The 57,671-nt window shown below is 57.0% G+C and carries 47 protein-coding genes and 4 tRNA genes (1 of these 51 running past the window's edge); 25 read left to right on the top strand and 26 right to left on the bottom strand.

Features of this window, described 5'->3' with window-relative positions; translation table 11 throughout:
* Positions 1–219: 219 nt before the first annotated feature.
* Positions 220–1,074, bottom strand: coding sequence for a bifunctional methylenetetrahydrofolate dehydrogenase/methenyltetrahydrofolate cyclohydrolase FolD (folD, locus tag TU84_RS22275; protein ID WP_048373029.1), 855 nt, complete (start codon positions 1,072–1,074; stop codon positions 220–222).
* Between the two features lie 280 nt (positions 1,075–1,354).
* Here folD and TU84_RS22280 point away from each other — a divergent pair.
* From TU84_RS22280 to TU84_RS22330, 10 genes are all read left to right on the top strand, one after another.
* Positions 1,355–1,431 (top strand) — tRNA-Arg (locus TU84_RS22280).
* A gap of 41 nt (positions 1,432–1,472) precedes the next feature.
* A tRNA-His gene (locus TU84_RS22285) sits at positions 1,473–1,548 on the top strand.
* Positions 1,549–1,604: 56 nt separating this feature from the next.
* Positions 1,605–1,689, top strand: a tRNA-Leu gene (locus tag TU84_RS22290).
* 206 nt (positions 1,690–1,895) lie between these two features.
* Positions 1,896–1,971: transfer RNA gene (locus TU84_RS22295), tRNA-His, on the top strand.
* 490 nt (positions 1,972–2,461) lie between these two features.
* The gene (gene tig, locus TU84_RS22300; protein WP_048373030.1) at positions 2,462–3,772 is read left to right on the top strand and encodes a trigger factor; all 1,311 of its coding nucleotides are present in this window, start codon (positions 2,462–2,464) and stop codon (positions 3,770–3,772) included.
* A gap of 91 nt (positions 3,773–3,863) precedes the next feature.
* Complete coding sequence (gene clpP / locus TU84_RS22305; RefSeq protein ID WP_048373031.1) at positions 3,864–4,505, top strand: ATP-dependent Clp endopeptidase proteolytic subunit ClpP; 642 nt, start codon at positions 3,864–3,866, stop codon at positions 4,503–4,505.
* 106 nt (positions 4,506–4,611) lie between these two features.
* Positions 4,612–5,895, top strand: coding sequence for an ATP-dependent Clp protease ATP-binding subunit ClpX (gene clpX / locus TU84_RS22310; RefSeq protein WP_048373032.1), 1,284 nt, complete (start codon positions 4,612–4,614; stop codon positions 5,893–5,895).
* 163 nt (positions 5,896–6,058) lie between these two features.
* Complete coding sequence (lon, locus tag TU84_RS22315) at positions 6,059–8,455, top strand: endopeptidase La (protein WP_048373033.1); 2,397 nt, start codon at positions 6,059–6,061, stop codon at positions 8,453–8,455.
* 146 nt (positions 8,456–8,601) lie between these two features.
* Complete coding sequence (locus tag TU84_RS22320) at positions 8,602–8,874, top strand: HU family DNA-binding protein (protein ID WP_003183171.1); 273 nt, start codon at positions 8,602–8,604, stop codon at positions 8,872–8,874.
* A 229-nt stretch (positions 8,875–9,103) separates the two neighbouring features.
* Positions 9,104–10,975: a SurA N-terminal domain-containing protein gene (locus tag TU84_RS22330; protein WP_048373034.1), complete on the top strand. Its 1,872-nt coding sequence runs from the start codon at positions 9,104–9,106 to the stop codon at positions 10,973–10,975.
* Positions 10,976–11,055: 80 nt separating this feature from the next.
* On the opposite strand, the gene TU84_RS22335 is transcribed toward TU84_RS22330, so the two are convergent.
* A complete protein-coding gene (locus TU84_RS22335) occupies positions 11,056–11,964 on the bottom strand; it encodes a LysR family transcriptional regulator (protein ID WP_048373035.1) in 909 nt (302 codons plus the stop codon).
* 230 nt (positions 11,965–12,194) lie between these two features.
* Between TU84_RS22335 and TU84_RS22340 the strand changes: the two genes are divergently transcribed.
* A complete protein-coding gene (locus TU84_RS22340) occupies positions 12,195–13,337 on the top strand; it encodes an MFS transporter (RefSeq protein ID WP_053225296.1) in 1,143 nt (380 codons plus the stop codon).
* A 45-nt stretch (positions 13,338–13,382) separates the two neighbouring features.
* Positions 13,383–14,273 (top strand): NAD(P)-dependent oxidoreductase, encoded by an 891-nt coding sequence (locus TU84_RS22345; RefSeq protein ID WP_048373039.1) that lies wholly within the window; start codon positions 13,383–13,385, stop codon positions 14,271–14,273.
* Between the two features lie 80 nt (positions 14,274–14,353).
* Here TU84_RS22345 and fabI read toward each other — a convergent pair whose 3' ends face one another.
* The 8 genes from fabI to gloB all read right to left on the bottom strand — a co-directional run bounded on the left by fabI (position 14,354) and on the right by gloB (position 24,976).
* Positions 14,354–15,148 carry an enoyl-ACP reductase FabI gene (fabI, locus tag TU84_RS22350; protein WP_048373041.1) on the bottom strand — a complete coding sequence of 265 codons (795 nt, stop codon included), beginning with the start codon at positions 15,146–15,148 and terminating at the stop codon, positions 14,354–14,356.
* 19 nt (positions 15,149–15,167) lie between these two features.
* A complete protein-coding gene (locus tag TU84_RS22355) occupies positions 15,168–16,778 on the bottom strand; it encodes an ABC transporter ATP-binding protein (protein ID WP_048373042.1) in 1,611 nt (536 codons plus the stop codon).
* Position 16,779: 1 nt separating this feature from the next.
* The gene (locus TU84_RS22360; RefSeq protein WP_048373045.1) at positions 16,780–17,799 is read right to left on the bottom strand and encodes an ABC transporter permease; all 1,020 of its coding nucleotides are present in this window, start codon (positions 17,797–17,799) and stop codon (positions 16,780–16,782) included.
* 1 nt (position 17,800) lies between these two features.
* Positions 17,801–18,874: a microcin C ABC transporter permease YejB gene (locus TU84_RS22365; protein ID WP_048373048.1), complete on the bottom strand. Its 1,074-nt coding sequence runs from the start codon at positions 18,872–18,874 to the stop codon at positions 17,801–17,803.
* On the bottom strand, positions 18,875–20,716 hold the full coding sequence (locus TU84_RS22370; RefSeq protein ID WP_048373051.1) for an extracellular solute-binding protein: 1,842 nt from the start codon (positions 20,714–20,716) through the stop codon (positions 18,875–18,877).
* Entirely contained in the window at positions 20,713–22,542 is a 1,830-nt protein-coding gene (locus TU84_RS22375) for an extracellular solute-binding protein (protein ID WP_048373053.1), read from the bottom strand. Before TU84_RS22375 ends, TU84_RS22370 begins: the two co-directional genes overlap by 4 nt.
* Before the next feature lie 155 nt (positions 22,543–22,697).
* Positions 22,698–24,098: a LysM peptidoglycan-binding domain-containing protein gene (locus TU84_RS22380; protein WP_048373055.1), complete on the bottom strand. Its 1,401-nt coding sequence runs from the start codon at positions 24,096–24,098 to the stop codon at positions 22,698–22,700.
* A gap of 98 nt (positions 24,099–24,196) precedes the next feature.
* The gene (gene gloB, locus TU84_RS22385; RefSeq protein WP_048373057.1) at positions 24,197–24,976 is read right to left on the bottom strand and encodes a hydroxyacylglutathione hydrolase; all 780 of its coding nucleotides are present in this window, start codon (positions 24,974–24,976) and stop codon (positions 24,197–24,199) included.
* Positions 24,977–25,099: 123 nt separating this feature from the next.
* On the opposite strand from gloB, the gene TU84_RS22390 reads away from it, so the two are divergent.
* From TU84_RS22390 to TU84_RS22405, 4 genes are all read left to right on the top strand, one after another.
* On the top strand, positions 25,100–25,858 hold the full coding sequence (locus TU84_RS22390) for a methyltransferase domain-containing protein (protein ID WP_048373059.1): 759 nt from the start codon (positions 25,100–25,102) through the stop codon (positions 25,856–25,858).
* A 91-nt stretch (positions 25,859–25,949) separates the two neighbouring features.
* A complete protein-coding gene (gene rnhA, locus TU84_RS22395; protein ID WP_048373061.1) occupies positions 25,950–26,402 on the top strand; it encodes a ribonuclease HI in 453 nt (150 codons plus the stop codon).
* Positions 26,395–27,147 (top strand): DNA polymerase III subunit epsilon, encoded by a 753-nt coding sequence (dnaQ, locus tag TU84_RS22400; protein ID WP_048373063.1) that lies wholly within the window; start codon positions 26,395–26,397, stop codon positions 27,145–27,147. Before rnhA ends, dnaQ begins: the two co-directional genes overlap by 8 nt.
* A gap of 80 nt (positions 27,148–27,227) precedes the next feature.
* Positions 27,228–27,800 (top strand): GNAT family N-acetyltransferase, encoded by a 573-nt coding sequence (locus TU84_RS22405; protein ID WP_048373064.1) that lies wholly within the window; start codon positions 27,228–27,230, stop codon positions 27,798–27,800.
* A gap of 48 nt (positions 27,801–27,848) precedes the next feature.
* On the opposite strand, the gene TU84_RS22410 is transcribed toward TU84_RS22405, so the two are convergent.
* Positions 27,849–28,760, bottom strand: coding sequence for a LysR family transcriptional regulator (locus TU84_RS22410; protein WP_048373065.1), 912 nt, complete (start codon positions 28,758–28,760; stop codon positions 27,849–27,851).
* Positions 28,761–28,855: 95 nt separating this feature from the next.
* Positions 28,856–29,098 (bottom strand): hypothetical protein, encoded by a 243-nt coding sequence (locus TU84_RS22415; protein ID WP_048373067.1) that lies wholly within the window; start codon positions 29,096–29,098, stop codon positions 28,856–28,858.
* Positions 29,099–29,294: 196 nt separating this feature from the next.
* Here TU84_RS22415 and TU84_RS22420 point away from each other — a divergent pair, with 196 nt between their 5' ends.
* Positions 29,295–29,855: an NADPH-dependent FMN reductase gene (locus TU84_RS22420; RefSeq protein WP_048373069.1), complete on the top strand. Its 561-nt coding sequence runs from the start codon at positions 29,295–29,297 to the stop codon at positions 29,853–29,855.
* 62 nt (positions 29,856–29,917) lie between these two features.
* Here the strand turns inward: TU84_RS22420 and phnX are convergent, their stop codons facing one another.
* Together phnX and TU84_RS22430 are read right to left on the bottom strand one after the other, a co-directional pair.
* Entirely contained in the window at positions 29,918–30,745 is an 828-nt protein-coding gene (gene phnX, locus TU84_RS22425) for a phosphonoacetaldehyde hydrolase (protein ID WP_048373071.1), read from the bottom strand.
* A gap of 69 nt (positions 30,746–30,814) precedes the next feature.
* Positions 30,815–31,924 (bottom strand): 2-aminoethylphosphonate--pyruvate transaminase, encoded by a 1,110-nt coding sequence (locus TU84_RS22430; protein ID WP_048373073.1) that lies wholly within the window; start codon positions 31,922–31,924, stop codon positions 30,815–30,817.
* Positions 31,925–32,039: 115 nt separating this feature from the next.
* Here TU84_RS22430 and TU84_RS22435 point away from each other — a divergent pair, with 115 nt between their 5' ends.
* Together TU84_RS22435 and TU84_RS22440 are read left to right on the top strand one after the other, a co-directional pair.
* On the top strand, positions 32,040–32,903 hold the full coding sequence (locus TU84_RS22435) for a LysR substrate-binding domain-containing protein (protein ID WP_048373075.1): 864 nt from the start codon (positions 32,040–32,042) through the stop codon (positions 32,901–32,903).
* Between the two features lie 96 nt (positions 32,904–32,999).
* Positions 33,000–33,704: a YebC/PmpR family DNA-binding transcriptional regulator gene (locus tag TU84_RS22440; protein ID WP_048373078.1), complete on the top strand. Its 705-nt coding sequence runs from the start codon at positions 33,000–33,002 to the stop codon at positions 33,702–33,704.
* 85 nt (positions 33,705–33,789) lie between these two features.
* Here the strand turns inward: TU84_RS22440 and TU84_RS22445 are convergent, their stop codons facing one another.
* The 3 genes from TU84_RS22445 to TU84_RS22455 form a co-directional block, all read right to left on the bottom strand.
* The gene (locus tag TU84_RS22445) at positions 33,790–35,100 is read right to left on the bottom strand and encodes a protein kinase (RefSeq protein WP_048373080.1); all 1,311 of its coding nucleotides are present in this window, start codon (positions 35,098–35,100) and stop codon (positions 33,790–33,792) included.
* Between the two features lie 42 nt (positions 35,101–35,142).
* Entirely contained in the window at positions 35,143–36,294 is a 1,152-nt protein-coding gene (locus TU84_RS22450) for a M14 family metallopeptidase (RefSeq protein ID WP_048373082.1), read from the bottom strand.
* A gap of 565 nt (positions 36,295–36,859) precedes the next feature.
* The gene (locus tag TU84_RS22455; RefSeq protein ID WP_048373084.1) at positions 36,860–37,207 is read right to left on the bottom strand and encodes a DUF6124 family protein; all 348 of its coding nucleotides are present in this window, start codon (positions 37,205–37,207) and stop codon (positions 36,860–36,862) included.
* Between the two features lie 130 nt (positions 37,208–37,337).
* Here TU84_RS22455 and TU84_RS22460 point away from each other — a divergent pair, with 130 nt between their 5' ends.
* On the top strand, positions 37,338–37,994 hold the full coding sequence (locus TU84_RS22460; RefSeq protein ID WP_048373087.1) for a LexA family protein: 657 nt from the start codon (positions 37,338–37,340) through the stop codon (positions 37,992–37,994).
* 57 nt (positions 37,995–38,051) lie between these two features.
* Here the strand turns inward: TU84_RS22460 and TU84_RS22465 are convergent, their stop codons facing one another.
* The 4 genes from TU84_RS22465 to TU84_RS22480 are packed head-to-tail and all read right to left on the bottom strand — an operon-like array spanning position 38,052 to position 43,612.
* Complete coding sequence (locus TU84_RS22465) at positions 38,052–39,992, bottom strand: acetyl/propionyl/methylcrotonyl-CoA carboxylase subunit alpha (protein WP_048373089.1); 1,941 nt, start codon at positions 39,990–39,992, stop codon at positions 38,052–38,054.
* A complete protein-coding gene (locus TU84_RS22470; protein WP_048373091.1) occupies positions 39,989–40,807 on the bottom strand; it encodes a gamma-carboxygeranoyl-CoA hydratase in 819 nt (272 codons plus the stop codon). Before TU84_RS22470 ends, TU84_RS22465 begins: the two co-directional genes overlap by 4 nt.
* 22 nt (positions 40,808–40,829) lie before the next feature.
* The gene (locus tag TU84_RS22475; RefSeq protein WP_048373093.1) at positions 40,830–42,437 is read right to left on the bottom strand and encodes a carboxyl transferase domain-containing protein; all 1,608 of its coding nucleotides are present in this window, start codon (positions 42,435–42,437) and stop codon (positions 40,830–40,832) included.
* Between the two features lie 11 nt (positions 42,438–42,448).
* On the bottom strand, positions 42,449–43,612 hold the full coding sequence (locus tag TU84_RS22480; RefSeq protein WP_048373095.1) for an isovaleryl-CoA dehydrogenase: 1,164 nt from the start codon (positions 43,610–43,612) through the stop codon (positions 42,449–42,451).
* A gap of 206 nt (positions 43,613–43,818) precedes the next feature.
* On the opposite strand from TU84_RS22480, the gene TU84_RS22485 reads away from it, so the two are divergent.
* Positions 43,819–45,501: an AMP-binding protein gene (locus TU84_RS22485; RefSeq protein WP_048373099.1), complete on the top strand. Its 1,683-nt coding sequence runs from the start codon at positions 43,819–43,821 to the stop codon at positions 45,499–45,501.
* Between the two features lie 672 nt (positions 45,502–46,173).
* Here TU84_RS22485 and TU84_RS22490 read toward each other — a convergent pair.
* From TU84_RS22490 to TU84_RS22500, 3 genes are read right to left on the bottom strand one after another with little or no spacing between them, the layout of a single operon-like run.
* Positions 46,174–47,070: a hydroxymethylglutaryl-CoA lyase gene (locus tag TU84_RS22490; protein ID WP_048373100.1), complete on the bottom strand. Its 897-nt coding sequence runs from the start codon at positions 47,068–47,070 to the stop codon at positions 46,174–46,176.
* Positions 47,071–47,096: 26 nt separating this feature from the next.
* On the bottom strand, positions 47,097–47,495 hold the full coding sequence (locus TU84_RS22495; RefSeq protein WP_048373101.1) for a MerR family transcriptional regulator: 399 nt from the start codon (positions 47,493–47,495) through the stop codon (positions 47,097–47,099).
* Positions 47,496–47,521: 26 nt separating this feature from the next.
* Complete coding sequence (locus TU84_RS22500) at positions 47,522–48,487, bottom strand: LysR family transcriptional regulator (RefSeq protein WP_048373102.1); 966 nt, start codon at positions 48,485–48,487, stop codon at positions 47,522–47,524.
* Between the two features lie 157 nt (positions 48,488–48,644).
* Between TU84_RS22500 and TU84_RS22505 the strand changes: the two genes are divergently transcribed.
* Positions 48,645–49,859, top strand: a complete 1,215-nt coding sequence (locus TU84_RS22505; RefSeq protein ID WP_048373105.1) for an acyl-CoA dehydrogenase — start codon at positions 48,645–48,647, stop codon at positions 49,857–49,859.
* Here the strand turns inward: TU84_RS22505 and TU84_RS22510 are convergent.
* A complete protein-coding gene (locus TU84_RS22510) occupies positions 49,856–51,172 on the bottom strand; it encodes a substrate-binding domain-containing protein (RefSeq protein ID WP_048373107.1) in 1,317 nt (438 codons plus the stop codon). The two genes, TU84_RS22505 and TU84_RS22510, sit on opposite strands and share 4 nt — an antisense overlap.
* Before the next feature lie 141 nt (positions 51,173–51,313).
* Entirely contained in the window at positions 51,314–52,126 is an 813-nt protein-coding gene (xthA, locus tag TU84_RS22515; protein WP_048373109.1) for an exodeoxyribonuclease III, read from the bottom strand.
* Positions 52,127–52,293: 167 nt separating this feature from the next.
* Here xthA and TU84_RS22520 point away from each other — a divergent pair, with 167 nt between their 5' ends.
* From TU84_RS22520 to TU84_RS22530, 3 genes are all read left to right on the top strand, one after another.
* Positions 52,294–52,944, top strand: a complete 651-nt coding sequence (locus TU84_RS22520; protein ID WP_048373111.1) for a GNAT family N-acetyltransferase — start codon at positions 52,294–52,296, stop codon at positions 52,942–52,944.
* A gap of 63 nt (positions 52,945–53,007) precedes the next feature.
* Positions 53,008–54,735 (top strand): autotransporter assembly complex protein TamA, encoded by a 1,728-nt coding sequence (locus TU84_RS22525; RefSeq protein WP_048373113.1) that lies wholly within the window; start codon positions 53,008–53,010, stop codon positions 54,733–54,735.
* Positions 54,732–57,671, top strand: the 5' portion of a protein-coding gene (locus tag TU84_RS22530) for a translocation/assembly module TamB domain-containing protein (RefSeq protein WP_048373116.1). It continues 744 nt past the right edge of the window; 2,940 of the gene's 3,684 nt are visible here — the first part of the coding sequence; the start codon lies at positions 54,732–54,734; its stop codon lies off the right edge, out of view. Before TU84_RS22525 ends, TU84_RS22530 begins: the two co-directional genes overlap by 4 nt.

Genomic DNA, 57,671 nt, shown 5'->3' on the forward strand with positions numbered 1-57,671 from the left:
CATAAAATGTTGGCCAGAAGCCGATTATGGCTTCCTAGAATAGGCCTTATACATAGATGCAGCCGGGTGTCAGTGGGCAAAAGCGGGTTGACAGTGGGGGGCGAGTCCATACATAGGAGCGAGCTTGCTCGCGATCTTTTGATCTTGATTGGGTACAAAGAAAGCGGGCAACAAAAAACGGCACCCTCGGGTGCCGTTTTTTTTGCGAGACGCTACGGTTTAGCCGTGCAATGTCTCAGCCGCGTACAGCGTATTTTCCAGCAGGCAGGCGCGGGTCATCGGGCCAACACCGCCAGGTACCGGGGTGATCCAGCCGGCGCGGGGCAGGGCGGTCTCGTAAACCACGTCGCCGACCAGCTTGCCATCCGCCTGACGGTTGATGCCAACGTCGATCACGATGGCGCCTTCCTTGATCCACTCACCCTTGACCAGGCCAGGTTTGCCGGCAGCCACTACCACCAGGTCGGCACGACCTACGTGGCCAGCCAGATCCTTGGTGAAGCGGTGGGTCACGGTCACGGTGCAGCCCGCCAGCAGCAGTTCCATGGCCATGGGGCGACCCACAATGTTGGAGGCGCCGACAATAACAGCGTCCATTCCGTACAGGTCCTGACCGGTGCTTTCCAGCAGGGTCATGATGCCTTTAGGGGTGCACGGGCGCAGCAATGGAATGCGCTGGGCCAGACGGCCTACGTTATACGGGTGGAAACCGTCGACGTCTTTGTCAGGGCGGATGCGCTCCAGCAGGCTGGAAGCGTCCAGATGCTCAGGCAACGGCAGTTGCAGCAGGATGCCGTCGATGTTTGCGTCATCATTAAGACGGTCGATCAAGTCGGTCAGCGCTTGCTGAGTGGTGTCGGACGGCAGGTCATAGGCCTGTGAGAGAAAGCCTACCTCTTCGCAGTCTTTACGCTTGTGCGAAACATAAACCTGGGAGGCAGGATCGCTGCCGACCAGAATCACTGCCAGACCAGGAGTGCGCAGGCCTTGCTCGTGACGCTCGGCGACGCGTTTGGCAATCTGCTTGCGCAGGTTGGCGGCGATCGCTTTGCCGTCGATTAGTTGTGCAGTCATTACGCGTGATTAACCATCGTAAAGGGTGGAGAAAGGACGTGCATTCTCGCATGCCGTGGCGTACGGGCAAAGGCGCTTGGTCTGCTAATTCCCCTAACTCCTTTATATTTCTGAACTTTTTTGAAAAAACAGTTGACGACTTTCAGGGTCGTCTATAACATTCGTCGCACTTGTCGGGCACAGCCTAGCACTGGTTAAGAAGGTAGAGCGAAGTTGTTGTCCAGCTTGGTGATACTGAAAGCACTTAGTTTGTAATCGTCACAGAGTACAGATTAATAAGGCGCCCGTAGCTCAGCTGGATAGAGCATCCGCCTTCTAAGCGGATGGTCGCAGGTTCGAGTCCTGCCGGGTGCGCCATTAGGCAGCTTTGGCACAAGTAAAGCAGCAAAGGCAATATGGTGGGCGTAGCTCAGTTGGTAGAGCACGGGATTGTGACTCCCGTTGTCGAGGGTTCGATCCCCTTCGTCCACCCCATATTTAGAAGGACGCCAGATTAATAATCTGGCGTCTTTGCTTCAAAAGTTTGAAATGCGGATGTGGTGGAATTGGTAGACACACTGGATTTAGGTTCCAGCGCCGCAAGGTGTGAGAGTTCGAGTCTCTCCGTCCGCACCAAATTAGGTTTCGCAATGTATCGCTGTGCGAAACCATTGAGAAAGCCGCCTGTGGCGGCTTTTTTATTGTGCAACAGGGGCTGTATCAGCAACTTGGCGCACAGGTAGTGAATCTTCAGTTCACTGGTTTGACTAGTGGCCTATTGATACATTGCTGGCTCGGCTGATCAAGCAAGGTTTGTTCAGTCAGGTGCAACATGCAATATGGTGGGCGTAGCTCAGTTGGTAGAGCACGGGATTGTGACTCCCGTTGTCGAGGGTTCGATCCCCTTCGTCCACCCCATATTTAAAAAAACGCCAGATTAACCATCTGGCGTTTTTGTTTTTGACGTTTAAAAAAGCGGCTGCAGTTCGACCTCGCGTGTGAAGGTCGTGTCGTCATAAGGCCTTGATGCTTAAGTCTATTGGCTGCATCCAGGTAGGCATTTTGCTCGTCAGACACTAAAAAAGCGCAGAACCTGAAAAGGCATGCGCTTTTTTTTGGTTTAAAAAGTTTAAGCGGTTCAGGGGTGGGTACACGCGGTGTTGGGTGACGTTTGTCAGGCGCATGTGTGTTCTCTGCTTCTATATAGAAGGCTCTGAACGGGGTCGTGTGTAAAGGTTTGTGTATTTTGAGCGGGTTAAGCAAATCATTGCTTGTGCTTAATAATGTACCGGTCGTTTCTATGTGCGATTTGGGTAGGGTGACTTCTTGAGTTTGACCCACTAGAATGCATGCCCTTGATTATGGGGTCGGAAACGGCCGGCTAATGTCTGTGCAACGAGGAATATCCATGCAAGTTTCTGTTGAAAATACTTCCGCTCTTGAGCGTCGCATGACCATTGGCGTGCCAGCTGAGCGTATTGAGGCTGAAGTCAACAAGCGTCTGCAACAGACTGCCCAAAAGGCCAAAATCCCGGGCTTCCGTCCAGGCAAAGTGCCAATGAGCGTGATCCGTCAGCGCTACGAAGCTGATGCGCGTCAAGAAGCGCTGGGCAACGTGATCCAGGCTTCCTTCTACGAAGCAGTGGTTGAGCAGAAGCTGAACCCGGCTGGCGCACCGTCGGTTGAGCCTAAAGTCTTCGAGAAAGGCAAAGATCTGGAATACATCGCGACATTCGAAGTGTTCCCTGAATTCGAAGTGACTGGTCTGGACACCATCGCCGTCGAGCGCCTGAGCGCCGAAGTGGCTGAAGCTGACCTGGACAAAATGCTGGACGTGCTGCGCAAGCAGAACACCCGCTTTGAAGTAACTGAGCGTGCTGCTCAGAACGAAGACCAACTGAACATCGATTTCGTTGGCAAGGTTGATGGCGAAGTATTCGCTGGCGGTTCCGCCAAGGGTACTCAGCTGGTTCTGGGCTCGGGCCGTATGATCCCTGGCTTTGAAGAAGGTCTGGTTGGCGCTAAAGCAGGCGAAGAACGCGTTCTGACCCTGACTTTCCCGGAGGACTACCAGAACCTGGACCTGGCAGGCAAAACTGCTGAGTTCACCGTGACCGTGAACACTGTTTCTGAGCCTAAGCTGCCAGAACTGAACGAAGAATTCTTCGCTCAATTCGGTATCAAAGAAACAGGTATCGAAGGTTTCCGCACCGAAGTTCGCAAGAACATGGAGCGTGAGCTGCGTCAGGCGATCAAATCCAAAGTTAAAAATCAGGTAATGGACGGCCTGCTGGCTGCCAACCCGATTGAAGTGCCAAAAGCACTGCTGTCCAACGAAGTTGATCGTCTGCGCGTGCAGGCTGTTCAGCAATTCGGTGGCAACATCAAGCCTGACCAACTGCCTGCCGAGCTGTTCGAAGAACAAGCCAAGCGCCGCGTTGTACTGGGTCTGATCGTTGCTGAAGTGGTTAAGCAGTTCGATCTGAAGCCTGACGAAGATCGCGTTCGCGACATGATTCAGGAAATGGCTTCCGCTTACCAGGAGCCAGAGCAGGTTGTAGCGTGGTACTACAAAAATGATCAGCAATTGAACGAGGTTCGTTCTGTTGTGCTGGAAGAACAAGTTGTGGATACTGTTCTGCAGAAGGCTAAGGTGACCGATAAAGCGGTCTCTTACGAAGAAGCTGTCAAGCCGGTGGAAGCTCCACAAGCCGACTGATTTGTGATTCGTTAGAAAACACAACCATAAGCCAGCCTCGAGCTGGCTTATGCGTATTCCAGACAAGACTTTTTGGGAGTGACTGCCGGACATGTCCCGCAATTCTTATATTCAGCAGAACTCTGACATTCAGGCCGCAGGCGGCCTGGTCCCGATGGTTGTTGAGCAATCTGCTCGTGGCGAACGCGCCTACGACATCTATTCGCGCCTTTTGAAGGAGCGGATCATCTTCCTGGTAGGCCCTGTCGAAGACTACATGGCCAACCTGGTAGCTGCGCAGTTGCTTTTCCTTGAAGCCGAAAACCCGGACAAGGACATCCATCTGTACATCAACTCCCCAGGCGGCTCGGTCACTGCAGGCATGTCGATCTACGACACTATGCAGTTCATCAAGCCAGACGTATCGACTATCTGCATTGGTCAGGCCTGCAGCATGGGTGCTTTCCTGCTGGCCGGTGGCGCACCGGGCAAGCGTCACTGCCTGCCTAACTCGCGCATGATGATTCACCAGCCATTGGGCGGTTTCCAGGGCCAAGCGTCGGATATCGACATCCATGCCAAAGAAATCCTCAACATCCGTCATCGCTTGAACTCGTTGCTGGCCCATCACACCGGTCAGTCGCTGGAAACCATCGAGCGTGACACAGAGCGTGACAACTTCATGAGCGCTGAGCGTGCAGCCGAATACGGTTTGATCGACTCTGTGTTCAGCAAGCGTCAAATGCCCGCTTAAGCAGCTCAAATGTAGGTGGTTGGATTAACCGACCACCTGCGGGCTTGAAAAAGCCCGCAGTTGCCTTCATCTTGTGTTGCAAGCCTATCGGATTTGGATCGATCGAATGACTGACACCCGCAACGGCGAGGACAACGGCAAATTGCTCTATTGCTCCTTCTGTGGCAAAAGCCAGCATGAAGTGCGCAAATTGATTGCCGGCCCCTCGGTGTTTATCTGCGACGAATGCGTCGACTTGTGCAACGACATCATCCGTGAGGAGGTGCAGGAAGCCCAAGCCGAAAGCAGCGCGCATAAATTACCTTCGCCAAAAGAAATCAGCGGCATCCTTGATCAATACGTGATTGGTCAGGAACGTGCCAAAAAGGTTTTGGCTGTAGCGGTTTACAACCACTACAAGCGCCTGAACCAGCGTGACAAAAAGAACGACGACGTCGAACTCGGCAAGAGCAACATCCTGCTGATCGGACCTACCGGCTCGGGTAAAACCCTGCTGGCCGAAACTTTGGCTCGTTTGCTGAACGTACCTTTCACCATCGCTGATGCCACCACACTGACCGAAGCCGGTTATGTGGGTGAAGATGTTGAAAACATCATTCAGAAATTGCTGCAGAAATGCGATTACGACGTAGAGAAAGCCCAAATGGGTATTGTCTACATCGATGAAATCGACAAGATTTCGCGCAAATCTGACAACCCTTCGATTACCCGTGATGTTTCCGGCGAAGGTGTGCAGCAAGCGTTGCTGAAACTGATCGAAGGCACCGTGGCTTCCGTACCGCCTCAAGGTGGTCGCAAGCACCCGCAGCAAGAGTTCTTGCAGGTTGATACCCGCAACATTCTGTTTATCTGCGGCGGCGCATTCTCGGGCCTTGAAAAGGTTGTGCAGGCGCGCTCGACTCGCGGCGGCATCGGCTTCAGTGCCGAAGTGCGCAGCAAGGAAGAGGGCAAGAAAGTTGGCGAATCGCTGCGTGAAGTCGAACCTGACGATCTGGTCAAGTTCGGTCTGATCCCGGAATTTGTCGGCCGTTTGCCTGTTCTGGCTACTCTGGACGAACTGGATGAAGCAGCACTGATCCAGATTCTGACTGAGCCCAAGAACGCGCTGACCAAGCAATACGGCAAGCTGTTCGAGATGGAAGGCGTTGACCTTGAGTTCCGTGCAGACGCACTGAAAGCAGTGGCCAAGCGCGCCCTTGAGCGCAAGACCGGTGCTCGTGGTCTGCGTTCGATTCTCGAAAGCGTACTGCTCGATACCATGTATGAAATCCCCTCGCAGTCTGAGGTGAGTAAAGTGGTGATCGACGAAAGCGTTATAGAAGGTAAGTCCCAACCGTTGTTTATTTACGAAAGCAACGAAGTGGCTGCCAAGGCTGCACCTGACGCGTAAATGTATTGCTGCGTATGACATATTGCGTGTTAAAGAAGGGGCCTTCGGGCCCCTTTGTTTTTCCTGTCGCTCAGTGCTTGTTTTTTTTCGAGACAGCCCCCATCTTGGCTTCAAGCTTACTTCCACCTGATTACGGCCTTATGGCCGCCGTAGAGGCGAAATCATGAAGACAACCATCGAATTGCCTCTCCTGCCATTGCGCGATGTTGTTGTTTATCCGCACATGGTTATCCCACTGTTCGTGGGACGTGAGAAATCAATCGAGGCCCTTGAGGCTGCGATGACGGGCGACAAGCAGATTCTGCTGTTGGCTCAGAAAAATCCTGCAGACGATGATCCGGGCGAAGACGCGCTCTATCGTGTAGGTACGATTGCAACTGTCCTGCAACTGCTCAAGCTGCCGGACGGTACCGTTAAAGTACTGGTTGAGGGCGAGCAGCGTGGCGCTGTGGAGCACTTCGGCCAGGCAGATGGCTACCTGAGCGCCGAAGTCTCGCTGATTGACGAAGTGGCCGTAGCAGAGCGTGAGTCCGAAGTCTTCGTACGCAGCTTGCTCTCGCAATTCGAACAGTACGTACAACTGGGTAAAAAAGTCCCGGCCGAGGTGCTGTCTTCGCTTAACAGCATTGATGAGCCGAGCCGTCTGGTAGACACCATGTCTGCCCACATGGCCCTCAAAATCGAGCAAAAGCAGGAAATCCTCGAAATCATCAACCTGCAAGACCGGGTTGAGCATGTGCTGGCGTTGCTGGATGCCGAGATCGACTTGCTGCAAGTTGAAAAGCGCATTCGTGGCCGTGTCAAAAAGCAGATGGAGCGCAGCCAGCGCGAGTACTACCTGAATGAGCAAATGAAAGCCATTCAGAAAGAACTGGGTGACGGTGACGAAGGTCACAATGAAATCGAAGAGCTGAAAAAACGCATTGATGAAGCGGGCTTGCCCAAAGATGCGATGACCAAGGCCCAGGCTGAGCTGAACAAGCTCAAGCAAATGTCGCCAATGTCGGCAGAAGCGACCGTCGTGCGCTCTTACATCGACTGGCTGGTACAGGTGCCTTGGAAGGCTCAAAGCAAAGTGCGTCTGGATCTCAAGCGCGCTGAAGACATTCTGGATGCCGACCACTACGGCCTGGAAGAAGTCAAAGAGCGGATCCTCGAATACCTCGCCGTGCAAAAGCGCGTGAAGAAAATTCGCGGTCCTGTGCTGTGCCTGGTAGGGCCGCCTGGCGTGGGTAAAACCTCGCTGGCAGAGTCCATTGCCCACGCGACAAACCGCAAGTTTGTACGCATGGCCTTGGGTGGCGTGCGTGATGAAGCTGAAATCCGCGGTCACCGCCGGACTTACATCGGTTCCATGCCGGGCCGATTGATTCAAAAAATGACCAAGGTTGGGGTGCGCAACCCGCTGTTCCTGCTCGATGAAATCGACAAAATGGGCAGCGACATGCGTGGCGACCCGGCGTCGGCCCTGCTTGAGGTGCTGGATCCGGAGCAAAACCACAACTTCAACGACCATTACCTTGAGGTTGATTACGACCTGTCGGACGTCATGTTCCTGTGCACCTCGAACTCCATGAACATCCCGCCAGCCTTGCTGGACCGGATGGAAGTGATTCGTCTGCCGGGCTACACCGAAGACGAAAAGATCAACATCGCGGTCAAATACCTCGCTCCGAAACAAATTGAAGCGAATGGTTTGAAGAAAGGCGAGCTGGCTTTCGATAACGCGGCCATCCGCGACATCATCCGTTATTACACCCGTGAAGCCGGTGTGCGGGGCCTTGAGCGTCAAATTGCGAAGATCTGCCGCAAGGCCGTGAAGGAACATGCGCTGGAAAAACGCTTTGCCGTCACCGTGACGCCGGAGCTGTTGGAGCACTTCCTCGGTGTAAGAAAATTCAGCTATGGCTTGGCAGAACAGGAAGATCAAATCGGTCAAGTGACGGGCCTTGCCTGGACGCAAGTGGGTGGCGAATTGCTCACCATTGAGTCGGCTGTCGTGCCTGGCAAAGGCCAGTTGATCAAGACCGGTTCGCTGGGTGATGTGATGGTTGAGTCCATTACCGCAGCGTTGACGGTGGTTCGCAGTCGCGCCAAGAGCCTCGGTATCCCATTGGATTTCCACGAGAAACGTGACATCCACATTCACATGCCCGAAGGCGCCACGCCTAAAGATGGCCCTAGCGCGGGTGTAGGAATGTGCACGGCACTGGTGTCGGCACTTACGCTGATTCCTGTGCGAGCTGATGTTGCAATGACCGGTGAAATTACCCTGCGTGGTCAGGTACTGGCCATCGGCGGTCTTAAAGAAAAACTCCTGGCAGCCCATCGCGGTGGAATCAAAACGGTCATTATTCCTGAAGAGAATGTCCGCGATCTGAAGGAAATTCCTGACAACATCAAGCAGGATCTTCAGATTAAACCGGTTAAATGGATTGACGAGGTCCTGCAAATTGCGCTGCAATACGCCCCGGAGCCCTTGCCAGATGTGGCTCCTGAGATTGTTGCCAAGGATGAGAAGCGCGAGTCTGACTCTAAGGAAAGAATTAGCACGCATTAATACGAATTTGCCTGAGGGGCTTTCTTGACGCTGTATAGAGCCCTTGTTATAAAGCGGCTCTATAAGTGTCCGTAATACTCAGGCAAACGTTTAGCTTTACCAAAAAACTTTAGAAACATACTCAGACAGATATAAGGGGACTTAGAGTGAACAAGTCGGAACTGATTGATGCTATCGCTGCATCTGCTGATATCCCGAAAGCTGCAGCTGGCCGTGCGCTGGACGCAGTAATCGAATCCGTCACTGGCGCTCTTAAGGCCGGCGACTCTGTGGTACTGGTTGGTTTCGGTACTTTCTCTGTGACCGATCGTCCTGCTCGCACAGGTCGTAACCCACAGACTGGTAAAACGCTGGAAATTCCTGCCGCTAAAAAACCAGGCTTCAAAGCCGGTAAAGCGCTGAAAGAAGCGGTTAACTAAGTTTCTGTAACACTTTTTACCCAACCGGGTCAGGCGCACGCCAGGCTTGGCAGCGGAGCGGTTGTACCGTCGATGGTTATGTTGACGTGTTACGCCGAGGGTCGCGGGTTCGAGCCCGGTCCGCTCCGCCAGTTACGAGAAGGCGCATCCTCGGATGCGCCTTTCTTCTATCCGGACTCTACCCACGCTCCACGGTTGCTCATTGTGCAAGACCGTTTCTGGGGGAAGCATGCTGCAAAATATCAGGGACAATTCACAAGGCTGGATTGCCAAGACCATCATCGGTGTCATCGTCGCGTTGATGGCGTTGACCGGTTTCGATGCGATTTTTCAAGCCACCTCTCACAGCAAGGATGCGGCCAAAGTAAACGGTGAAGAAATCACCCAGGTTGAGCTCAGCCAGGCTGTCGACATGCAACGTCGTCAGTTGATGCAACAACTGGGCAAGGATTTCGATCCTGCATTGCTGGACGAAAAAATGCTGCACGATGCAGCCCTTAAAGGGTTGATCGACCGCAAGCTGTTGCTGCAAGGCGCCAACCAGGCCAAGTTCTCCTTCTCGGAAGCGGCTTTGGACCAGGTTATCCTGCAAACACCAGAGTTCCAGGACAATGGCCAGTTCAGCCCTGAACGTTTCGACCAGGTGATTCGTCAACTGGGTTACGGCCGACTGCAATTTCGCGAAATGCTAGGTCAGGAAATGCTGATTGGTCAGTTGCGTGCCGGTTTGGCAGGCAGCGGTTTCGTGACTGACGAAGAAGTGAACGCGTTTGCCCGTCTTGAGAAGCAAACCCGTGATTTCGCCACCCTGAACATCAAGGCTGATCCAGCTGCGGTGAAGGTCAGCGATGACGAGGTCAAGGCTTACTACGACGAGCACGCCAAAGAGTTCATGACCCCTGATCAGGTGGTGATTGATTACATCGAATTGAAGAAGTCCGCCTTCTTTGACCAGGTGGCAGTCAAGGATGATGAGCTGCAAGCGCTTTATCAGAAAGAAATCGCCAACCTGGCTGAACAGCGCCGCGCTGCGCACATCCTGATTGAAGTCAACGACAAGGTCAGCGACGGGCAAGCCAAAGCCAAAATTGAAGACATTCAACAGCGCTTGGCCAAAGGCGAAAGCTTCGAAGCACTGGCCAAAGAGTTCTCCCAAGACCCGGGTTCGGCTGCCAACGGCGGTGACCTTGGCTTTGCAGGCCCGGGTGTCTACGACCCAACCTTTGAGACGGCTGTCTATGCGTTGAAAAAAGATCAGGTATCGGAGCCGGTGCGTACCAGCTTTGGTTACCACTTGATCAAGCTGTTGGGCGTTGAGGCACCAGAAGTGCCGAGCTTTGCCAGCTTGAAAGACAAACTGACCCGTGATCTTAAAACCCAGCAGGTTGAGCGTCGCTTCGTCGATGCAACCAAGCAGCTGGAAGACTCGGCTTTCGAAGCATCCGATCTGGCCCAGCCGGCGCAAGAGCTGAACCTGACCGTTCATACCTCGGCACCGTTTGGTCGTGAGGGTGGCGAAGGCATCGCTGCCAACCGCGCTGTGGTTCAAGCCGCATTCAGCACCGAAGTGATGGATGAAGGCGCGAACAGCACCGCACTTGAGCTTGACCCTGAGACCGTTGTGGTTCTGCGTGTTAAAGAGCACCTTAAGCCAGAGCAACTGCCTCTGGAAGCCGTTGCCTCGAGCATTCATGCACATCTGGTCAAAGAGCAGGCCGCTGGCGCTGCTAAAGCCAAGGCTGAAGGCATCATCAAAGATCTGCGCGATGGCAAGCTGGCGTTGAACCAGCCGGTTGCTGGCCAGTCGTGGAAAGTTGATGAAGCCGTCACTCGTGGTCAGGACGGTATTGATCCTGTCGTGCTGCAAGCGGTCTTCCGCATGCCTAAGCCGGCAGCCAAGGACAAGCCGACCTTTAGCACTGTTAGCCTGGCTGATGGCACCGTTGTCGTACTGCGCCTCAATGGCGTAAACGATGATGCGAAGCCAACCGACGAAGAGAAAGCTTCTTACCGTCGCTTCCTGGCGTCGCGTTCGGGTCAGCAAGACTTTGCTGCCTACCGCAAGCAGTTGGAAAACGAAGCCAAGGTTGAGCGCTACTAAGCCCTCAGCATCGCTTCACTAAAAATGGCCGCTCACTGAGCGGCCATTTTTTTTGCGGTCCAAACGCTGACAAAAGACCTTTATTTGATCAGGTCCATCACAAAGCTGAGCAGGGCGCGAGTCTTGGCCGGGACGTGATGGCGCGACGGGTAGTAGGCGTAGAGCGGGAATCGCTGGTCCGACCATTCGGGGAACAATTGCACCAACTGATTTGATGAGGTGTATTGCTCGATCCCCAGTTCGAATAGCTGGGCAATGCCCAGGCCTGCCAGGCAGGCGCTGTAGACCGTTCCTGGATCATTTACCGTGAGTTGCCCCTGGGGCTTCACGGTCAATTGTTTACGCTTTTGGTGAAACTCCCAGGCAAACGGTTTTCCCGTCACAGGTTCCCGGAAAAGAATGCAGCGGTGAGGCGTGTTTTCCAGTTCGCGTGGATCTGTCGGATGCCCAAAACGTTCTAAGTAGGCCGGGGATGCCATGGCCAAAACCCGAGTGTCGAACAGTTTTCGGGCGACAAGCGACGATGGGAGAGGGTGCCCAAAGCGCAGTGCCAGATCAAAACCATCTGCCACCAAATCTCCCAGATCCTCCTTGCTGCGCATGTCCAGTTCCAAGTCCGGATAGCTGTCCAGAAAAGGCCCCAGTCGCGGCCCAAGGATGAAGCGTGCGAATAGCGGGTCGACATTGATGCGCAGGCGACCCTGGACCATTTGTGCGTCACCGGCGGCACTGCTGGTGACCTCGGCCAGAGCGCCGATCAAAGGCATCACCTGCTCGTAAAAATGACGGCCTTCTTCGGTCAGCCTGACTGATCGTGTGGTGCGCTCGAAAATCCGGATCCCCAATCGGGTTTCCAGTCGGGCGACGGCTCTGCTGACACCGGACTGGGACATGTCCAGCACTTGGGCTGCGCCGCCAAAACTTCGTGTGTCGACCACTGCGGCCATGACATCCACGCCTTCAAGCAGTTGGGGGCTGAACGCTCGCATTAATGACTCCGGGGCATGGATATTGTGACTCTCATGCTATCGCACTTCTGCGAAGTAAATCCCACACTGGCTCTCGCTCAGCACACCACATTCATCGGGTGTGTTGGCCTTTCCCATCGCCATTCATTCGGGATGAAATGATGCAATCGATAGTTACAGATTCAAGCCCTGATCCTTCAGCGTCGCAACACCACGGGATGAAGGTCTCTAAAGGGCGAAGTGCAAGCGCCGTGCTCGCTTTAAGCCTGGGGTGCTTTTCTTTTGTCAGCACAGAACTCATGCCGGTCGGTGTTCTACCGGCACTGGCCCAAGGGCTGCACGTCTCGCTGGGCGTTGCAGGCTACCTGGTCACGATCTTTGCGTTCATGGTGGCCCTCACTGCCGCACCTCTCACCAGCCTGTTGGGGCACATCAACCGTAAAACCCTGATGTCGGGTCTTCTGGCCGTATGTTGCATCGGTAATCTGATTACCTTTCTCGCCTCAGGTTATTTCGTTGTGTTCATCGGCCGAATTCTGGTTGCCGCTGCCATTGGTGTGTTCTGGTCGACCGCGGTTGTCACCGCCGTGCACCTGGTTGCTACCCGCAATGCGGTGCGTGCGACGTCTATCGTGTTCGGCGGCGTTTCACTGGCCGCCGTACTTGGCGTTCCTGCGGGGTCCATGCTGGGCGATCTCTATGGTTGGCGTGCGGTATTCGCGGCACTCTCTGTGCTGAGCCTGATCGTGTTCATGCTGATTGTCTGGTCTGTCCCGGCTGTGCGTATTTCCCGAACGGCCAAACGCGGGGCCATGTCGTCTGTGCTCAAGAGTCGTTCTTTGCTGGCGATTTTTGGGATCACCGCCTTTGTCGTGACCGGTAACTTTCTGGCTTACACCTACATTGCACCGTACCTCGAGCAGGTAGCCAGGCAGAGTGCCGCGCAGATCAGCTTGCTTTTGCTGGTTTATGGCGCTGCGGGCGTGGTCACCAACTTTGCCATCGGGCCCTTTGCCGCGCGAGCGCCACGGGCCAGTCTGGGAGCAGTGACGGTGCTGCTTGGCGTGAGCTTGGCATGCCTGAATACCGCTGCGCTTAGCCACACCGCGGTCATTGTCACGCTTGCGGCCTGGGGCGCGGCCTACGGTGCGCTTCCCGTCTTGCTGCAGACCTTGGTGTTTAAAGAGGCATCCAAAATCGAAGGCGGTGCAGATGCCGCCACCTCTATCAACGTCTCTGTATTCAATGCCGCGATCGGGCTGGGCTCTCTGGTTGGGGGACTGTTGATCAATCTGGCCGGCCCGTTGCCCATACCGTTTGTATCGGCAGCTTTCGCGTTGGCCGGGCTTGCGGTGCTGTTTATCAGCCGCGAGCGCAAAGCCCGCAGGTCCTGATGCTATTCGTTTTCTCTACACACTTATCAAGCAGGTTGTTAAAACATGAGCAACATTTCAGTACTGGGCCTGGGGGCGATGGGGTCGCGGATGGCCGCTCGACTGATCGCCGCCGGGCATAAGGTCACGGTCTGGAACCGCACGGGCCGGGCTGCGCAACCGTTGGTTGACTTGGGCGCCACCCTGGCGGTGTCGCCAAGGGACGCCAGCCAAGGCGCTGAGTTTGTGATCGCTATGCTGCGTGATGATGAAGTGTCGCGTTTCGTATGGCTGGATCCTGAGTGTGGGGCGCTCGCGGGAATGTCACCCGACACTGTCGCAATCGAGAGTTCAACCCTGACGTCGGGCTGGATACAGATGCTGGGTGCGCAGATGCAGCATCAACAGGTATCACTGCTGGAGGCGCCCGTTTCCGGATCCCGGTTGCAGGCCGATACAGGGCAGTTGACCTACCTGATCGGCGGGGACACACAGGTGCTTGAGCGTTGTCGTCCTGTGCTGGGTGCATTGGGTTCTGGTATCCACCATACCGGTGCATTGGGGCATGGGGCGCTCACCAAGCTCGCAACCAATGCCCTATTAGGCATACAGGTAACCGGTTTGGCTGAGATCATCGGCATGCTTAAGCGCAGTGGCGCCGATGCTTCGCAAGTGCTGGCGGCGATGGCAGGCACTTCTGTTTGGGCGCCGGTTGCCACATACCTTGCCAGTACGATGCTGGCAGAGAATTTCGCCCCGCAGTTTCCCGTAGAGCTCATCGAGAAAGACTTCGGATACGTGTTGAATGAAGCCGGTATTTCCAGGGATGCACCGACCATCGCTGCGGCACATGGGGTGTTTCAGCAGGCAATGGCGCAAGGTCTGGGTGCAGAGAACATGACCAGCGTCGTGCGGCTATTTACCGCGCAGCATGCGCCTGGTGAGGCCGATAGCTAACGCGGGCTGTAGGCCCAAACAAAAAACGCCCGGTGCAGACTCTGCACCGGGCGTTTTTATTGGCGGTTGCGCCGAAGCAATTACTCTTCGAGGCTGCCCATAGCGGTGGTGTTGAAGCCGCCGTCTACGTACATGATTTCGCCGCTGATGCCCGAGGCCAGGTCGGAACACAGGAAGGCACCGGCGTTGCCGACTTCTTCGATGGTCACGTTACGGCGCAGCGGGGTTTGAGCTTCGTTGGCTGCCAGCATTTTGCGGAAGTTCTTGATGCCCGAAGCGGCCAGGGTACGGATCGGACCGGCCGACACGCAGTTAACGCGAGTGCCTTCCGGGCCCAGGCTGCCTGCCAGGTAACGTACACCGGCTTCCAGGCTGGCTTTGGCCATGCCCATCACGTTGTAGTTAGGCATGGTGCGCTCAGCACCCAGGTAGGACAGGGTCAGCAGGCTGCCATTGCGGCCTTTCATCATCGGGCGACCGGCTTTGGCCAGGGCCACGAAGCTGTAGGCGCTGATGTCGTGAGCGATGCGGAAGCCTTCACGGGTGGTGGCGTCGGTGAAGTCACCGTCCAGTTGGTCGCCAGGGGCGAAACCTACGGAGTGAACGATGCAGTCCAGGCCGTCCCACTTCTTGCTCAGGTCTTCGAAAACCTTGGCGATTTCTTCATCGCTGGCAACGTCGCAAGGGAAGCACAGTTCCGGGCCAGAGCCCCAGCCTGCGGCGAACTCTTCAACGCGGCCTTTAAGCTTTTCGTTCTGATAAGTGAAGGCAAGTTCAGCGCCTTCACGGTGCATGGCGGCAGCAATGCCAGAAGCGATGGACAATTTGCTGGCGACACCGACGATCAGGACGCGCTTACCGGCGAGAAAACCCATGTGTTGTTCCTCTATCAGGTTAATCGACAGCCACTGGTGCCAAAAAGGCGGCTTCCAGCAGCTGTTGTGTATATGGATGTTGCGGTGAGGCAAAGATACTTTGCGCATCACCCTGTTCGACCACTTGGCCATGCTTGACCACCATCAGTTGGTGGCTCAGCGCTTTGACTACCGCCAGGTCATGGCTGATAAACAAATATGTCAGGTTGTACTTGGTTTGCAGCGAGCGTAACAACTCGACTACCTGGCGTTGTACTGTGCGGTCCAACGCTGAGGTTGGCTCGTCCAGCAGAATCAACGCCGGTTTTAATACCAGTGCCCGGGCAATGGCGATTCGTTGCCGTTGCCCGCCAGAAAACTCGTGAGGGTAGCGGTGCCGGGTTTCCGGATCCAGACCTACTTCTCGCAAGGCTTCAATAATTGCCTTTTCCTGCTCTTCAGGTGTGCCCATACGGTGAATGCGCAACCCTTCACCGACGATCTCGCTGACGCTCATGCGTGGGCTGAGACTGCCAAACGGGTCCTGAAACACCACCTGCATTTCTCTGCGCAGGGGTCTTACTTCCTGGCGTGACATGCAGTCTAACCGTTTGCCTTCAAAACGGATCAATCCTTCGCTGCCAATCAGGCGCAAAATCGCCAGGCCCAGCGTAGATTTTCCTGATCCGCTTTCTCCCACAATCCCCAGGGTCTGCCCCTGAGGCAGGCTGAAGTTAATCCCGTCGACCGCTTTGACGTAATCCACGGTCTTGCGTAACAAGCCTTTTTTGATCGGGAACCACACTTTGAGGTCCTCGACTTCCAGCAACGGCGCCCCGGCAAGCGTGCCAGCCGGGCCTCCGCTGGGCTCTGCACTGAGCAGTTCCCGGGTGTACGGATGCTGTGGTGAACGAAACAATTGCTCACACGATGCTTGTTCGACGATGCAACCACGCTGCATGACACATACTCTGTGCGCAATTCGTCGAACCAGGTTCAAATCGTGACTGATCAGTAACAGCGACATGCCCAGACGCGCCTGTAATTCCTTGAGCAATTCCAGGATTTTCAACTGAACGGTGACGTCCAGTGCGGTGGTGGGTTCGTCGGCAATTAAGAGTTCGGGTTCATTGGCCAGGGCCATGGCGATCATGACACGCTGGCGCTGGCCACCTGACAGCTCGTGTGGCAGCGCTTTAAGGCGTTTGTGCGGCTCAGGGATGCCCACCAGCTCAAGCAGCTCCAGCGTGCGCAGGGTGGCCTCTTTGCCAGTCAGGCCTTTGTGAATACCCAGCACTTCATTGATTTGTTTTTCAATGCTGTGCAGCGGGTTCAGCGAGGTCATGGGCTCCTGAAAAATCATGGCAATGCGGTTGCCGCGAATATGCCGCAGCTTTTTCTCATCCAGGTGCAGCAGGTCTTGCCCGGCATACTCAATGCTGCCGTGTGGATGGCGCGCCATAGGGTAGGGTAGCAGCCGCAGAATGGAGTGTGCGGTCACCGATTTGCCGGAGCCGCTTTCGCCAACCAGTGCCAGGGTTTCGCCGCGTTTGATATCGAAATTGATGCCTTGCACAACACGGTGTGATTGTTCGCCGGTGACAAACTCAACGGCGAGATCACGCACTTCGATCAGAATGTCCTGCGTCATCTTATTTCCTCGGATCGAAGGCATCGCGAGCGGACTCGCCGATAAACACCAGCAGGCTCAGCATGATGGCCAGCACCGCAAAGGCGCTGATGCCCAGCCACGGCGCTTGCAGGTTGGATTTGCCCTGCGCGACCAGTTCGCCCAGCGACGGCGCGCCCGGCGGCAGGCCAAAGCCCAGGAAGTCCAGCGCTGTGAGCGTGCCAATGGCGCCGGTCAAAATAAACGGCATAAAGGTCATGGTCGAAACCATGGCGTTGGGCAGGATGTGCCGGTACATGATGGCCATGTCTTGCATGCCGAGTGCGCGCGCCGCACGTACATATTCCAGGTTTCGCCCGCGCAAAAATTCGGCGCGCACCACATCCACCAGGCTCATCCATGAGAACAGCAGCATGATCCCCAGCAGCCACCAGAAGTTGGGCTGCACAAAACTCGCCAGAATTATCAGCAGGTACAGCACCGGCAGCCCCGACCAGATCTCCAGGAAGCGCTGGCCTGCCAGATCGACCCAACCGCCATAGAAGCCCTGAAGCGCACCTGCGATAACGCCGATGATCGAGCTCAAAATGGTCAACGTCAGGGCGAACAGCACTGAAATCCTGAAGCCATAAATCACTCGTGCCAGTACATCGCGCCCCTGGTCGTCGGTGCCCAGCCAGTTCTCCAGAGACGGCGGAGCGGGGGCTGGCACTTTCAGGTCGTAGTTAATGCTCTGATAGCTGTAGGGGATCGGTGGCCACACCACCAGGGCGTCTTTCTTGGCCAACAGTTCGCGGATGTACGGGCTTTTGTAGTTGGCCTCGAGCGGGAATTCACCGCCGAAGTCGGTTTCCGGGTAGCGCTTGAGCGCCGGGAAATACCATTCGCCGTCGTAGTGGACCACCAGCGGTTTGTCATTGGCGATCAGTTCAGCGCCCAGGCTCAGCCCAAACAGCACGATAAACAGCCACAAAGACCACCAGCCACGCTTGTTGGCTTTGAAACGTTCGAAACGTCGTCGATTGAGTGGGGACAGTTTCATCTCAATGCTCCCGGCTTTCAAAGTCGATGCGCGGATCAACCAGGGTGTATGAGAGGTCGCCGATCAGTTTCACCACCAGCCCGACCAGCGTGAAGATAAACAGGGTGCCAAACACCACCGGGTAATCACGATTGATCGCAGCTTCAAAGCTCATCAGTCCGAGGCCGTCCAGCGAGAAGATCACTTCAACCAGCAATGAACCGGTAAAGAAGATGCCGATGAAGGCCGACGGGAAGCCGGCAATCACCAGCAGCATGGCGTTGCGAAACACGTGCCCGTAGAGCACGCGGTGATTGGTCAAGCCCTTGGCCTTGGCCGTGACCACGTATTGTTTGTTGATCTCATCCAGAAAGCTGTTTTTGGTCAGCAAAGTCATGGTGGCAAAGTTGCCGATGACCAGCGCGGTGATGGGCAGCGCCAAGTGCCAGAAATAGTCGAGGATCTTGCCGCCCAGGCTGAGCTCGTCGAAGTTGTTGGAGGTCAGGCCGCGCAATGGGAACCAGTCCAGATAACTGCCCCCGGCGAACACCACGATCAGCAGAATGGCAAACAAAAAGGCCGGAATCGCGTAACCGATAATGATTGCCGAACTGGTCCAGACGTCAAAGTGGCTGCCATGGCGCGTGGCCTTGGCGATGCCCAGCGGGATCGAGACCAGGTACATGATCAGCGTGCTCCACAACCCCAGCGAAATGGACACCGGCATTTTTTCTTTGATCAGGTCGATGACCTTGGCGTCCCGGAAAAAACTCTCACCGAAATCCAGTTGGGCGTAGTTCTTGATCATGATCCACAGGCGTTCAGGCGCTGACTTGTCGAAACCGTACATCTTCTCGATTTCTTCAATCAGCGCCGGGTCCAGGCCTTGCGCGCCCCGGTAGCTGGAGCCAGCCACCGAGACTTCCGAGCCGCCTCCGGCGATACGGCTGGTTGCTCCGTCGAAGCCTTCAAGCTTGGCGATCATCTGGTCAACCGGGCCGCCGGGGGCGGCCTGAATAATGACGAAGTTAATCAGCAGAATACCGAACAGCGTCGGAATAATTAGCAGCAGTCGCCTGAATATATACGCCAGCATTTACGGCTCCAGGCTTTCGCTTGTGGGTTTGGTCGGGGTAACAGGCGCTGCATCAGGTTTTGCCCACCACGTCTCGGTGCCGATGTCGTACAGCGGGGTCACCGCCGGGTGACCAATGTTGTGCGAGTAGGCGACGCGCCAGGTTTTGATGTGCCAGTTGGGGATGACGTAGTAGCCCCATTGCAATACGCGGTCCAGCGCCCGGGCGTGGTTGATCAGGCTTTGCCGGGAATCGGCATGGATCAGGTCTTCGGTCAGTTGATCGATGGCCGGGTCTTTAAGGCCAATAAAATTACGGCTACCGGGTTTGTCGTAGCTCGACGATTCCCAGTATTCACGCTGCTCACTGCCCGGCGAGTTGGACTGCGGGAAGCTGCCGACAATCATGTCGAAGTCCCGTGAACGCAGGCGGTTAAGGTATTGCGAGGTATCGACCCGACGAATTTGCAGGTCGATACCCAAGTCGCTGAGGTTGCGCTTGTAGGGCAGCAGAATGCGCTCGAACTCCGATTGGGCCAGCAGGAACTCAATGGTGACCGGCTTGCCCTGGGCATCGACCATCTTGTCATCGACGATACGCCAGCCAGCGTCTTGCAGCAGTTGATAGGCGCGGCGCTGTTGGTCGCGAATCATGCCGCTGGCGTCGGTGACGTTGGGTTTGAAGACCTCGGTGAAGACCTTGTCCGGTATCTGGCCGCGCAAGGGTTCTAAAATAGCCAGCTCTTCTGCGCTCGGAAGTTCCTTGGCGGCCATTTCCGAGTTCTCAAAATAACTGCCCGTGCGTGAATAGGCGCCGCTGAACAGTTGCTTGTTGGCCCATTCGAAGTCAAACAGCAGGCTCAGGGCCTCGCGAACCCGTACATCCTGAAACATGGGTTTGCGCAGGTTGAAGATAAAGCCCTGCATGCCGGTCGGGTTATGGTTGCGAATTTCTTCTTTTTTCAAGCGGCCCTGGGTGAAGGCTGGCGCGTTGTAGGCACTCGCCCAGTTCTTGGCGCTGATCTCGAACCAATAATCAAACTGCCCGGCCTTGAGGGCTTCGAATGCCACGCTGTTGTCGCGGAAGTAGTCCACGGTAATCGCATCGAAGTTGTACAGGCCCTTGTTGATTGGCAGGTCTTTGCCCCAGTAATCCTTGTTGCGCTCGTAGCGGATGGAACGCCCGGGTTTGATATCGGTAATGGTGTAGGGGCCGCTGCCGACAGGGATTTCAAGGTTGCCTTTACCGAAATCTCGGGTTTCCCACCAATGCTTGGGCAGGACGGGCAGTTGTCCCAAAATCAACGGCAGTTCGCGGTTTTTGTTGTGCTTGAAGGTGAACTTCACCTGCAGCGGGTTTTCGGCAATGGCCTGGTCGACATCGCTGTAATAGCCCTTGTATAGCGGCGAGCCGTTCTTCATCAGTGTGTCGAAGGTAAACACCACGTCTTCGGCGCGGATCGGGTGGCCATCGTTGAACTTGGCTTCGGGGCGCAGGTAAAACCGTACCCAGCTGTTATCAGGCGCCTTTTCCATCTTTTGCGCGATCAAGCCATAGGAGGTAAACGGTTCGTCCAGCGTCTGTCGGGTCAGGGTGTCGAAGGTCATTTCAATCCCTTCGGCCGGTACGCCCTTGTTGATAAACGGGTTGAGGCTGTCAAAGCTGCCGGTGGTTGATTTGCGAAAGATGCCGCCCTTGGGGGCATCCGGGTTCACGTAATCGACATGTTTGAAGTCAGCCGGGTATTTCGGCGGCTCATCGTAAAGCGTCAATGCATGTTGTGGAGCGGCCAATGCCGCACAGGTCGCACTGGCCAGCAACAGGCCGGCCAGCGGTTTTAGCCAGGTACGCAAAGGCATCATCGGGTTTTCTCCGTAGGCTTGAGCCACCATGCGCTAAGGCCCAGCGTGTAAGGCGGCGTCGTCACAAAGGCGAACCGGTTGCGGTACGCCAGGCGGTGATAATTCAGATACCAGTTGGGAATCATGTAGTGCTGCCAGAGTAAAACGCGATCCAGCGCCCGGCCAGCAGCCAGTTGTTCTTCGCGGTTCTGTGCGGCCAGGAGTTTTTCCAGCAATTGATCGACGATCGGGCTGGCAACCCCTGCATAGTTCTTGCTGCCCTTGACGTTGGCCTGGCTGGAGTGGAAGTACTGCCACTGTTCAAGCCCTGGGCTCAAGGTCTGATCGAGGGTCATCAGGATCATGTCGAAATCGAATTGGTCCAGCCGCTGTTTGTATTGCGCGCGATCGACAGTGCGCAGCCGCGCTTCGATACCGATGCTGGCGAGGTTCTCGACATAAGGTTGCAAAATGCGTTCGAGGTTCGGATTGACCAGCAATATCTCGAACGTCAGCGGTTTGCCTTCGCTACTGAGCAAGCGTTGCCCGGACAGTTTCCAGCCACCTTGGGCCAACAGATCCAGAGCGTGGCGCATGGTTTCGCGGGGGATGCCGCGGCCATCAGTTTTCGGCAGGCTGAAGGCTTGGCTGAACAGTTCGGGTGGCAGCTGGCTGCGCCAAGGGGAGAGCATCAGCCATTCATGGCCTTGGGGGATGCCGCTGGCCGAGAACTCACTGTTGGGGTAGTAGCTTTCGGCCCGTTGATATGAGCCATTGAATAAGGCGCGATTGGTCCATTCGAAGTCGAACATTTGCCCCAGCGCTTCGCGAACTTTAGCTTGCGCGAAGGTACCGCGGCGGCTGTTCATAAACAGGCCTTGTGTCTGGGTCGGGATCTGATGGGTGATTTCAGCCTTGATCACATCGCCACGGCGTACTGCCGGAAATCGGTAGGCATTGGCCCAATTCTTGGCCTGGTGCTCGATATAAATGTCGAATTCGCCCGCCTTGAACGCTTCGAAGGCAACGTTGCTGTCACGGTAAAACTCCACTTCGACCCGGTCGAAATTGTATTTACCGCGATTGACCGGCAGGTTGGCGCCCCACCAGTTTTTGACATGTTCAAACACCAACTGTCGGCCTGGGGTCACCTTGGTGATGCGATAAGGCCCGCTGCCCAGCGGTGGCTCGAACGTTGTCGCTTTAAAGTCGCGTTTCGCCCAGTAGTGCTGTGGCAGAACCGGCAATTCCCCCAGCCGCAGAATCAATAACGGGTTGCCCGCACGTTTAAACACAAAACGGATGCGCTTGGGGCCCAAAATATCGACGCGCTGAACTTCTTGAAGGTTGGTCCGGTATTGAGGATGGCCTTCTTTTAGCAGCAAGTTGTAAGAAAACGCTACGTCGTAGGCGGTGATGGGTTTGCCATCATGAAAACGTGCTTCGGGTCGCAGGTTAAACACCACCCAACTGCGGTCTTCGTTGTATTCGACTGATTGTGCAATCAAGCCATAACTGGACGTAGGTTCGTCACCGGACGGGGCATATTGGCCAGTACCGGCCATTAATGTCTCGTTGAGTTCGTTGACCCCGTATTGCAAGAAGTTTGCAGTCGAAACCGGGCTGGTGCCCTTGAAGGAATAAGGGTTAAGCGTGTCAAACGTGCCAAATGCCATGACCCGCAACGTCCCGCCTTTAGGCGCGTCGGGATTTACCCAATCGTAATGAGTAAACGTTGCCGGGTATTTGAGAGTACCGAACTGTGCATAACCGTGGCTTTCACTCAGGGTCGCACTCGCCGGAAAGCTCAAGGCCAGATTGATAAGAACTAACAGAAGGGGACGCATTAAGTCAGGTATTCGATCCGGGCATTGGGCTGAAGGTTTCCGTACAGTAACAGCTTGTATCTGTAGGAAAAAGGCCACGCCATAAAGCACTGCGGGCAAGCAACTTCCTGCAATTTAGTAGGAGTATGCTTGCCCGCATGAACGTGCTAACCGAATCAGTGCGGCTTGTAGACCGTCAGGACTTGACCGGGCTTGAGGGCTTTGGCTGAATTTGGATTCCAGCGCTTAAGGTGCTGCATTTCAACATTGAAACGCTTGGCAACAATGTATAAAGAGTCGCCTTTTTTAACGGTGTAAGTTGTGGCTTTTTTAGCAGCAGGCCTGCGGGTGTCCTGCATGACCAGCGTCTGGCCCGCTTTCAGGTTATGCCCGCTAAGTTTGTTCCAGCGCTGCAAGTCTTTGACGTCAACTTTATTGGCTTTGGCGATCAGTGTCAGGTTGTCACCGCGTTTAACCCGGTATTGGCGGGTTGGTCGGGCCGGTGGGTTGCTGGCAACGGTGTCGAAAACGGCCTTTTTGGGGCGCAGGCTCACCAGCTCTTCAGGCTTGAGATTTGACAGGCTGGCGGTCAACAACTGGGCTTTAGACGTTGGCACCAGCAAGTGTTGCGGGCCATCAGTGGTGGCGCGCTGCTTGTAAGCCGGGTTTAACTGGAACATTTCGTCTTCGTCGATCTCGGCCAGGGCTGCCACGCGGGACAGGTCCATGGACTGCTTGATCTCGACCATCTCGAAGTACGGTTCGTTGGCAATCGGGTTGAGATTGATGCCATAGGCTTCGGGGGTCAGCACCACCTGTGACAGGGCCAGCAGCTTGGGCACATAATCTTTGGTTTCCTGCGGCAAAGGCAGGTTCCAGTAGTCGGTCGGCAAGCCGAGTTTTTCGTTGCGTTCAATCGCCCGGCTGACCGTGCCTTCACCTGCGTTATAAGCGGCCAGAGCCAGCAGCCAGTCACCGTTGAACATGTCATGCAGGCGCGTCAGGTAGTTCATGGCCGCGAGGGTCGAGGCGGTAATGTCGCGTCGGCCATCGTAGGCGCGGGTTTGGCGCAGATTGAAATAACGGCCCGTCGACGGGATGAACTGCCAAAGCCCCACCGCATTGGCGTGGGAGTACGCCATCGGGTTGTAAGAGCTTTCGATTACAGGCAATAAAGCCAGTTCGAGTGGCATGTTGCGTTCTTCAAGGCGCTCGACGATGTAATGAATGTACAAGCTGCCGCGTTCGCCGGCGCCTTCAAGAAAAGACGGGTTGCTGGCAAACCACAAACGCTGTTGTTCGATACGCGGGTTGACGCCCAGGCCTTCTTGTAGCTGGAAGCCCTGGCGCATGCGTTCCCAGACGTCTTTGGGGGCAACTGGCCCCGGCTTTTCCTTGAGCCAGAGCGGCTCTTGAGGAATGCGTTTGGTCAGTTTGAGAGTGGGCCGATCGACCGTTTGGGTCGAATGATCGAAGCTCTGGCATCCCGCCAAAGTGGCGGACACAACCACCGCGATCGCTTTAGCCAAGCGCGTCAATGCGTCTGAACTGATGGAGTTAGATTTAAATGACGACATTGGTTAAAGATAGTTTCGGGCAAAAATGTCGGGCGATTCTAGAAAGCAGGTGGGGCGCGGTCAACCATTCAGAATTTTAATGGCAACCGCGACGCTGATTAAAACTTGTCTTTCCAGCTACGCAAGCTGGCAAAGACCGCGCTGGGCGAGTCATTGTCACGCTTGTTCCATTCGTCAGCTTTTTCTTTAACAGATATTTCGTTAACCCGTAGAAACGGATTAGTGCGCAATTCAAGCGCAATACTTGATGGCAAACTGATTTTGCCTGCATCACGCCAGGCCGCAACTTGTGCAACTCGGTCGGCAATATCCGGGTTATTCGGCTCTACCGCTTGGGCAAAGCGCAAGTTGCTTTGTGTGTATTCGTGAGTGCAATACACCTCAGTGTGCGCTGGCAAGGCTGCCAACCGACTTAAAGAGTGATGCATTTGTTCAGGAGTACCTTCAAATAACCGGCCGCAACCAGCCGCGAACAACGTATCGCCGCTGAACAATAGTGGCTTTGAAACATCAGCGTGGTAATAAGCGATATGACCCAGGGTATGCCCAGGAACCAGAAATACTTTGAATTCAATTCCCAATACGTTGATCACATCGTTATCGTTAAGTGGCACTTGTCGCGCGGGAATGTTTTCCAGCGACGGACCCCAGACTTTAGCGCCTGTGATGGTGTGTAATTGCTCAACGCCACCCACATGGTCATGGTGATGGTGGGTGACCAGAATATCGCTGAGTACCCACTCGGGATGGTGCTTGAGCCAGTTCAGCACCGGGGCGGCGTCACCCGGATCGACCACGGCGCAGCGTTTTTGGGTCGTATCCTGTAACAACCATATGTAGTTGTCGCTGAAGGCGGGCAGGGCGTCGATCTGTAACATGGTGCAATTCCCAAGTGCGAGACAATGGCGCATCTTAGGGGCTGTTGGTGTTGCAATGCGAGCCGCGTTGCAGCACCAGCCGAACGAAGAGGCGTAACCGGTGGATGGCGAGGTGGAGGAACAATGACCGATAAACCATTGGCTCAGGCGGACCCTGAGTGGCTGGCACTGATCAGTTCGGCCCGCGAATGGCTGTCTGGTCCCCTTGGCCAGTTGCTGCTGGAAGATGAGCAGCGTGTGCTTGAGGACGAACTCGGACGCTATTTCGGTGGCTACCTGGTGCATTACGGTCCGGGTGCCGACACGCCGCCCAAGGCCCCGCAAGTGCAGCGCAATGTGCGGCTGGGCGCGCCTTTACCGGGTGTCGAAATCATTTGTGAAGAACAATCCTGGCCTTTATGCGAGCACGCGGCCGATGTGGTGGTGTTGCAGCACGGTCTGGATTTTTGTCTGTCACCTCACGGCCTGCTGCGTGAAGCTGCCAGCAGCGTCCGCCCCGGCGGGCATTTGTTGATTGTGGGGATCAACCCCTGGAGCAGTTGGGGGCTGCGGCATGTTTTTGCCAAGGATGCCCTGCGCAAGGCGCGGTGCATTTCCCCGTCGCGGGTTGCCGACTGGCTGAATCTGCTGGGCTTTGCGCTGGAGAAACGCCGCTTCGGATGCTATCGTCCGCCGCTTGCTTCCAAGGCGTGGCAAGGCCGTTTGTCAGGTTGGGAGCGCAAGGCCGGTAGCTGGCAATTGGCCGGTGGTGGCTTCTATGTATTGGTCGCCCGCAAAATGGTGGTGGGTTTGCGGCCCGTCCAGCCACTGCGTCGAGAGCCAAAAGGCAAACTGATCCCTCTGCAGATGGCCAAGGTCAATCGACCTGATATTGAACCCTAATTTAAAATGCCGGGTCGGGTTCACTCGGCTCCAGGTGCTGCCATCACGACTTGATAGGCAGGCCGAGGCAGTTCTTTCTGGATAGTTGGCAATGAGCGATTGCGTAGAAATGTTCACCGATGGTGCCTGCAAGGGTAACCCTGGCCCGGGTGGCTGGGGGGCTTTGCTGGTCTATCAAGGCGTTGAAAAAGAACTCTGGGGCGGCGAGCCCGACACCACCAACAATCGCATGGAGTTAATGGCGGCCATTCGTGGGCTTGAAGAGCTCAAGCGCCCCTGCGAAGTCTTGCTGGTCACCGACTCGCAGTACGTGATGAAAGGCATCACCGAGTGGATGGTCAACTGGAAGAAGCGCGGTTGGAAAACCGCTGCCAAAGAGCCGGTGAAAAATGCCGACCTGTGGAAGCAGCTGGACGAACAAGTCAATCGCCATACCGTGAAGTGGCAATGGGTGCGCGGGCACATTGGCCATCATGGTAATGAACGTGCTGACCAGTTGGCCAATCGCGGGGTCGAGGAAATGAGGGGCAAAAAACATGCGTAGTGTGGTACTCGATACTGAAACCACCGGTATGCCCGTCACCGATGGTCACCGGGTGATCGAGATCGGTTGCGTGGAATTAATGGGCCGTCGCCTCACCGGCCGTCATTTTCACGTGTACCTGCAACCTGACCGTGAAAGTGACGAGGGTGCCATCGGCGTCCACGGTATTACCAATGAGTTTCTGGTCGGCAAGCCGCGTTTTGGCGAAGTCGCCGACGAGTTTTTCGACTTCATCTCGGGTGCTCAGCTGATCATTCATAACGCCGCGTTTGACGTCGGCTTTCTGAATAACGAGTTTGCCTTGATCGGGCAGACCGACCGCGCTGACATCACCCAACACTGCACCATTCTCGATACCCTGATGATGGCGCGTGGCCGTCACCCTGGGCAGCGCAATAGCCTGGATGCTTTGTGCAAACGCTATGGTGTAGACAACTCGGGCCGTGAGTTGCACGGCGCCTTGCTCGACTCCGAGATTCTGGCGGATGTTTACCTGGCCATGACCGGTGGGCAAACCAGCCTGTCGCTGGCGGGTAATGCGTCTGATGGCCATGAGTCGGGTGAGAGTTCTGGCAGCCAGGCCACGGAAATTCGCCGTTTGTCAGCGAGCCGTCAACCAGGTCGGATTATTCGTGCAAGTGAAAGTGACTTGGCCGAACATGCGGCGCGCCTTGAGGCGATTGCCAAGTCGGCGGGTGGTCCGTCGCTGTGGGCACAACTCATCGAAGCTCAAACCCGGCACTAGATCTATCATGGTTGTCACGCCGTCGCGGATTGCGATGGCGAGTTGCAGGGGTATTTCACCGCAAGAAAGAGGGATTTTTCATGCACCTGGTTTTAAACCCCAATGACCCCGTGGTTTCGGTTCGATTGGCGGATGAAGGGTTTGCGCCTTATGTATGGGGCAATGATTTTAGTTTTGAAGTAAACGCGTATGCCCGTGCTGACCGTCATAAAAAGGTCGAGCACTGGCCATTGGACATGATCACGCCCTATCGCAAGTGTTACGGCATAGACCCGGATGAATTTGCCAGTTTCATTGGGGCGCCGGACAGTGCGATTTTCATGGCTTATCTGGATGATCAGCCGGTAGGGCATGTGGTCGTCAGTACAAACTGGAATGGCTTTGCCCATGTCGATGAACTGGCCGTTGCCGCTTGTGCGCGCCGTCATGGCGTGGCCAAGTCATTGCTTGATGTGGTCAAGTTCTGGAGCCACAAGAAAAAACTGCAGGGCATCATGCTCGAAACCCAAAACAACAACATCGGTGCCTGCCGCTTGTATGAGCGTTGCGGGTATCAGGTGGGCGGTATCGATTATTTGCGCTATCGCGGCATTGATCCGCAAACCTGCGAAGTGGCGATTTTTTGGTATCTGCTGTTTGAAAGCCAGGTGTAGCCGCTACCGCAGGCTGCCATCTTTACAGGTAAGAAACCTAAGGTCGTGTTAAAGGGTGACGGCGCCCTGGTCTGCCAGCAAGACCTCGGCCCGTTCACGCACAATCTCAAGCAGCGCTTTAAGCGCTGCGCCGGGCTCTGAGCCTTTGCGCGTAAGGGCATACAGTGTCACGGGAACTGCGGGTGATAACGGGCACACGTCCAGCCCGCTGTTTTTGGCGCCAATGGCGGTAAACGGATCCACCAGCGCCAGGCCTTCCCCCGCTTCAACCATGCTGCGCATCATCTGATAGCTTTGTACGTCAATGTGCACCACCGGCGCTGGCCGCAGTGTGTGCAGCTTGCTGTCGAGCATTCTGCTCAGCGGGTCGTGCTGACGCAGGCCAATCATGGCTTGGCCGGCCAGATCGTGCAGGGCGATGTACTTTTGTTTCGGGCCAAGCCAGCCGTGAGGCGCGAGCAATTGGACTTTTCCCTGGGCCAACTTCTGGCTATCAACGCCCGGCTGCTCGGCCGGTTGCAGAGCCAGGCCGACGTCGCATTCATCCATTAGCACGCGGCGTACTATTTCAGAGAAGCACTGGCTGCTCAGGGTCGTGGGCGTGTCGGGGAAGCGTCGTCTCAACGTCGCAACGCTGTGCGGCAGCAAGGGCTGCGCCAAGGTCTCGCTACAGGCCACGCGCAAGGTCGGGTCCTGATGCTGGCGCAAGGCGTCGCCAAGTCGGCGAAGCGGGTCTGCATCCATGTACAACTGATTGACCAGCGGTTGCAGCAGGAGGGTTTCGCGAGTGGCTTGCAGGCGTCCGCGCACGCTGGCAAACAGCATGAAGCCGAGCTGTTGCTCGGCTTCATGGAGTGTCGCGCTCAGCGTGGATACAGGCAGTTGCAACCACTCGGCCGCATGGTCGAGGTTGCCGGTCTGCAAGATCGCCTGGATCACTTCGATGTGGCGTAAACGCATGCGTGAAGTCCGTATTCAGCGGGTCAGGTGGCGCGTTAGCCTGGCCTGACCCCAGTCTCATCCTGTGACTTCAGCGTTATCCCGGTGGCTGAGGGTTACTCAGGCGTTACAACGGCGTCAGGCTTTGTCGCCACGGCGGTTTGCGAATCACGCGTTAGCAGCACTTTCGACTGGATCAGTTCGAACTCGTTGTCACTGATCTTGGTAACGCGATCTCCAATAGCCAGCTTGTAGGTGACCACAGGGTGACCCTCTACCACTGTTTCAAACTCATGCACCGAATAGACACGGCCTTCCGCGTCTCTTGCATGAAATTGCCCAACTAAAACTGCAGCCATTTGTAGAGAACCTCTGGAGATAAACACCCAATTTGCGGCTCTGTAGACCGTTGATCAGTAGGGGAAGTTTAACGATTTGGAAAAAATAGTCCGGCTACTTTACAGGCTTGCCCGCCGATAAGGTAAATCGAACTGCAAGAAAGCCGCCCGATCATCTATAACTAATCTTCCTACAGCCACAGACTCGGAGTTTTCTATGAGCAAGGTCTACAACGTAGCAGTGCTAGTCGGTAGTTTGAGGAAGGATTCGCTCAATCGAAAAGTGGCTCATGCACTGGCAGAGCTGGCGCCGGCCAATTTGAAGCTGAACATTATCGAGATCGGGGATCTGGCGCTGTACAACGAGGACATTGATACCGCCACGCCACCCGCGGCCTACAGCGCTTTCCGTGATCAAGTACGCGCCGCCGATGCTGTGTTGTTTGTCACCCCTGAATACAACCGCTCGGTTCCGGCCGCTCTGAAAAACGCCCTTGACGTGGGTTCCCGCCCTTACGGTCAAAGTGTCTGGGGTGGTAGGCCTGGCGCAATCATCAGCGTGTCGCCGGGTGCCATCGGTGGTTTTGGCGCCAACCATCACTTGCGGCAATCGCTGGTCTTTCTGAATGTTCCTTGCTTGCAACAGCCAGAAGCCTACCTGGGCGGGGCCGGTAGCGTCTTTGATGAGTCAGGCAAGCTGTCAGAAAAAACCCGACCATTCCTGCAAGCCTTTATCGATGCCTACAGCCAGTGGGTTGAGCAATTGAAAAAAGCCTGATCGCGGATCAAGACCTGCACGGCAGACGACTGCACCGGGCGCAGTCGTCTGTCGGCCATCACTTAACTGCTTTGCGGCATTTCGCCGTTCGCCAGGCGTTTGTTGATATCGGCAATCACCTCGGGCAAATCGCTGAGGGTGTCGATCAAGTAATGCGGACGCGACCCTTCAAACAGGCTGTGAATACGTGTGCGTTCCGAGGCGAGGGTGGCTGGGTCCAGCGCACGGTATTGCTCGTACGTCAGGCCCAGCGCGTTGCCGGAACACACCAACGCCACCGTCCACATGCCCGCACGGCGGCCTTCAAGAATGCCTGGCACGGTGTCGTCGACTTTTACGCAAGCGCCCACATCATCGATACCCAGCGCGATCACATTAGCCAGCGCCTGGGCAGGCCACGGGCGGCCATTAGGCACGTCGTCAGTGGCTACGACGTGATCGGCGGTGTAACTATTGGTAGCTGCCAGCTCCACGACCTTGGCCATCACTTGCGCCGGATAGCCTGAACACGAACCGATTTTGAGCCCTTGCCTGCGTAACAGGGCGATGGTTTCCAGTGCGCCGGGGATTAGCGCGGAGTGCTCGGCGATTTTTTCGATTTGCAGCGGCATAAAGCGTTGGTAAATAGCCGTGACATCGTCGTCGCTCGGTGTGCGGCCAAAAACCTTTTTGTAGCGCTCACTGATCTGTGGTTGATCGCACAGGGTACGAATGTGATCCCACTTGCCCATGCCCATGGGGCCGCGGGCTTCCTCGATCGACACCTGCACGTCGAACTCGGCAAAGGCTTCGACAAAAATCTGGGTTGGGGCGAAGGAGCCAAAGTCGACCACGGTGCCGGCCCAGTCGAGAATCGCTGCCTGAAGTTTGCTTGGGTTGGTGTAGTTCATGTCTGTAAATCCTGTATGAGCAGCCTTGGCTGCACGAAATAAACGGGGTGGTGTGAGGTCGGAGCGGTCTTAAATGTCCAGCACTTCCATTTCGCCCAGCGCCTGGGCGATGGCAGTGACCGCTGCGTGCATGTCGATGGAACTGACGTGCCCGATACAGCCGACGCGGAACGTTTCGACTTGGGTCAATTTGCCGGGATACAGGATGAAACCCTTGGCCTTGACCCGTTCGTAGAACGTTTTGAAGTCATAGCGCGGGTCTTTGGGGGCATGGAAGGTCACGATGATCGGTGCCTGAATCGCTGCGGGCAGAAAGCTGCGCAACCCAAGCCGGGCCATGCCGTCGAGCAGTGTCTGGCAGTTGTTGGCGTAGCGTTTGTGCCGTGCTGGCAAGCCGCCTTCTTCGTTGTATTGCAACAAGGCTTCGTGTAGCGCGGCGACGACGTGGGTGGGCGGGGTGAAGCGCCATTGCCCGGTCTTGGCCATGTAGGCGTGCTGGTCTTGCAGGTCCATTGCCAGCGAATGGGCGTTGCCGGCAGCGTTGGCCAGTGATTCTTTGCGGGCGAAGACAAAGCCCATGCCCGGTACGCCTTCCAGGCACTTGCCGGAGGCTGCGATCAGCGCATCGAACGCGATTGTTTGTGCGTCGATGGGCAGGGCCCCGAAGGAACTCATGGCGTCGATGATCAGGCGTTTGCCGTGGCGGGCGATGACCGCCGCTATGTCTGACAGCGGGTTGAGGATCCCGGTGCTGGTTTCACAGTGAATCAAGGCGACGTGGCTGATACTCGGATCGGCCTTGAGCAGGCGCTCAACATCGGCGGCGGTGGTCGGTTGGTCTTCGGCGGTTTCAAAGATGCTGAAGCGGCGGGCGAGGACTTCGCAGATTTTTGCCAAACGCTTGCCGTATGCGCCATTGATCAGTACCAGGACATGGCCGTCGCGGGGCACCAGGGTACCCATCGCCGCTTCGACCGCGAACGTGCCGCTGCCCTGCAACGGTACGCAGTGGTGGGTCTCGCTGCCGTTGATGATCGCCAGCAATTGTTCGCACAAGCTGGCCGTCAACTGGTTGAAGCGGTCATCCCATGAACCCCAGTCGACCAGCATGGCCTGACGTGTGCGCAGCGAGGTCGTCAATGGGCCCGGGGTCAGCAGGATCGGCGCAGCAGGGGTCATTCTGGTTTCCTCACACACTTGGGATGGCAATTGATTACAGGGCATACGTTGCAGTTTGCGTTTCTATCAATCAAATTGTTTATTGTTATCTCAGCTATCGGTCAGACTTATACCTATGAATTTATTCCAGCTTCGTGCGTTTGATGCAGTGGCCCGTGAAGGCAGTTTTACAAGGGCTGCGGCGCGCTTGTTTATCAGCCAGCCAGCGGTGACCGGGCATATCAAGGCGCTGGAGGAGCACTACCAAATCACCTTGCTGCGACGCACGGCACGGCGTGTGGAGCTAACGGAAGAGGGTACCCGGCTGGCGGCCATCACCCGTGCCATGTTCGGCTTGGTGGATGAGGCGCAGGTGTTGCTGGAGGCTAATCGCCAGCTTCTGACCGGGCGACTGGAGGTGGCCGCCGACGGTCCGCACATGGTGATGCCGATGCTGGCGAGCCTGCGTGCGCGGTATCCGGGGATTACCGTCAATTTGCGCCTGGGCAATGCCCAGGAAACCTTGAACGCGCTGTTGTCCGAGCACGTTGATGTGGCAGTGCTCACCGAGGTCGAGCCGCGCAAAGGGCTGACTTTGCGGGCCCTGCAAGAGTCGCGGATTTGCGTCCTGGTGCCGGCCAGTCACCCGTGGCTGGGGCTGGGGCTGGCGCAGGGTGTGGATATTGCGCAACTGGATCAGGTCATCATGGTGTTGCGCGAGCCGAGTTCGATTACCCGACGCACCTTTGATCAGGCCTGCGACCGTGCGGGCGTCAATCCGCGGGTGTTGCTGGAGCTGGACAGTCGTGAAGCCGTGACCGAGGCGGTGGCGGCGCAATTGGGGATAGGCATTGTGTCGTCAGCAGAAGTCAGCCACGACCCGCGGGTAGGGGCTGTTCCGATCAACGGTGCAGGCTTGGTAAACCGCCATATGCTCGGCTGCATGGAGCGCCGCGTAGAGCTGCGGCTGATCAAAGCGTTTATGGAGCTTGCAGCCTAAATTGGATTTTTTGGTCGATTGACGACTTTCAGCCGTATAAACTTGCATCCATTCGACGGCCAAGCCGCCGCGACACACCCGATTGAGAGATGAGTAATGGGCGCACAGTGGAAGGTTAAACACAAAGCGGAAGCCGCAAACAGCCGCGGCAAGATTTTCGGCAAGTTGGCCAAGGAGCTGACAGTAGCAGCCCGTAACGGTGCTGACCCGGACATGAATTCGCATTTGCGCCTGGTCTATGAGCAGGCCAAAAAAGCCTCGATGCCTGCCGATACCATCAAGCGTGCCATCAACAAAGGTGCCGGTATCGGTACTGAAGCGGTGCAATACACCCGCGTGACCTACGAAGGTTTCGCCCCGCATCAGGTGCCGTTGATTGTTGAGTGCCTGACTGACAACGTTAACCGTACTGTTGCTGAAATTCGTGTGGCATTCCGTAAGGGCCAGTTGGGCGCTTCGGGTTCGGTGGCATGGGACTTTAACCATGTAGGCCTGATCGAAGCCAAGCCGGACACAGCCGATGCTGATCCTGAGATGGCGGCTATCGAAGCTGGCGCCCAGGATTTTGAAGAAGGCGAAGAAGAAGGCACCACCTTGTTCATCACTGAAACCACTGACCTGGATGCGGTGCAGAAGGCACTGCCTGAGCAGGGTTTTACGGTGTTGTCGGCCAAGTTGGGTTACCAGGCGAAGAACCCGGTGACCAGCCTGACTGAGGAGCAAATGGCTGAAGTCCAGGAGTTCCTGGCCAAGCTTGAAGAGCAGGACGACGTGCAGGACCTGTTCGTAGCCTTGGCATAAATCCCGGTTGTGCTCGGCTCGCGATCTTTTAAATCATCAAAAGATCGCGAGGCAAGCTCGCTCCTACAGGAGGGTGGTGGGGCCTTCAGGCCAATGCCTGGCTGATGGCAGCGAAATCCGGGCGGGCCAATACGTCAGGTTGAGTGCACCGCTGCTGCAAATCCTTCCACTTCGCGTGTTGTTGATCGCTCATGTCTGAGTCGATCCGCTCCAGCAATTCCCCCAGCAAAATCCCGAATGCACGGACTTCAATGCGTTGCAGGGCACGGCTCTGCGGGCTGTTGTCGAGGGCGTGAAAGCACGCCGCGCCAAAGTCGCCAAGCAGGCAGTCACCTTCGTGGCTGTACAGAATATTGTGCGCGTATAAATCGCCATGGCAGATGCCTTGCGCATGCAAGTGATCTGCTGCCGAGGCGATACCGCGGGCAATACGCAAGGCGCTGTCGTAGGTGAAGCGGGTGGCGGGGGCATAGACGTCGCGACTGCAGGTGTCGAAGCTGGGCAGGGCGGCCAGGTTCATGAACGACGGGTCGATCAGCTCCATGACCAGGCCAGCGGTTTGCTCGGGGTGCCCCGTCACGCGGCCCAGAACCTTGATCAGGTTGGGATGCTGGCCGGCGGCAATGCAGGCATTCATTTCATTGAGCGGCGAACCATCGCTGGTCATGCTGCCTTTGTACAGCTTGACCGCAACCGCGTGTGCCGGTTGGCCAGGAGCGTTCCATTGCGCCTGGTGAATGATCCCGGACGCGCCTTCGCCCAGTTTTTGCCCCAGCTCAAGGTGCGACCACTCGATGTCGGGGGTGTTATCGGCTTCTCGCAGGGCGCTGGCGTCTTCACGCAACGGATTTCCTGCGTAGGCCAGCCAGCTCAAGCCCGGCAAGGCCAGCACGGTCTCAGGCAGTTCGGTGAACTGGTTGGCTGCCAGACGGATCAGTTCCAGACGCTCACACCGGGCCAAGCTGGCCGGTAACGTTTGCAGGCGGTTGCCGGCCAACATCAGCTTTTGCAGCAAGGGCCGCTGGCCCAGTTCGTCGGGCAACTGCTGGATGCGGTTATCCGTGAGGATCAGCCAACGCAACAACGGCGGCAATGCTGCGCCAGGGACGTGCTCGATCTGATTGGCCTTGAAGCCGATCATGCTCAGTTTCGCGCATTGCCCCAGGCAGGCGGGCAGTTCAGTGAACTGGTTGTCCGAGCAAAACAGAATGCGCAGATGGCTCAGGCGGTGCAGGTCCTCGGGTAAGCGGCTGAGGGCGTTGCCACTCAAATTGAGGATCTCCAGGGTTTCAGCCAACTGGAAAATTTCGGGTGGGAATTCAGTCAGCCCGCACGACAGATCCAGACGTTTAAGACCGACCAATTGGCCGGCGCGCAGTTTAGCGAGGGTATCCATAAGCAGGCGGTGTGTACTCGTGCACGTAAAAGAAAAAGTGGCTCAACGCAGCTCGCGAACCATGTCTGACAAGGTGCTCAGCACACTCTTGCCCAATTGCATGGAGCGCTTTCCAGACCAGCCGGTGATCGGGTCCGGTGCATTGTTGTGGTCCTTGAAGGGCATCTCAAGGGTTAGCGACAAGCAGCCAAAGCGGTCACCCACGCTGTTGCAGGCCAGGGTCATATTGGCTTGGCCGGGCTCGTCGCGGGTGTAGCCATGTTCGGTCTGAAAGTCGGGAGTCAGCTTGCTCAGGTGGCTGCGAAAACGCTCTTCTAGGGTGGCCTGGCGTTCGGTGTAGCTTGGGTTGCCTTCACACCCTGCGGTGAACACGTAGGGGATTTCTTCGTCGCCGTGAATGTCCAGAAACAGGTCGACACCGTAGTGCTTCATCTGCTCCAGGGCGAAGAATACTTCAGGGCTGACATCGCGCTCGGTATGTTGCCAGGCGCGGTTTAAATCCTGACCATTGGCATTGGTTCGCAAGTGCCCGTGAAACGCGCCGTCCGGGTTCATGTTCGGGATCAGGTACAGATCGGCGAAGTCCAGCAACTTTCGTAGCTGTGGGTCGCTGCCCTGTTCAAGGCGTTCAAGAATGCCCTGCATAAACCATTCGGCCATATGCTCGCCGGGGTGTTGCTGGGCGATGATCCAGATCTTGCGCTTGTGGCAGCCGCCGGTGCCTTTGCGCAATAGGGGTATATCGCGTCCTTCGACGCTTTTGCCGACGGCCAGTACCTCACAGCCAGACCACTGCAACGCGTTTTTGATCAACTCGTCGTGGCGTGCACGGCTGTAGGGTTCGAAGTAAGCAAACCAGACCTGTGGTTGCTCTGCTTTCAGGCTGAAGGTCAGCGCAGTGCCGTCGAACTCAGTCGGGACGCGAAACCAGTTCTCGTGATCGTAGGACGCCACCGCTTGATAGCCATCCCAGGCTTTTTTGTAGGACGACTGGCTGGCGTTACCTAATTCGAAACGATGGGTCTGACCAATTTGCAGGCCATCGACCTTGAAATGAAACCACTGGAAATGTGCGCTCCGGGTGTCGGGTTTAATCGCCAGCCGTACATGCAGCGGATTGCTGGCATCCAGCACCTGGATATTGCCACTGTCAAAGTCACTGGTGATATGAAGTGCAGAGGGCGCCACGGTCATCGTCCAAATCCTGGAATCAGATAATTGTGGTCGCTACTTTACCTTGCAACCGCAATGGGCCAATACGCAATTTTGGAAAGGGGAGGAGAGGACAACGGGGGGGCGTCATCCTTGACGCCGCGCGAGAATAGCGTTTTTGAGAGTGATTCTCAAGTTCAAAATCGCTATTACGGCTAAGGTATTGGGTAATAAGCTTCCGCTGGTCAATATTCTTTTGCTATCATCGCCGGCATCGTAGCGGCCACCGAAAAAAACCGGCCGCACACAAGACTTCATTAGCCTGAAGCACGCTGAGCCAGATAACTGGCCGCAAAAAAAAGACCCGGCCATAAGCCGGGTCAAATAACCGTGATTAGCCTGATGAGGAGATAATTCGAAGACCGACCTAAGGTCATTTGAATTATCGACTGATCTCGCGACCAGTTGCTTGCAATAGTAATCATTATCATTTGCAAGTCAAACGATTTTCCTCACTTTTTCGACATTTATTTTTCCTTTCTCCTACAAAGGCTCTGGCTCGCTGATTTACCAATCAAGCGACTGGGCATCTTTTTGGCTGTTTTAGCTACCGATTGGTCAGTTTTTGCACATCCAGGGCCTTGTCCAGGAGCTGTTTGGCTGACTCGATAAAAAATGCCAGTGCCAGAAACTGATCGCGATGCGCACCCTGATGGGTGTCTGCTGCGCTATGCACCATGCTCACCCCGCATCGCAAGTATTCGCAGGCAGTGACCATGGCTTCTTCCTGGCTCACGTCATCACTCACAACGAACACTTTCTTCTCTTGAGGCGGCTGAGAAACAGCTGGTTTCAAATAATAGTCGAGTGCGCGCTGGGTGGCGGCGTCGTCTTTTAGCGCTTCAAGCTCAATATCGAGCTCAGTTTCCGGCGTGATTTTTGTTATGGAAGTCATGATTTACCTGCGTTTCTGAGATTAATCGGATCAGCCGGAGTCAGATTAGTACAATAAGTATTTTGAGCATTGGTTTAAATAATACGGAATGTGTATTGTTGCTCGGAATTCAATCCGTATTGTTCGGCCAATGGATAAATGGATCGCTTTAGTCAGAACCAAATTGCGCGAGCAAAAACTCACGCAAGAGAAACTCGCCGAACGCGTTGGCGCTTCCCAAGGGGGCGTTGGGCATTGGCTCAATAAACGCCGTCAGCCCGACCTGCTCACGATGAACAAAGTGCTGCACGCCTTGGGGCTGGAGCACCTGGAAGTCGCCTTGGTGATTCGTGGACGCAATGAGGCGGCGAATGACCCGAGCGTTGACGAACCCACCTACGACATAACGTCTGCATTCCGTTATCCCGTCAGTGACTGGGCGACGGCAGGCCAGATTAACGAGAAAGTGCTGCCGGGTTATCAGCCGGGCATCCGTTTTGAGGTCAGCGACCATTACGCCAAAGGGGCGGCATTCTGGTTGCAAGTGATGGGGGATGCGATGACAGCCCCAATGGGCGTCAGTGTTCCGCAAGGCATGATGATTCTGGTGGATCCGGATATCGAAGCAGAACCCGGCAAAATGGTGATTGCCCGTACGCCTGAGTTGACCGAGGCGACATTCAGGCAGCTCAGCGAAGAAAGCGGCCAGCTTTACCTCAAGCCGCTGAACCCGACTTACCCGAAAGTGTTGTTTGATGAGCGTTGCTCGATTATCGGGGTGGTGGTGCAGGCCAGCACCAAATTTTGAATAACACCCGGCACAGGCCCGGAAAAAAGCGGATACCGTTGCCGGTATCCGCTTTTTTTATTCCATTTCGATCAGTGCGGTTCCCTCGCTGACCATTTCCCCTTCCTCGCAGAACAACGCCTTGATGACGCCCGCCTGGGGGGCTCGCAGGCTGTGCTCCATTTTCATTGCTTCTAGCACTACGAGTTGCGCGCCGGCCTCGACCGTCTGGCCTATTTCTACCAGCACGCGTACCACGCTGCCATTCATGGGCGCTGTCAGGCCCCCTTGCTGGCCGTGGCTGGCACTGACGGCTGCAATAGGGTCGTAGAGGCTGACGCTGTGGACTTCGCCTTGCCAGCGCATGTACAGCGTGTCGGCGTGACGAATGGCCAGGTGTTGACGGCGTATCCCGTCGTGCTCGATCACCAACTGTTCGTTGTGCAAGGTGGCCTTGGGTTCACCTAGGCTGACCGCGTGGCGTTCATCACCGGCGCTCAAGACCAGCAGGGTTTTAGCCGGCAGGCCGCTGCGAAAGCCCGTGTGCAAGGCCCAGGGTGACGTCGGGTCATCGTTGCGCGGCTCAGGGGCCAGGCTTTGCTGGAATGCTTGAGCGGCGGCCTGCCAAAAGGCGCCGGGCAACGGTTGGGCAGGCGGCAGCAGTTGCGCCTGATAACGCGGGATAAACCCGGTGTCCAGTTCGGCTGCGGCAAAGGCCGGATGGCCGATGATGCGGCGCAGGAAGCTCAGGTTGGTTTTCAAGCCACCAATGGCGAACTCATCGAGCATCGCCAGCAAGCGCAAGCGGGCTTGTTCACGGTCTTCGCCCCAGGCAATCAGCTTGCCGAGCATCGGGTCATAAAACGGTGACACTTCATCGCCTTCGCTGACACCGCTGTCTACCCGGCGTCCCGTCCCGGCTGCTGACTCGCGGTACACCTGGAGGCGACCGGTTTGCGGGAGGAAGTCATTGCTCGGGTCTTCAGCATACAAACGCACTTCAATCGCGTGCCCGCGTAACGGCACTTGCGCCTGGGTGATTGGCAAGGCTTCGCCGCGTGCCACCCGGATTTGCCAGTCCACCAGGTCCAGGCCGGTGATGGCCTCAGTCACCGGGTGTTCGACTTGCAGGCGGGTGTTCATCTCCATAAAGAAGAATTCGCCACGGGCATCGAGCAAGAACTCCACGGTGCCGGCACCGACATAGCCGATGGCCTGTGCGGCGCGAACCGCAGACTCACCCATGGCGCGGCGTTGCTCTGCACTGAGGCCGGGGGCGGGGGCTTCTTCAACGACTTTCTGGTGGCGACGCTGAATCGAGCAGTCGCGTTCGTTAAGGTACAGGCAGTTGCCGTGCTGGTCGGCAAACACCTGGATCTCGACGTGCCGGGGTTTGAGCACATATTTTTCGACCAGCATCCGCGCATCGCCAAACGAAGACAGTGCTTCACGCTGAGCAGAAGCCAGGGCGTCGGCCAGTTGGCTGACGTCCTCGACCACTTTCATGCCCTTGCCACCGCCACCCGCCGTGGCTTTTAGCAGCACCGGGTAGCCGATACGCTCGGCGGCAACGCGGAAGGTTTCCAGGTCTTGCGCTTCGCCGTGATAGCCCGGCACCAACGGCACACCGGCTGTTTCCATCAAGGCTTTGGCGGCGGACTTGCTGCCCATGGCATCAATGGCCGAGGCGGGCGGCCCGAGAAAAATCAGCCCGGCGGCTTCAATCGCACGGGCAAAGCCCGCGTTCTCGGACAAGAAGCCATACCCCGGATGGATCGCTTGCGCGCCGCTGGCCTGGGCGGCGGCAATGATCTTGTCGATTTTCAGGTAGCTGTCGGCGGCCTTACTGCCACCCAGATCCACACAGATATCAGCTTCGCGACAATGCCGCGCATCGCGGTCAGTGCTGCTGTGCACAGCGACTGTGGTGAGGCCCAGCGCCTTGGCGGTGCGCATGACCCGGCAGGCGATTTCACCGCGGTTGGCGACCAGTAACGAAGTAATCAGAGGGGCGCTCATGAACGCGGCTCCTGGGTCGATGTGTCTGTTTGCCAGCGGGGCGTGCGTTTTTGCAGAAAAGCCCGTAAGCCTTCCTGGCCTTCGGGGCTGACCCGGATCCGGGCAATTGCGTTTTCGCAGTAGCGGCGAATGGCGGGCGTCGGCGCGCCGTGGCTGACTTCGCGCAGCAAGTCCTTGCAGGCGCGCATGGCCTGCGGGCTGTTGAGTAACAGGTTGTCGACCCAATGGTCGATCTGCTGCTCCAGCTCGGCCAGCGGGTAGCATTCTGCAAGCAGCCCCAGTTCACGGGCGCGCAGCCCACTGAAGCGCTCGGCGGTCAGGGCAAAACGGCGGGAGGCGCGTTCGCCAATCGCTTGCACGACAAACGGGCTGATAACGGCCGGGGCCAGGCCGATGCGCACTTCAGACAAACAAAACTGCGCATCCTCGGCACCAATCGCCATGTCGCAGGCGCTGATCAAACCCAAGGCACCGCCATACGCGGCGCCTTGCACCACTGCCAAGGTCGGGATTTTCAGTTTGGCCAGGTTGTACATCAACTCGGCCAGGTGCCGCGCATCATCCAGATTGGTGTTGTAGTCGAGTTCGGCCGATTGTTGCATCCAGGCCAGATCGGCCCCGGCGCTGAAATGCTTGCCGCGTCCGCGCAGCAGCAGAAAGCGCAGCGTGCCATCGCTCTGAATCTTGTCGAGCGCGACGATCAGTTCCTGGATCATTTCGGCGTTAAAGGCGTTGTTCTTCTGCTCGCGACTCAACCACAGGGTGGCGAAACCCCGAGGGTCGGTGTGCAGTTCAAGGGTGTTGAAGTCGTTCATGTGCGTCAGTCCTTTCATCGCATTACATGCGGAACACGCCGAAACGCGTGGCTTCGATGGGCGCGTTCAACGCTGCCGACAAGCCCAGCGCCAACACCTCTCGGGTTTGCGCCGGATCAATCACACCGTCATCCCACAGCCGGGCACTGGAGTAGTAGGGGTGGCCCTGATGTTCGTATTGATCGAGGATCGGCTGCTTGATCTCGGCTTCTTCTTCGCGGCTGAACACCAGCCCGTTGCGTTCGGCCTGCTCGCGCTTGACCTGCACCAGCACCCCGGCGGCTTGCTCGGCGCCCATCACGCCGATGCGAGCGTTTGGCCACATCCACAAAAAACGCGGGTCGTAGGCGCGTCCGCACATGCCGTAGTTACCGGCGCCAAAACTGCCGCCGATGATCACGGTGAATTTGGGGACTTTGGCGCAAGCCACCGCCGTCACCAGTTTGGCGCCGTGCTTGGCGATACCGCCCGCTTCGTATTTTTGCCCGACCATAAAGCCGGTGATGTTTTGCAAAAACACCAATGGGATGCCGCGCTGGCAGGCCAACTCAATAAAGTGCGCGCCTTTTTGTGCCGCTTCGGCAAACAAGATGCCGTTATTGGCCAGGATCGCTACCGGGTAGCCGTGCAAATGAGCAAAACCACAGACCAGCGTGGTGCCGAACAGCGCTTTGAACTCATCGAATACCGAGCCGTCCACCAGCCGCGCAATGACTTCGCGCACATCAAAAGGCTGTTTGGCATCGGCCGGGACGATGCCGTACAGCTCGTCCTTGGGATACAGCGGCGCCAAAGGGCTGCGGTAGTTCAACTGGCCCAGCTTGCGCCAGTTAAGGTTGGCCACACTGCGGCGGGCCAGCGCCAGGGCATGCTCGTCACTGTCAGCGTAATGGTCGGCAACGCCGGACACCTTGCAGTGCACGTCGGCACCACCCAGATCTTCAGCGCTGACCACTTCGCCGGTGGCCGCTTTTACCAGGGGCGGCCCGGCCAGGAAAATCGTCGCTTGCTGGCGCACCATAATCGCTTCGTCAGCCATGGCCGGCACATAGGCGCCGCCTGCGGTGCACGAGCCCATCACCACGGCGATTTGCGGAATGCCGGCCGCGCTCATGTTGGCCTGATTAAAGAAGATCCGGCCAAAGTGCTCGCGATCCGGGAACACTTCATCCTGACGCGGCAGGTTGGCGCCGCCCGAGTCCACCAGATAAATGCACGGCAAGCGGTTTTGTTCGGCAATCGTCTGCGCGCGCAGGTGCTTCTTTACCGTCAGCGGGTAGTAAGAACCGCCTTTGACCGTGGCATCGTTCGCCACAATCATGCATTCAACCCCTTCGACCCTACCAATGCCGGCGATGATTCCTGCTGCCGGAACGTCTTCGCCGTACACGCCATAGGCAGCCAACTGACTGAGTTCCAGAAAGGCCGAGCCCGTGTCCAGCAACCGGTCAATCCGCTCGCGGGGCAGCAACTTGCCACGTGAGGTGTGGCGCTCTTGTGCCTTGGCGCCGCCGCCTTGCTGCACCTGCTCAAGCAAAGCGTGCAGGGCGTCGACCTGTTTGAGCATGGCCTCGTGGTTGGTCGCGAACTCCGCAGAGCGCGGGTTGATGGTCGTATGCAAGATGGACATACGTGCGCTCCTCAGCGGGTTTCGTTAAACAGTTCGCGACCAATCAACATACGGCGGATTTCACTGGTGCCCGCGCCGATCTCATAGAGCTTGGCGTCACGCAGCAGGCGCCCGGCAGGGAATTCATTGATGTAGCCGTTACCGCCCAGAATCTGGATCGCGTCGAGGGCCATTTGCGTGGCGCGCTCGGCGCTGTACAAGATCACCCCGGCGGCGTCCTTGCGCGTGGTTTCGCCGCGTTCGCAGGCAGCCGCCACCGCGTACAGATAAGCGCGGCTGGCATTGAGCTGGGTGTACATGTCGGCCACCTTGCCCTGGATCAGCTGAAACTCGCCGATGCTCTGGCCAAACTGTTTGCGGTCGTGGATGTACGGCACCACCAGGTCCATGCACGCCTGCATGATCCCGGTCGGGCCGCCCGAGAGCACGACGCGCTCGTAATCGAGACCGCTCATCAACACTTTGACGCCTGCGTTGAGGGTGCCCAGGAGGTTTTCTTCCGGCACTTCAACGTCGTCGAAAAACAGTTCGCAGGTGTTCGAACCGCGCATGCCGAGCTTGTCGAAATGGGTGCTGCGGCTGAAGCCTTTCCAGTCACGCTCAACAATAAAAGCGCTGATGCCGTGTGGGCCTTTTTCCAGGTCGGTTTTGGCGTAGATCACATACGTGTTGGCGTCCGGGCCGTTGGTGATCCAGGTTTTGCTGCCGTTAAGGACGAAATGATCACCGCGCTTGTCGGCGCGCAGCTTCATCGACACCACGTCAGACCCGGCATTGGGCTCGCTCATGGCCAGGGCGCCAATGTGTTCGCCGCTGATCAACTTGGGCAGGTATTTGAGTTTTTGCGCGTGGCTGCCGTTGCGGTTGATCTGGTTGACGCACAGGTTGGAGTGCGCCCCGTACGAAAGGGCCACCGACGCCGAGCCGCGGCTGATTTCTTCCATGGCGACCACGTGCGCCAGGTAGCTCAGGCCAGTCCCGCCGTATTCTTCCGGCACGGTGATGCCCAGCAGGCCCATGTCACCGAACTTGCGCCACATGTCGGCGGGGAACAGGTTGTCTTTGTCGATTTGCGCCGCGCGGGGGCTGAGTTCATCAGCCACAAAGGCTTGTACCTGATCGCGCAGCATGTCGATGGTTTCGCCCAGGGCGAAGTTCAAAGTCGGGTAGCTCATGGGGCACCTTGGTCATTGTTCTTATAAACGGCGTTAACAGCATCGCCATGGGTAAGCTTTACGTTAACGTAAACTTGGCAATGAATGCTGTCAATGACCTTTACGTTAACGTCAACTTGGTTCAGAGTAATTGCTATTCTGCACAGAGGGAATGCGTGAGTGCGCGTCTTCCCCATGCTCCCAAAACAATCACAAGAGGAGTTGTCATGAAGCCGCAATCTGTCCCCAGTTACAGCCAGGGCGCGCTGGACAAGCCGTTGCTGGCGATGACCATCGGTCAGGCGTTCGATCAAACCGCTGCCCGCTACCCCGACGGTGAAGCGTTGGTGGTGCGCCATCAGCAGCAGCGTTACAACTGGGCGCAGTTGGCTCAGGCCGTTGACCTTCACGCCAGGGCCTTTCTGGCGTTGGGCATGCAGGCGGGCGACCGGTTGGGCGTGTGGGCGCCTAACTGTGCCGAGTGGTTTATCTGCCAGTTTGCCAGCGCAAAAATTGGCGTGATTCTGGTCAACATCAACCCGGCCTATCGTTTGTCCGAGCTTGAATACGTGCTCAAACAATCAAAGTGCCAGTGGCTGGTGAGTGCGAGCACGTTCAAGACCTCGAACTACCACGCGATGCTCCAGGAGTTGCTGCCTGAGCTTGAAGGGCAGGCGGCCGGGCAACTCAACAGCGAGCGTTTTGCAGACTTGCGCGGGGTGATCAGCCTCGATGCACAGCCGCCCGCAGGGTTCTTGCCCTGGCCGCAACTGGCCACATTGGGCAGCGGCGTTGCAGTGCAGCAACTCTACGCACGACAGGCCAGCCTTCAGCCCGACCAGCCGGTGAACATTCAGTACACCTCTGGCACCACGGGCTTTCCTAAAGGTGCGACGCTCAGTCACCGCAATATTCTCAATAACGGTTACATGGTTGGCGAAAGCCTGGTGCTGACGGCCGCTGACCGGCTGGTGATACCGGTGCCGCTGTATCACTGCTTTGGCATGGTGATGGGCAACCTGGGGTGCGTGACCCACGGCACCACCATGATTTACCCGGGCGACGCCTTTGACCCCACACTGACCCTGCAAGCCATCGCCGAAGAGCGGGCTACAGCGCTATACGGGGTGCCCACCATGTTTATTGCCTTGCTCGATCACCCCGAGCGCGCCGGCTTTGACGTGTCGAGCCTGCGTACCGGGATCATGGCCGGCGCCACCTGTCCGATAGAAGTGATGCGCCGCGTGATCAGCGAAATGCACATGGGCGAGGTACAAATTGCTTATGGCATGACTGAAACCAGCCCGGTGTCCATGCAGACCGGGCCGGATGATGATCTGGAATTACGCGTGACCACCGTAGGGCGTACCCAACCGCACCTGGAGAACAAGCTGATCGACGCCGAAGGCAATATCGTCGCTCGCGGTGAGGTGGGTGAACTGTGCACCCGTGGTTACAGCGTGATGCTGGGTTACTGGAACAACCCGCAAGCGACCCGCGAAGCTTTGGACAGCGAAGGGTGGATGCACACCGGTGACCTGGCAGAGATGAATGAGCAGGGCTATGTGCGCATTGTCGGGCGTAACAAGGACATGATTATTCGGGGCGGCGAGAACATTTACCCGCGTGAGCTGGAAGAGTTCTTTTTCACCCACCCTGCGGTGGCGGACGTGCAGGTTATCGGGATCCCGGATGAAAAATACGGCGAAGAGATTGTCGCCTGGATCAAATTTCACCCCGGCCACAGTGCTAACGAGCTTGAGTTGCAAACGTGGTGCAAGTCGCGCATCGCCCACTTCAAGACGCCACGACACTTCAAGTTTGTCGACGTCTTCCCGATGACCGTGACCGGTAAGATCCAAAAATTCAAAATGCGCGAAATCAGCATCCTGGAGATCAGAAAGGTCTAGGCCGCTGGTTTTATGTGGAACTCTGTTTGTCGTGGGAGCGGGCTTGCTCGCGAATGGGGCGGCGGTGTGCAACAAGCACACCGCGTTGGCTGAATCGCGAGCAAGCCCGCTCCCACAGAAACACAAACCCCGGAAAGCACAAAGGGGAGCCGAGGCTCCCCTTTAACGTGTCGTTGCGTGCTCTTTTTATTATTGAAGGGTGGTCTATTGTTGTTTTTGGAACTCACCCTTTGCTGCGTTTTTTAGCGATCCCCATCCGGGATCAAGAGCAAACGTATTTTTTTGAGCGCTGATCCACTTTTATCACTGGCTATCAAACCGGCGATCCAACCTGAACGGGTGCTACCTGAAGGTAGTTTTATTGTTCTCTGCCCGGTTGCGAGGTGGCTCTTGGCTCCCCGGAAAAGTAAACCTTCTCCAAAAAAATCTGTTAGCTGCGTCTCTGCCGTGTTGTTTTTGTTATGTCAGAGTCGTTTCGTATTGTTCTTATTATGTTGCTGCGGTTTTTATTCTTGTTATGCCATAGAGATAGCAGGAGCCGTGCCAACTTTTAAAAATCCTTATAAATCAATGGCTTAAATTTTAGACAATAAAAAACCGGCCTGGATCAAGGCCGGTTTGTTTCCGTGTTACTCGTTTGTGTGAGGGGGCGGTAACACTAAGCCACACTTTTCAGCACTGGCGCGCCTTGGCGACCCGTGACCCGGTAACACGCCCCAGCACGCTGCAGATGTGCTGGCCTGCCAGTAACAGCTTGTCCATGTCGACCCCGGTTTCGATCCCTATGCCGTTGAGCATGTACAGCACGTCTTCGGTGGCCACGTTACCGCTGGCGCCCTTGGCGTACGGGCAGCCGCCCAGGCCTGCCACCGAGCTGTCGAACACATTGATCCCTTCGAGCAAGCTGGCGTAGATGTTGACCATGGCCTGGCCATAGGTGTCATGGAAATGCCCGGCGAGTTTGTCGCGGGGGACATAAGCCCCGACGGCTTCGAACATGGCACGGGTTGCCGAGGGCGTGCCGGTGCCGATGGTGTCGCCCAGCGACACTTCGTAACAGCCCATGGCGTACAGCTCTTTGGCCACGGCGGCAACTTGTTGCGCCGAAACCTGGCCTTCGTACGGGCAGCCCAGCACACAGGACACATAGCCGCGCACGCTGATGCCGTGTTGCCTGGCGGATTCCATGATGGGCACAAAGCGTTCCAGGCTTTCACTGATCGAGCAGTTGATGTTGCGCTGCGAAAACGCTTCGGATGCGGCGGCGAATACGGCCACTTCTTTAACCCCGGCGGCGACGGCGTCTTCGAAGCCGCGCATATTCGGCGTCAACGCCCCATAAACCACACCTGGCTTGTGCTGGATCTGCGCGAAGACCTCGGCGGAACCGGCCATTTGCGGCACCCATTTAGGCGACACAAAACTGCCGACTTCGATATAGCCCAGCCCGGCGTCGGTCAGGGCGTTCACCAACTGCACCTTGTCGGCCACGCTGATGGGCTGGGCTTCATTTTGCAAACCGTCGCGCGGGCCGACTTCAATCAGGCGCACATGGGTGGGAAATGTCATGGGGGGATCACCAGGGTTGTTATGTTTTAAGAGGCCGTCTGACTTTTTATCGTGTGTTCAAGCGCCTGGATACAGCGTTCTTCGGCCGTATCCAGTTCAAGTTGCATCTGCTGAATATCCAGCAACTGTTGCTCCAGCTGTTCACGGCGCTCGGCTATTTTGGCCAGCATGCTGTTCAACTGTTTCTGGTTGCCGCTGGTAGGGTCGTAAAGCTCAATCAGTTCGCGACATTCGGCCAGCGAAAAACCGATGCGCTTGCCGCGCAAAATCAGCTTAAGGCTGACTTTGTCCCGCGCCGAATAGATCCGCTCCTGGCCTCGGCGTTCGGGGGCGAGCATGCCTTGTTCTTCGTAAAAACGAATGGCGCGGGTGGTGATATCAAGTTCGCGGGCAAGGTCGGAAATACTGTACGTCTGGCTGCTCATGGGCGGGCTCTGGAAGGATCATGCCGTTAAGCTAAAGGTTGGTTGACGTTTACGTCAAGCAAGCGCTGCGCCTCGGCTTTCTTTTCCAGTGCCAATTGCTGTTGGCACACCTCGATCAACTGCTCACGCATCCAGCGGTTGGCGGGGTCTTGCTCGGTGCTTTCGTGCCAGTACAAGTGTGTTTCCACGCCCGGCAATTCGCTGATGGGCAGCGGCACAAAATGCAGGCCGTGCCGACGGGCAAAACGCTCGGGCACGGTCATGACCATGTCGGTTTGCTGCAAAACATTGGAGGCCATCAGGTAATGCTGGGAGCGCAGGGTGATTTTGCGTTGCAGGCCGATTTTGCCCAGTGCCAGATCCACCTGGCCGAGGCCGTTGCGCCGTGTCGAAATATGGATATGGGTCAGCGCCAGGTACTCGTCGAGGCTGATACTGGCCTTGCCCGCCAACGGGTGGCCCTGGCGCATGGCGCACACGTAACGGTCTTCCATCAACTTGATATGGCGTACTTGAGCGTCGGTGTTGAGCGGCGCATCGACGGCGAAATCCAGTCGTCCTGCCGCCAGGTCGCTGGTGGTCTCGCGGCGGTGGGCTAAAAAGCTTTCGATCACCACGGCCGGAGCATGTCGGCGCAAGCGCTGGAACAAGGGCGGCAAAATCACCGCTTCTGTCAGGTCGGTCATGCTGATACGGAACGTCTTGTTCGCCTGCAGAGGGTTAAACGTACGGCTTTCTTGCACCGACACCCGCAGCAGGGCCAACGCGCTGCGCACCGGGCTGATGATGTTCTGCGCCATGGGCGTGGGCACCATGCCTTGCGCCGTGCGCACAAACAGCGGGTCGTTAAAGGTTTCACGCAGCCGGGCCAGCGCGTTGGACACCGCTGGCTGGGTGATGCCAATGATTTGTCCGGCACGGGTCAGGTTGGCTTCGGTGTAAATGGCGTCGAAGACGATGAACAGATTGAGGTCGACCTTGCTCAGGTTCATGGCACTGGGCTCTTGTTGTTGGGGATGAGGCGATGGGCGCAATCATATATTGCTTATGAATGGTAATACACGTCGTTAATAGACAGCGCAAATGGAGAAGGGCTGATCTAGCATCACGGCAACGTCTATACACATTCACAGTAAAAGGTAGCCACCCATGGATTTCGCATACTCACCGAAAGTTCAGGCGCTGCGCGAACGCGTCACGGCGTTTATGGAGGCTTATGTCTATCCGGCCGAGGCGATTTTCGATCAGCAGGTGGCACAAGGTGATCGCTGGCAGCCGACGGCCATCATGGAAGAGCTCAAGCGCAAGGCCCAGGCAGAAGGCTTGTGGAACCTGTTTTTGCCGGAGTCGGAACTCGGCGCCGGGCTGACCAATCTGGAATACGCACCCTTGGCCGAGATCATGGGCCGGTCGATGCTCGGCTCGGAGCCGTTCAACTGCTCTGCACCGGACACCGGCAATATGGAGGTGCTGGTGCGTTACGCCAATGCACAGCAAAAACAACAGTGGCTGGAGCCGCTATTGCGTGGCGAGATTCGCTCTGCGTTCGCCATGACCGAGCCGGAGGTGGCCTCGTCCGATGCCACCAACATGGAGGCCCGTGCCGTGCGTGACGGCGATGAATGGGTGATCAATGGCCGTAAATGGTGGACATCCGGGGCCTGCGATCCGCGCTGCAAAATCATGATCTTCATGGGCCTCAGCAACCCTGAGAATGCCCGCCATCAACAGCACTCGATGATCCTGATCCCGGTCGATACCCCCGGCGTGAAAATTGTCCGCCCGTTGCCGGTGTTCGGTTACGACGATGCACCCCACGGTCACGCCGAGGTACTGTTCGAGAATGTGCGTGTACCGTACGAAAACGTCCTGCTGGGCGAAGGCCGGGGTTTTGAAATTGCTCAGGGCCGCCTTGGTCCGGGCCGCATCCACCACTGCATGCGCTCAATCGGCATGGCCGAGCGCGCGCTGGAACTGATGTGTCAGCGCTCGCTGCAGCGCACGGCGTTTGGTAAACCGCTGGCGCGTCTGGGCGGTAACGTCGACAAAATCGCTGACTCGCGGATGGAAATCGACATGGCGCGCCTGCTCACCTTGAAAGCGGCGTACATGATGGACACCGTGGGTAACAAGGTCGCGAAAAGCGAGATCGCGCAAATCAAGGTGGTTGCCCCCAACGTTGCATTGAAGGTGATCGACCGGGCGATCCAGATTCATGGCGGGGCAGGGGTCTCGCAGGATTTTCCGCTGGCTTATATGTACGCCATGCAGCGTACCTTACGTTTGGCGGACGGCCCGGATGAAGTGCACCGGGCGGCGGTTGGCAAATTCGAGTTGGACAAATACGCACAATCGCCGGGTTAATACACCCACACTTCAACCCGGCGATTCTTCAGACGGCCTTCATCTTCGGTGTTGGCCGCCACCGGCATTTGCGCACCGCAGCCGCGAATCTCACGCAGCACCACGCCACTTTTGACCAGTTCGCGGCGCACCGTCATTGCCCTGAGCTTTGACAGCAGTTGTGCGCGTTCCGGGTCATCCTTGGCATCCCCAAACCCTACCAGCGTCACCTGTTTGTTGAGTTTGTCGTGGGTTTTTAAATAGTCGACGACGCGGAGCAGATCCTGACGCGCCTTGTTGTCGAGGGTGGCGCTGCCTTCTTCAAAGCGAAAATTGACTGACAGGCGCTGGGCCTCACGGGTCAGCTCCAGGTATTCCTCGGGCATGTGCGCACCGGGCTGCACGTGGCTGGCCTGCACGGTTTGCGCGATAAAACCGTTTTGCGCGACGATGGCCTGGCCTTGGGCACTTTGGGTAAACGCCACCAGCGCCTTGGCCAGCGAGTTTTGGCTGGTGGGCGGCAGGTAAAAAAACAGGCGTCGCGACAGGGGGTAATCTTCACTGGCGATCAGGCTGTTGAGCGGCAGCATGGGCTGCGACGCGCCATCCACAATGGCCAGGGATTTAGCTTCGCGCACGTAGGGCAGGCCGATAAAGCCAATGGCGTGGGGGTCTTTGCTCACCGCATCGGACAGCGCTTCGCTGGACTCGAAACGCTGGGCCGTGCTGCTCAGCGGCCGACCGGCGCGGCTCAAGACCAACTCTTTAAAGGTATCCCAGGTGCCTGACTGATCATCCCGGGCATACAAATTAATCGAACCGCCCACGCCGCCCAGCGCTTCCCACGTGGTGATGTCGCCGTTGAACACTTTGGCCAGTTGCTCGGTGTTGAGTTTTTTCAGCGGGTTATGCGGGTGCACAATAATTGCCAGGCCATCGATGGCGATGACTTGCTCGGCTTCGGGGCTTTTTAGATCGCCGAGGGCCTCCAGTTCGACCAGCTCGCGGTCCTTGATCGGCCGAGACGAGGCCACCATGTCGGCTTGCCCTGCCTTGAGCGCACTAAAACCAGTACCGGAGCCGTGTGCGGACACATCGACACGGACCTGCTGGCCCAAGGTTTTGGTGGCGACGATGCTGTATTCGTTGGGGGGTATGACCGGGATGCTGTGAACATCATGAAAACCTTGCTCGATCAGCATGGCCGTCACCAATGCCGGGCCGAGATTGGCCCCGATGGTGTTAGAACCCTGGATGTGCAAATCCGCCGCAGGCCGGGCAAAGGCCAGAGGGGTGATTACACACAGCAGGATCAGTGACTTAAAGCGCAACATCAGCGGGCACCTTCCTGGAGCCATAGAATTGCCAGCAATTTAAGTCAGAAACGTTTCAATACAGTTACGCCCACCTTCTTGCCTCGCGATCTTTTGAACCTATAAAAGATCGCGAGGCAAGCTCGCTCCTACAAATTTAGATCAGTTCAGTTCGAGCCAGATCGGTGCGTGGTCTGACGGTTTTTCCATGGCGCGCAGGTCGTAATCGACGCCAGCGGCCTTGATGCGCGGTACCAGCGCCTGAGAGGCCAGAATCACGTCAATGCGCAGACCACGTTTAGGCTCGTCTTCAAAGCCGCGGCTGCGGTAGTCGAACCAACTGAAGCGATCCGCCACTTCGGGGTGCAGGTAACGGAAGCTGTCCACCAGGCCCCAGTTTTTGAGGCGCTCAAACCACTCTCGCTCTTCCGGCAGAAAGCTGCATTTGCCGGTTTTCAGCCAGCGCTTGGCGTTGTCCGGGCCAATGCCGATGTCGCAGTCTTGCGGGGAGATGTTGACGTCACCCATCACCACCAGCGGCTGTTCGTTGCTGAACTGGCCTTCCAGCAACTGTTGCAGGTCGCTGTAGAAACGCTGCTTGGCCGGGAATTTTGTCGGGTGGTCGCGGCTTTCTCCCTGTGGGAAATAGCCGTTCATGATGGTCACCGGCTGGCCATTGTCGTCAGCGTAGGTGCCCCAGATAAAGCGTCGTTGCGCGTCTTCTTCGTCGCTGGCAAAGCCCTTGTGCAGCTCCAGCGCGGGCTTGCGTGACAACAGGGCAACGCCGTAATGGCCCTTTTGCCCGTGAAAGTGCACGTGGTAGCCCAGCGCTTCGATATCGGCGAAGGGGAATTGCTCGTCGCTGACCTTGGTTTCTTGCAGGCCAATGACGTCTGGCTGGTGTTTTTCGATCAGCGCTGCCAGCTGATGCGGCCGAGCGCGTAGGCCATTGATGTTGAAAGAAACGATTTTCATGGGCGGGCAGTCCTGAGGAAAACTGCGATGTTAGCGGCCAGCGTGCAGTGGGGCAAATGGACTGCTAACGTAGGAAGCATCCAAGCAGATGGAACTGTTGCGGCCCTCGCGAGCTCGTACTCTCGAGAAGTGCCGCAACCCAAGCGACGCCAGGGAGATTGACCGTCATGACGCAAACGTTGAATGCCACTTGCCAGATCCGCCAGCTCGACAGCGGTTACTCCAAAGAAACCCGGGCTTTGCTGTATGAGGCGTATATGCATGACCCGACCTTCCGTTATGTGTTTGAAGCCCATCGCAAGGGCTACGCGCAGCGGGTGCGGGCCACGGTTCGGGCGTTGGTCAAACAGCATTTTTTCCAGCAGTTACCCGCCTTGGGTTTGCTGGTCGATGACCGCCTCATCGGTGTCGCACTGATTGCTCCACCGCAACGGCGCCTGGGTATTACTGAAAGTTGGGCGTGGCAACTGCGCATGGTGCTGACGGCGGGCTTGCGCGGTACGCGACGCTACCTTGAATACCATCAGGCGGTCTTGGCCTGCGTGCCGGGCGATGCCGTGCATATGCTGCCTTTGTTGGCGATTCATCCTGATTTTCAAGAATTGCCCTATGGCGAACAGTTGCTTGAGGCGGTACATAACTGGTGCGCCGTGGACGAACATTCAGAAGGTGTCGTCCTCGACAGCAGTAACCCGCGCTATCAGGAGTTTTACAAGCGTCATGGTTATGTCGAAATTGGTCAGGTTCCCTTGGGGCCCATCGTTGAGCACGTTTTCTTTCACGCCAACCCTCAGGTGTTACAAGCAGCAACGGCTTAAGGGCAACTTTTTGCCCATTGGCGCGCTCTATGACCCCCTCAGCCCGTGATAGCATCCGCTCCTATGAAGTTTCCAGGAAGATTTACCAGTGGTGTTGTCCTGCTGATCAGCAGCTTTGCGGCGTATGCCCAGAGCGAATTGGTGGTGAAGGTCAAACCGGCAAACGATGCCCTCAAGGCCAACGTGGAAGGCTATATAGGCAGCCTCGGCGATCGCGACGAGGCTGCCTTGTTGCGTTTCAAGCGTGGCGCCGAGGAGCAGGCCCTTAAAGCATTACAGGCCTTGGGCTATTACCAACCCAAGATCGAAGCCGATGTGCCCGAGGGCGACCCGCCGCGCCTGGTGTTGCACATTGACCCCGGCGAGCCCGTGCACCTGCGTAACGTGACCGTGCGCGTCGAAGGCCCTGCGGCCTCGCTCAAAGCGTTTGAAATCCCGGTCAGTGATGACCTTAAACCTGGCGCCGTGCTCAATCAGGGCAACTACGAAGACGCCAAGCGCATGATCCAGAACCGTGCGCTGCGCTATGGCTTTTTTAACGGCAAGTTCCTCAAGCACGAACTGTTGGTGGACCCTAAAGGCGGGTATGCCGATATCAATCTGGTTTACGAAAGCGGCCCGCGTTACCTGCTGGGCAAAGTCACTTTTGCCGGTGACGCACCGTTTGACCAGACCTTGCTCGACCGTCTGGTGCCCTTTAAGCCCAATACGCCTTATGACTCCGAGCTGGTTGCCGAGTTAAACCAGAACCTGCAATCGAGCGGTTACTTTGAAACCGTGCGCGTTGATGCCGCGCCGAGTACGGCGGTGGGGCAAGTGATCCCGGTGGATGTAGACCTGGATACCCGCAAGCCACGCACCATGACCCTGGGCCTTGGCTACTCAACCGACACCGGCCCGCGCGGCAAAGCCAGCTGGACCCGTCACTGGGACAACCCTCGGGGCGACAGCTACGGTTTTGAGTCTGAAATCTCCCAGCCCAAGCAAAATATCGGGGCCTGGTACGACATTCCGCTCGATCCGCCATTGACTGACAAACTGCGTTTTGCCGCCGGTTATCAGTACGAAGAAATTGCCAACACCGACACCTTGAGTAAATTGCTCACGGTCGGCCCTGAGTGGCACAGCAAACTGGACAACGGCTGGACGCGGATTGTCTCGCTGAGATGGCAGCACGAAGAATATCGCCTGGGTGATGACTCGGGCCTGAGCACCTTGTTGATGCCGGGCCTGTCCTACGCAGTCTTGCGCAGCGATAACCGGATTGACCCCAGCCACGGTTACAGCGTCAACCTGAGCACCCAAGTGGCCAAGCAAGGGCTGATGTCAGACACCAACCTGCTGCACGGCGATATCCAGTTCAAGGCGCTGAAAACTTTGTGGGACAAGCACCGTTTTCTGGGCCGTATCGAGTTTGGCGGCAGCGCCACCAATGGCTACAACTCCATCCCGCCGTCATTGCGCTTTTTTGCCGGTGGTGATCAGAGCGTGCGCGGTTATGACTACCAGAGCCTGTCACCCAAGAACTCCGACGGTGACCGTATCGGCGGGCGCTACTTGCTGGCCGGGAGTGTCGAGTACCAGTATCAATTTGCCGAAAAATGGCGCTGGGCGGCGTTTGTCGACAAAGGTAACGCCTTCAAGACCCTCGACTTTCCAAGCTTGAAAACCGGGGTCGGGGTGGGCATCCGCTGGATCTCGCCGGTAGGCCCCATCCGTCTCGACCTGGCCCATGCGCTGGATGACGATGGCGGCGTTCGTTTGCACTTCTCGATGGGGCCAGAACTGTGATTCGTGGTTTGAAAATAGCGGGCCTGGTGCTGTTGGCATTAGTGCTGCTGGTGGTTGCTAGCGTCGCTGCCATTTTGGGCACGCAAGCGGGTAGCCGCTGGGCGCTGGCGCAAGTGCCCGGCTTGCACATTGACAACTTTGCCGGCCGCCTGGGCGCGCAATGGAGCGCCGATCAATTGGTGTGGGAGCAAGGGGCAGATCGTGTCGAAGTGAGTCGGCCGATTTTCGCCTGGTCGCCTTCGTGCCTGATGCGCATGACTCTGTGCATCGATCAGTTGCAGGCCGACAAGGTCAACCTGCAATTTGCCCCGAGTGAAAAAGACAGCAGCAGCGGGCCGATTGAATTACCTGATTTGAAGTTGCCAGTGGCGATAGAAGTCGGGGTGGTGAAAGTGGGCAGCATCGTGTTTGACGGTGTTGAGCAACTTAAAGGCGTACAGATTGCCGCCAAGTGGACAGCTCAAGGGCTGCAGATCGACTCGGCGCGCATCGAGCGTGAAGACCTCAACGTCGAGCTGTCGGGTCTGTTGCAACCTGTGGGTGATTGGCCGGTAACCTTGCAGGGTACGGTCAATCTGCCGCAGCAAGACAACAAACCGTGGGCGCTGGCGCTAAAGGTTGACGGCCATGTGCGCAGCTCGATCAATCTGGTCGCTGACAGTACAGGCTACCTGGACGCTCACTTGAGCGGCGCACTGGAGCCGCTGGCCGAAAACCTGCCGGCGCAGGTCACCATCACCTCGGCCCAGTTCAAGCCCAGCAGCGAACTGCCAGACACCTTGCAACTGAATCAGTTGGCATTGTCGGCCAAAGGCGACCTCACTGGCGGTTATGAACTTGAAGGCAGCGCCAGTTTGCCTGCCGAGCAAGCCCCGGTGAGCCTCTTGCTCAAGGGCCGGGTTGATGCCAAGGGCGCACAAGTCAGTACCCTCGACCTGACCGCCAACGACAAGCAACATTTGAAACTGTCGGGCCAGGTGGATTGGCATTCAGGTTTGAGTGCCGAGGCCAAGGTCGACTGGCTGGACTTCCCCTGGCACAACTTGTACCCGGTCATTGCCAAGCCAGACGTGGATTTGCGCACGCTCAATGGCGAAGTGTCTTATACCGACGGCAAGTACCTGGGCAACCTCAAGGCCGACCTGACCGGGCCTGCGGGCGCCTTCAGCGTCAGCAGCCCGTTCAGTGGTGACCTCGAAAAAATCTTCATGCCGCAATTGGAGCTGGTGGCGGGGCAGGGCAAAGCCCGGGGCCACGTCAATGTGCAGTTTGCCGATGGCGTAGCGTGGGATACGGCGCTGGACTTGAGCGCGATCAACCCGGCGTACTGGGTGGCTGAACTGCCGGGCACCCTGGCGGGCCCGCTGCGCAGCACCGGCGAGTTCAAAAATGAACAGCTCAAACTGGACGCCAACCTCGACCTCAAAGGGCGCCTGCGTGGCCAACCTGCGATGCTTCAGGCCAAAGCCACCGGTGAGGGCGACGCCTGGACCGTGAGCGCTCTGGACATTCGCGTGGGTGATAACCGCATCAATGGCACCGCCAGCTTGCAGCAACAAATCAAGGCGCAACTTGATTTGAACCTGCCGCGTCTGGCTCAACTGTGGCCAGAACTGCGTGGCCAAATTAAGGGCCGGGTTGACGTGGCGGGTACGCTTCAGGCGCCGCAAGGTAAAGTCACCTTGCAAGGCCAGCAAGTGGCCTTTGCCGATAACCATCTGCAAAGCCTTACGCTGGATGCCAGCCTGGATAAATCCCAGCGCGGTCGCTTCGACCTTAAAGGCAGCGGGATCCAGGCCGGTGAAACGCCGTTTGGTGTGTTGACGGCCACGGGCAGCGGTGACATCAAGCGCCAGCAACTGCAATTGGCCTTGCAGGGGCCGATGTTGCAACTCGCTATGGCACTGGACGGCGGCCTCGATAAAGACAACTGGCGTGGGCGCCTGCTCAGCGCTGACATCAAGTACGGCCCGCAGCAATGGATCCTGCAAAACCCGGCGCGGCTTGAGCGTTTGGCTAATGGCCGGATCAATCTCGGTGCGCTGTGCCTGACGTCTGGCCCGGCCAGCTTGTGCGGTGAAGAACAGCGTTTGATGCCGGATCCCAAGCTGCGCATGCACCTCAAGCAGTTCCCGCTCGACAGCCTCGCCGAATGGTTCCCCAAAGACTTCCAGTGGCAAGGCCAGCTGAATGCCGACCTGATACTCGATTTACCCGCCAGCGGGCCTAAAGGCCAGGTGGTGGTGGATGCCAGCGGCGGCACCTTGCGTATCAAGGACAAAGGCCAGTGGGTTGATTTTCCGTATCAGGCGTTCAAGTTGACCAGCAACCTCAACCCTAACCGGGTCGATGCAAAGTTCGACTTTGATGGCGGAAAACTCGGGCAGGTGATGTTGTCGGCGCGGATCAACCCGCTGCCTAAAAACAAGCCGATCACCGGCGATTTCCGCTTGACCGGCCTGGACGTCTCAGTGGTGCGGCCGTTCGCCCCGATGGTTGAAAAACTCACCGGCCAGTTGAACGGTTCCGGGTCGATTTCGGGGGCGCTGGTCGCGCCGTACATCACCGGTGATGTGTCGCTCACGGGCGGCGAGATCTCCGGCCCCGAGCTGCCGACCAGCTTCGAAAACCTGCAGCTCAAAGCCCACATCATGGGTGAAGCCATGCAGTTGGACGGTGGCTGGACCAGCGGCAAGCAAGGGCAGGGCACGATTACCGGGAATGTCGCCTGGGGCCAGGCCATGGCAGTCAATGTGTTGCTCAAGGGCAACCACTTGCCGGTCACGGTTGAACCCTACGCCAAGCTGGACGTTGCCCCGGACCTGAAAATCTCGCTTAAGCCGGACAACACCTTGTTGATCGCGGGCACGGTGAATATCCCCAAAGGTGAAATCACCGTGCGCGAGTTGCCGCCTTCAACGGTCAAGGTGTCGGAT

Origin of the sequence: Pseudomonas helleri, from assembly GCF_001043025.1 — a bacterium.
GTDB classification, from domain to species: domain Bacteria; phylum Pseudomonadota; class Gammaproteobacteria; order Pseudomonadales; family Pseudomonadaceae; genus Aquipseudomonas; species Aquipseudomonas helleri.

Excerpts from the sequence above, each read along its gene's own strand:
- TU84_RS22485 (WP_048373099.1), top strand. The coding sequence starts at position 43,819 with ATGAAGCCGCAATCTGTCCCCAGTTACAGCCAGGGCGCGCTGGACAAG.
- TU84_RS22490 (WP_048373100.1), bottom strand. The coding sequence starts at position 47,070 with ATGACATTTCCCACCCATGTGCGCCTGATTGAAGTCGGCCCGCGCGAC.
- TU84_RS22520 (WP_048373111.1), top strand. The coding sequence starts at position 52,294 with ATGACGCAAACGTTGAATGCCACTTGCCAGATCCGCCAGCTCGACAGC.
- TU84_RS22420 (WP_048373069.1), top strand. The coding sequence starts at position 29,295 with ATGAGCAAGGTCTACAACGTAGCAGTGCTAGTCGGTAGTTTGAGGAAG.
- lon (WP_048373033.1), top strand. The coding sequence starts at position 6,059 with ATGAAGACAACCATCGAATTGCCTCTCCTGCCATTGCGCGATGTTGTT.
- TU84_RS22355 (WP_048373042.1), bottom strand. The coding sequence starts at position 16,778 with ATGACGCAGGACATTCTGATCGAAGTGCGTGATCTCGCCGTTGAGTTT.
- TU84_RS22510 (WP_048373107.1), bottom strand. The coding sequence starts at position 51,172 with ATGTTGCGCTTTAAGTCACTGATCCTGCTGTGTGTAATCACCCCTCTG.
- tig (WP_048373030.1), top strand. The coding sequence starts at position 2,462 with ATGCAAGTTTCTGTTGAAAATACTTCCGCTCTTGAGCGTCGCATGACC.
- TU84_RS22375 (WP_048373053.1), bottom strand. The coding sequence starts at position 22,542 with ATGCGTCCCCTTCTGTTAGTTCTTATCAATCTGGCCTTGAGCTTTCCG.
- TU84_RS22390 (WP_048373059.1), top strand. The coding sequence starts at position 25,100 with ATGACCGATAAACCATTGGCTCAGGCGGACCCTGAGTGGCTGGCACTG.
- TU84_RS22455 (WP_048373084.1), bottom strand. The coding sequence starts at position 37,207 with ATGACTTCCATAACAAAAATCACGCCGGAAACTGAGCTCGATATTGAG.
- TU84_RS22505 (WP_048373105.1), top strand. The coding sequence starts at position 48,645 with ATGGATTTCGCATACTCACCGAAAGTTCAGGCGCTGCGCGAACGCGTC.
- TU84_RS22405 (WP_048373064.1), top strand. The coding sequence starts at position 27,228 with ATGCACCTGGTTTTAAACCCCAATGACCCCGTGGTTTCGGTTCGATTG.
- TU84_RS22445 (WP_048373080.1), bottom strand. The coding sequence starts at position 35,100 with ATGGATACCCTCGCTAAACTGCGCGCCGGCCAATTGGTCGGTCTTAAA.
- TU84_RS22345 (WP_048373039.1), top strand. The coding sequence starts at position 13,383 with ATGAGCAACATTTCAGTACTGGGCCTGGGGGCGATGGGGTCGCGGATG.
- TU84_RS22495 (WP_048373101.1), bottom strand. The coding sequence starts at position 47,495 with ATGAGCAGCCAGACGTACAGTATTTCCGACCTTGCCCGCGAACTTGAT.
- gloB (WP_048373057.1), bottom strand. The coding sequence starts at position 24,976 with ATGTTACAGATCGACGCCCTGCCCGCCTTCAGCGACAACTACATATGG.
- rnhA (WP_048373061.1), top strand. The coding sequence starts at position 25,950 with ATGAGCGATTGCGTAGAAATGTTCACCGATGGTGCCTGCAAGGGTAAC.
- TU84_RS22370 (WP_048373051.1), bottom strand. The coding sequence starts at position 20,716 with ATGATGCCTTTGCGTACCTGGCTAAAACCGCTGGCCGGCCTGTTGCTG.
- TU84_RS22365 (WP_048373048.1), bottom strand. The coding sequence starts at position 18,874 with ATGCTGGCGTATATATTCAGGCGACTGCTGCTAATTATTCCGACGCTG.
- TU84_RS22435 (WP_048373075.1), top strand. The coding sequence starts at position 32,040 with ATGAATTTATTCCAGCTTCGTGCGTTTGATGCAGTGGCCCGTGAAGGC.
- TU84_RS22460 (WP_048373087.1), top strand. The coding sequence starts at position 37,338 with ATGGATAAATGGATCGCTTTAGTCAGAACCAAATTGCGCGAGCAAAAA.
- TU84_RS22410 (WP_048373065.1), bottom strand. The coding sequence starts at position 28,760 with ATGCGTTTACGCCACATCGAAGTGATCCAGGCGATCTTGCAGACCGGC.
- fabI (WP_048373041.1), bottom strand. The coding sequence starts at position 15,148 with ATGGGTTTTCTCGCCGGTAAGCGCGTCCTGATCGTCGGTGTCGCCAGC.
- TU84_RS22415 (WP_048373067.1), bottom strand. The coding sequence starts at position 29,098 with ATGGCTGCAGTTTTAGTTGGGCAATTTCATGCAAGAGACGCGGAAGGC.
- TU84_RS22525 (WP_048373113.1), top strand. The coding sequence starts at position 53,008 with ATGAAGTTTCCAGGAAGATTTACCAGTGGTGTTGTCCTGCTGATCAGC.
- TU84_RS22430 (WP_048373073.1), bottom strand. The coding sequence starts at position 31,924 with ATGACCCCTGCTGCGCCGATCCTGCTGACCCCGGGCCCATTGACGACC.
- TU84_RS22380 (WP_048373055.1), bottom strand. The coding sequence starts at position 24,098 with ATGTCGTCATTTAAATCTAACTCCATCAGTTCAGACGCATTGACGCGC.
- TU84_RS22330 (WP_048373034.1), top strand. The coding sequence starts at position 9,104 with ATGCTGCAAAATATCAGGGACAATTCACAAGGCTGGATTGCCAAGACC.
- TU84_RS22450 (WP_048373082.1), bottom strand. The coding sequence starts at position 36,294 with ATGACCGTGGCGCCCTCTGCACTTCATATCACCAGTGACTTTGACAGT.
- TU84_RS22465 (WP_048373089.1), bottom strand. The coding sequence starts at position 39,992 with ATGAGCGCCCCTCTGATTACTTCGTTACTGGTCGCCAACCGCGGTGAA.
- xthA (WP_048373109.1), bottom strand. The coding sequence starts at position 52,126 with ATGAAAATCGTTTCTTTCAACATCAATGGCCTACGCGCTCGGCCGCAT.
- folD (WP_048373029.1), bottom strand. The coding sequence starts at position 1,074 with ATGACTGCACAACTAATCGACGGCAAAGCGATCGCCGCCAACCTGCGC.
- TU84_RS22335 (WP_048373035.1), bottom strand. The coding sequence starts at position 11,964 with ATGCGAGCGTTCAGCCCCCAACTGCTTGAAGGCGTGGATGTCATGGCC.
- clpX (WP_048373032.1), top strand. The coding sequence starts at position 4,612 with ATGACTGACACCCGCAACGGCGAGGACAACGGCAAATTGCTCTATTGC.
- TU84_RS22470 (WP_048373091.1), bottom strand. The coding sequence starts at position 40,807 with ATGAACGACTTCAACACCCTTGAACTGCACACCGACCCTCGGGGTTTC.
- TU84_RS22475 (WP_048373093.1), bottom strand. The coding sequence starts at position 42,437 with ATGTCCATCTTGCATACGACCATCAACCCGCGCTCTGCGGAGTTCGCG.
- clpP (WP_048373031.1), top strand. The coding sequence starts at position 3,864 with ATGTCCCGCAATTCTTATATTCAGCAGAACTCTGACATTCAGGCCGCA.
- TU84_RS22480 (WP_048373095.1), bottom strand. The coding sequence starts at position 43,612 with ATGAGCTACCCGACTTTGAACTTCGCCCTGGGCGAAACCATCGACATG.
- TU84_RS22500 (WP_048373102.1), bottom strand. The coding sequence starts at position 48,487 with ATGAACCTGAGCAAGGTCGACCTCAATCTGTTCATCGTCTTCGACGCC.
- TU84_RS22440 (WP_048373078.1), top strand. The coding sequence starts at position 33,000 with ATGGGCGCACAGTGGAAGGTTAAACACAAAGCGGAAGCCGCAAACAGC.
- TU84_RS22360 (WP_048373045.1), bottom strand. The coding sequence starts at position 17,799 with ATGAAACTGTCCCCACTCAATCGACGACGTTTCGAACGTTTCAAAGCC.
- dnaQ (WP_048373063.1), top strand. The coding sequence starts at position 26,395 with ATGCGTAGTGTGGTACTCGATACTGAAACCACCGGTATGCCCGTCACC.
- phnX (WP_048373071.1), bottom strand. The coding sequence starts at position 30,745 with ATGAACTACACCAACCCAAGCAAACTTCAGGCAGCGATTCTCGACTGG.